Annotated in this window: 50 protein-coding genes and 1 pseudogene (1 of these 51 only partly in view); 28 read left to right on the forward strand and 23 right to left on the reverse strand. The window is 70.6% G+C overall.

Annotated elements, in window-relative coordinates; genetic code table 11:
• From dnaA to gyrB, 3 genes are all read left to right on the forward strand, one after another.
• A complete protein-coding gene (gene dnaA / locus RGE_RS00015; RefSeq protein ID WP_014426239.1) occupies positions 1 to 1,446 on the forward strand; it encodes a chromosomal replication initiator protein DnaA in 1,446 nt (481 codons plus the stop codon).
• Between the two features lie 227 nt (positions 1,447 to 1,673).
• On the forward strand, positions 1,674 to 2,783 hold the full coding sequence (gene dnaN / locus RGE_RS00020; RefSeq protein ID WP_014426240.1) for a DNA polymerase III subunit beta: 1,110 nt from the start codon (positions 1,674 to 1,676) through the stop codon (positions 2,781 to 2,783).
• Between the two features lie 132 nt (positions 2,784 to 2,915).
• On the forward strand, positions 2,916 to 5,405 hold the full coding sequence (gene gyrB, locus RGE_RS00025; RefSeq protein ID WP_014426241.1) for a DNA topoisomerase (ATP-hydrolyzing) subunit B: 2,490 nt from the start codon (positions 2,916 to 2,918) through the stop codon (positions 5,403 to 5,405).
• A 188-nt stretch (positions 5,406 to 5,593) separates the two neighbouring features.
• On the opposite strand, the gene RGE_RS00030 is transcribed toward gyrB, so the two are convergent.
• The 6 genes from RGE_RS00030 to RGE_RS00045 are packed head-to-tail and all read right to left on the reverse strand — an operon-like array spanning position 5,594 to position 10,517.
• Positions 5,594 to 6,262 carry a uracil-DNA glycosylase gene (locus RGE_RS00030; RefSeq protein ID WP_014426242.1) on the reverse strand — a complete coding sequence of 223 codons (669 nt, stop codon included), beginning with the start codon at positions 6,260 to 6,262 and terminating at the stop codon, positions 5,594 to 5,596.
• Complete coding sequence (locus RGE_RS23505) at positions 6,259 to 7,404, reverse strand: nucleoside triphosphate pyrophosphohydrolase family protein (protein WP_014426243.1); 1,146 nt, start codon at positions 7,402 to 7,404, stop codon at positions 6,259 to 6,261. The genes RGE_RS00030 and RGE_RS23505 overlap by 4 nt, the downstream gene beginning before the upstream one ends.
• Positions 7,397 to 8,020 (reverse strand): Nmad2 family putative nucleotide modification protein, encoded by a 624-nt coding sequence (locus tag RGE_RS23510; RefSeq protein ID WP_014426244.1) that lies wholly within the window; start codon positions 8,018 to 8,020, stop codon positions 7,397 to 7,399. The genes RGE_RS23505 and RGE_RS23510 overlap by 8 nt, the downstream gene beginning before the upstream one ends.
• Before the next feature lie 8 nt (positions 8,021 to 8,028).
• Entirely contained in the window at positions 8,029 to 8,499 is a 471-nt protein-coding gene (locus RGE_RS23515; protein ID WP_014426245.1) for a TIR domain-containing protein, read from the reverse strand.
• A 54-nt stretch (positions 8,500 to 8,553) separates the two neighbouring features.
• Positions 8,554 to 9,363 (reverse strand): hypothetical protein, encoded by an 810-nt coding sequence (locus tag RGE_RS00040; protein WP_043784410.1) that lies wholly within the window; start codon positions 9,361 to 9,363, stop codon positions 8,554 to 8,556.
• The gene (locus RGE_RS00045) at positions 9,360 to 10,517 is read right to left on the reverse strand and encodes a toll/interleukin-1 receptor domain-containing protein (protein WP_232505041.1); all 1,158 of its coding nucleotides are present in this window, start codon (positions 10,515 to 10,517) and stop codon (positions 9,360 to 9,362) included. Before RGE_RS00045 ends, RGE_RS00040 begins: the two co-directional genes overlap by 4 nt.
• A 317-nt stretch (positions 10,518 to 10,834) precedes the next feature.
• On the opposite strand from RGE_RS00045, the gene RGE_RS00050 reads away from it, so the two are divergent.
• From RGE_RS00050 to queC, 3 genes are read left to right on the forward strand one after another with little or no spacing between them, the layout of a single operon-like run.
• The gene (locus RGE_RS00050; RefSeq protein ID WP_014426248.1) at positions 10,835 to 11,104 is read left to right on the forward strand and encodes a helix-turn-helix domain-containing protein; all 270 of its coding nucleotides are present in this window, start codon (positions 10,835 to 10,837) and stop codon (positions 11,102 to 11,104) included.
• Between the two features lies 1 nt (position 11,105).
• Positions 11,106 to 12,449, forward strand: coding sequence for a type II toxin-antitoxin system HipA family toxin (locus tag RGE_RS00055; RefSeq protein ID WP_014426249.1), 1,344 nt, complete (start codon positions 11,106 to 11,108; stop codon positions 12,447 to 12,449).
• Positions 12,450 to 12,509: 60 nt separating this feature from the next.
• Positions 12,510 to 13,238: a 7-cyano-7-deazaguanine synthase QueC gene (gene queC / locus RGE_RS00060; RefSeq protein ID WP_014426250.1), complete on the forward strand. Its 729-nt coding sequence runs from the start codon at positions 12,510 to 12,512 to the stop codon at positions 13,236 to 13,238.
• 23 nt (positions 13,239 to 13,261) lie between these two features.
• Here the strand turns inward: queC and RGE_RS00065 are convergent, their stop codons facing one another.
• From RGE_RS00065 to RGE_RS00080, 4 genes are all read right to left on the reverse strand, one after another.
• Positions 13,262 to 14,671, reverse strand: a complete 1,410-nt coding sequence (locus RGE_RS00065; RefSeq protein WP_043783620.1) for an efflux transporter outer membrane subunit — start codon at positions 14,669 to 14,671, stop codon at positions 13,262 to 13,264.
• Between the two features lie 26 nt (positions 14,672 to 14,697).
• Positions 14,698 to 17,940 carry an efflux RND transporter permease subunit gene (locus RGE_RS00070; protein ID WP_014426252.1) on the reverse strand — a complete coding sequence of 1,081 codons (3,243 nt, stop codon included), beginning with the start codon at positions 17,938 to 17,940 and terminating at the stop codon, positions 14,698 to 14,700.
• 25 nt (positions 17,941 to 17,965) lie between these two features.
• Complete coding sequence (locus RGE_RS00075; RefSeq protein ID WP_043783622.1) at positions 17,966 to 19,144, reverse strand: efflux RND transporter periplasmic adaptor subunit; 1,179 nt, start codon at positions 19,142 to 19,144, stop codon at positions 17,966 to 17,968.
• A 116-nt stretch (positions 19,145 to 19,260) separates the two neighbouring features.
• Entirely contained in the window at positions 19,261 to 20,151 is an 891-nt protein-coding gene (locus RGE_RS00080; protein WP_014426254.1) for an alpha/beta hydrolase fold domain-containing protein, read from the reverse strand.
• Positions 20,152 to 20,300: 149 nt separating this feature from the next.
• Here RGE_RS00080 and RGE_RS00085 point away from each other — a divergent pair.
• A pseudogene (locus RGE_RS00085) lies at positions 20,301 to 21,197 on the forward strand (LysR substrate-binding domain-containing protein); the annotation flags it as partial.
• A 205-nt stretch (positions 21,198 to 21,402) separates the two neighbouring features.
• On the opposite strand, the gene RGE_RS00090 reads toward RGE_RS00085, so the two are convergent.
• Together RGE_RS00090 and RGE_RS00095 are read right to left on the reverse strand one after the other, a co-directional pair.
• A complete protein-coding gene (locus RGE_RS00090) occupies positions 21,403 to 22,266 on the reverse strand; it encodes a lipase secretion chaperone (protein WP_014426256.1) in 864 nt (287 codons plus the stop codon).
• Positions 22,263 to 23,204, reverse strand: coding sequence for an esterase/lipase family protein (locus RGE_RS00095; RefSeq protein WP_014426257.1), 942 nt, complete (start codon positions 23,202 to 23,204; stop codon positions 22,263 to 22,265). Before RGE_RS00095 ends, RGE_RS00090 begins: the two co-directional genes overlap by 4 nt.
• A gap of 176 nt (positions 23,205 to 23,380) precedes the next feature.
• Between RGE_RS00095 and RGE_RS23455 the strand changes: the two genes are divergently transcribed.
• Both RGE_RS23455 and RGE_RS00100 read left to right on the forward strand, forming a co-directional pair.
• Entirely contained in the window at positions 23,381 to 23,548 is a 168-nt protein-coding gene (locus RGE_RS23455) for a DUF2256 domain-containing protein (protein WP_014426258.1), read from the forward strand.
• A complete protein-coding gene (locus tag RGE_RS00100) occupies positions 23,545 to 25,086 on the forward strand; it encodes a cryptochrome/photolyase family protein (RefSeq protein ID WP_043783627.1) in 1,542 nt (513 codons plus the stop codon). The genes RGE_RS23455 and RGE_RS00100 overlap by 4 nt, the downstream gene beginning before the upstream one ends.
• Here the strand turns inward: RGE_RS00100 and RGE_RS00105 are convergent, their stop codons facing one another.
• Positions 25,087 to 26,391, reverse strand: a complete 1,305-nt coding sequence (locus RGE_RS00105; protein WP_014426260.1) for a glycerate kinase type-2 family protein — start codon at positions 26,389 to 26,391, stop codon at positions 25,087 to 25,089.
• Between the two features lie 76 nt (positions 26,392 to 26,467).
• Here RGE_RS00105 and RGE_RS00110 point away from each other — a divergent pair, with 76 nt between their 5' ends.
• A complete protein-coding gene (locus RGE_RS00110) occupies positions 26,468 to 27,757 on the forward strand; it encodes a M16 family metallopeptidase (protein ID WP_052310943.1) in 1,290 nt (429 codons plus the stop codon).
• A gap of 7 nt (positions 27,758 to 27,764) precedes the next feature.
• On the opposite strand, the gene thpR is transcribed toward RGE_RS00110, so the two are convergent.
• Both thpR and RGE_RS00120 read right to left on the reverse strand, forming a co-directional pair.
• Entirely contained in the window at positions 27,765 to 28,274 is a 510-nt protein-coding gene (thpR, locus tag RGE_RS00115; protein WP_014426262.1) for an RNA 2',3'-cyclic phosphodiesterase, read from the reverse strand.
• A 14-nt stretch (positions 28,275 to 28,288) separates the two neighbouring features.
• Positions 28,289 to 29,107, reverse strand: coding sequence for a ProQ/FinO family protein (locus RGE_RS00120; protein WP_014426263.1), 819 nt, complete (start codon positions 29,105 to 29,107; stop codon positions 28,289 to 28,291).
• Positions 29,108 to 29,239: 132 nt separating this feature from the next.
• Here RGE_RS00120 and RGE_RS00125 point away from each other — a divergent pair, with 132 nt between their 5' ends.
• A complete protein-coding gene (locus RGE_RS00125; RefSeq protein WP_014426264.1) occupies positions 29,240 to 31,903 on the forward strand; it encodes a M1 family metallopeptidase in 2,664 nt (887 codons plus the stop codon).
• Here the strand turns inward: RGE_RS00125 and RGE_RS00130 are convergent, their stop codons facing one another.
• Positions 31,904 to 33,394 carry a diguanylate cyclase gene (locus RGE_RS00130; RefSeq protein WP_014426265.1) on the reverse strand — a complete coding sequence of 497 codons (1,491 nt, stop codon included), beginning with the start codon at positions 33,392 to 33,394 and terminating at the stop codon, positions 31,904 to 31,906.
• A gap of 353 nt (positions 33,395 to 33,747) precedes the next feature.
• Between RGE_RS00130 and RGE_RS00135 the strand changes: the two genes are divergently transcribed.
• A complete protein-coding gene (locus RGE_RS00135) occupies positions 33,748 to 34,593 on the forward strand; it encodes an alpha/beta hydrolase (RefSeq protein ID WP_014426266.1) in 846 nt (281 codons plus the stop codon).
• A gap of 381 nt (positions 34,594 to 34,974) precedes the next feature.
• On the opposite strand, the gene RGE_RS00140 is transcribed toward RGE_RS00135, so the two are convergent.
• The gene (locus tag RGE_RS00140; protein WP_014426267.1) at positions 34,975 to 35,607 is read right to left on the reverse strand and encodes a CoxG family protein; all 633 of its coding nucleotides are present in this window, start codon (positions 35,605 to 35,607) and stop codon (positions 34,975 to 34,977) included.
• 217 nt (positions 35,608 to 35,824) lie between these two features.
• Between RGE_RS00140 and RGE_RS00145 the strand changes: the two genes are divergently transcribed.
• Positions 35,825 to 36,151, forward strand: a complete 327-nt coding sequence (locus tag RGE_RS00145; RefSeq protein ID WP_173391622.1) for a hypothetical protein — start codon at positions 35,825 to 35,827, stop codon at positions 36,149 to 36,151.
• Positions 36,152 to 36,158: 7 nt separating this feature from the next.
• Here the strand turns inward: RGE_RS00145 and RGE_RS00150 are convergent, their stop codons facing one another.
• From RGE_RS00150 to RGE_RS00160, 3 genes are read right to left on the reverse strand one after another with little or no spacing between them, the layout of a single operon-like run.
• Complete coding sequence (locus RGE_RS00150) at positions 36,159 to 36,719, reverse strand: DUF924 family protein (RefSeq protein WP_043784420.1); 561 nt, start codon at positions 36,717 to 36,719, stop codon at positions 36,159 to 36,161.
• The gene (locus RGE_RS00155; protein WP_014426270.1) at positions 36,716 to 37,834 is read right to left on the reverse strand and encodes a polyamine ABC transporter substrate-binding protein; all 1,119 of its coding nucleotides are present in this window, start codon (positions 37,832 to 37,834) and stop codon (positions 36,716 to 36,718) included. Before RGE_RS00155 ends, RGE_RS00150 begins: the two co-directional genes overlap by 4 nt.
• Positions 37,835 to 37,877: 43 nt before the next feature.
• A complete protein-coding gene (locus tag RGE_RS00160) occupies positions 37,878 to 38,351 on the reverse strand; it encodes a MaoC family dehydratase (protein ID WP_014426271.1) in 474 nt (157 codons plus the stop codon).
• A 62-nt stretch (positions 38,352 to 38,413) separates the two neighbouring features.
• Between RGE_RS00160 and RGE_RS00165 the strand changes: the two genes are divergently transcribed.
• The 6 genes from RGE_RS00165 (at position 38,414) to RGE_RS00185 (ending at position 42,544) form a co-directional block, all read left to right on the forward strand.
• Positions 38,414 to 38,992: an NnrU family protein gene (locus RGE_RS00165; RefSeq protein ID WP_014426272.1), complete on the forward strand. Its 579-nt coding sequence runs from the start codon at positions 38,414 to 38,416 to the stop codon at positions 38,990 to 38,992.
• Positions 38,993 to 39,146: 154 nt separating this feature from the next.
• A complete protein-coding gene (locus RGE_RS00170) occupies positions 39,147 to 39,380 on the forward strand; it encodes a hypothetical protein (protein ID WP_148280089.1) in 234 nt (77 codons plus the stop codon).
• A 125-nt stretch (positions 39,381 to 39,505) separates the two neighbouring features.
• The gene (locus RGE_RS24365; protein ID WP_014426274.1) at positions 39,506 to 39,655 is read left to right on the forward strand and encodes a hypothetical protein; all 150 of its coding nucleotides are present in this window, start codon (positions 39,506 to 39,508) and stop codon (positions 39,653 to 39,655) included.
• A 132-nt stretch (positions 39,656 to 39,787) separates the two neighbouring features.
• Entirely contained in the window at positions 39,788 to 40,675 is an 888-nt protein-coding gene (locus RGE_RS00175; RefSeq protein ID WP_014426275.1) for an amino acid ABC transporter substrate-binding protein, read from the forward strand.
• A gap of 109 nt (positions 40,676 to 40,784) precedes the next feature.
• Positions 40,785 to 42,074 (forward strand): DUF4397 domain-containing protein, encoded by a 1,290-nt coding sequence (locus RGE_RS00180; RefSeq protein ID WP_014426276.1) that lies wholly within the window; start codon positions 40,785 to 40,787, stop codon positions 42,072 to 42,074.
• The gene (locus RGE_RS00185; RefSeq protein WP_014426277.1) at positions 42,074 to 42,544 is read left to right on the forward strand and encodes a CreA family protein; all 471 of its coding nucleotides are present in this window, start codon (positions 42,074 to 42,076) and stop codon (positions 42,542 to 42,544) included. The genes RGE_RS00180 and RGE_RS00185 overlap by 1 nt, the downstream gene beginning before the upstream one ends.
• A gap of 31 nt (positions 42,545 to 42,575) precedes the next feature.
• On the opposite strand, the gene RGE_RS00190 is transcribed toward RGE_RS00185, so the two are convergent.
• Positions 42,576 to 43,430, reverse strand: a complete 855-nt coding sequence (locus RGE_RS00190) for a pirin family protein (protein WP_014426278.1) — start codon at positions 43,428 to 43,430, stop codon at positions 42,576 to 42,578.
• Between the two features lie 166 nt (positions 43,431 to 43,596).
• Here RGE_RS00190 and egtB point away from each other — a divergent pair, with 166 nt between their 5' ends.
• The 4 genes from egtB (at position 43,597) to RGE_RS00210 (ending at position 46,777) form a co-directional block, all read left to right on the forward strand.
• On the forward strand, positions 43,597 to 44,778 hold the full coding sequence (gene egtB / locus RGE_RS00195) for an ergothioneine biosynthesis protein EgtB (RefSeq protein WP_014426279.1): 1,182 nt from the start codon (positions 43,597 to 43,599) through the stop codon (positions 44,776 to 44,778).
• A 67-nt stretch (positions 44,779 to 44,845) separates the two neighbouring features.
• Positions 44,846 to 45,775, forward strand: coding sequence for an L-histidine N(alpha)-methyltransferase (egtD, locus tag RGE_RS00200; protein WP_014426280.1), 930 nt, complete (start codon positions 44,846 to 44,848; stop codon positions 45,773 to 45,775).
• Entirely contained in the window at positions 45,772 to 46,053 is a 282-nt protein-coding gene (locus RGE_RS00205) for a DUF427 domain-containing protein (RefSeq protein ID WP_009856013.1), read from the forward strand. The genes egtD and RGE_RS00205 overlap by 4 nt, the downstream gene beginning before the upstream one ends.
• Before the next feature lie 7 nt (positions 46,054 to 46,060).
• Positions 46,061 to 46,777 (forward strand): hypothetical protein, encoded by a 717-nt coding sequence (locus RGE_RS00210; RefSeq protein ID WP_014426281.1) that lies wholly within the window; start codon positions 46,061 to 46,063, stop codon positions 46,775 to 46,777.
• A 56-nt stretch (positions 46,778 to 46,833) separates the two neighbouring features.
• On the opposite strand, the gene xdp1 is transcribed toward RGE_RS00210, so the two are convergent.
• Both xdp1 and prsT read right to left on the reverse strand, forming a co-directional pair.
• Entirely contained in the window at positions 46,834 to 47,607 is a 774-nt protein-coding gene (gene xdp1 / locus RGE_RS00215; RefSeq protein ID WP_014426282.1) for an exosortase-dependent surface protein XDP1, read from the reverse strand.
• 172 nt (positions 47,608 to 47,779) lie between these two features.
• Positions 47,780 to 50,584, reverse strand: a complete 2,805-nt coding sequence (prsT, locus tag RGE_RS00220; RefSeq protein ID WP_232504970.1) for an XrtA/PEP-CTERM system TPR-repeat protein PrsT — start codon at positions 50,582 to 50,584, stop codon at positions 47,780 to 47,782.
• A 160-nt stretch (positions 50,585 to 50,744) separates the two neighbouring features.
• Between prsT and RGE_RS00225 the strand changes: the two genes are divergently transcribed.
• The 5 genes in view from RGE_RS00225 to RGE_RS00245 are tightly spaced (at most 27 nt apart) and all read left to right on the forward strand, a layout consistent with a single transcriptional unit that may run on beyond the window.
• Positions 50,745 to 52,298: a thioredoxin family protein gene (locus RGE_RS00225; protein ID WP_014426284.1), complete on the forward strand. Its 1,554-nt coding sequence runs from the start codon at positions 50,745 to 50,747 to the stop codon at positions 52,296 to 52,298.
• 27 nt (positions 52,299 to 52,325) lie between these two features.
• Complete coding sequence (locus RGE_RS00230) at positions 52,326 to 52,691, forward strand: glutaredoxin (RefSeq protein WP_014426285.1); 366 nt, start codon at positions 52,326 to 52,328, stop codon at positions 52,689 to 52,691.
• Complete coding sequence (locus tag RGE_RS00235) at positions 52,688 to 54,133, forward strand: alpha/beta fold hydrolase (RefSeq protein ID WP_014426286.1); 1,446 nt, start codon at positions 52,688 to 52,690, stop codon at positions 54,131 to 54,133. The genes RGE_RS00230 and RGE_RS00235 overlap by 4 nt, the downstream gene beginning before the upstream one ends.
• Positions 54,130 to 54,894 (forward strand): ABC transporter ATP-binding protein, encoded by a 765-nt coding sequence (locus RGE_RS00240; protein WP_014426287.1) that lies wholly within the window; start codon positions 54,130 to 54,132, stop codon positions 54,892 to 54,894. Before RGE_RS00235 ends, RGE_RS00240 begins: the two co-directional genes overlap by 4 nt.
• On the forward strand, positions 54,891 to 55,749 hold the 5' portion of the coding sequence (locus RGE_RS00245; RefSeq protein ID WP_014426288.1) for an ABC transporter permease. 317 nt of this gene lie beyond the right edge of the window; only the first 859 of its 1,176 coding nucleotides appear in the window; it begins with the start codon at positions 54,891 to 54,893; the stop codon falls past the right edge of the window. Before RGE_RS00240 ends, RGE_RS00245 begins: the two co-directional genes overlap by 4 nt.

Here is a 55,749-nt window from a genome sequence, read left to right on the forward strand (position 1 = left end):
ATGACCGTAGACCTCTGGCAACGCGGTTGCGAACGCCTCGCAACCGAGCTGCCCGAACACCAGTTCAACACCTGGATCCGGCCTCTGCCGCCGGCCCAGCTCAGCCAGGACGAGGCCGACGCCGCGGTCGTGTCGGTGCGGGTACCCAACCGCTTCAAGCTCGACTGGATCCGTGCGCAGTACGCAGGGCGCATCGAATCCGTGCTCAGCGACCTCGCCGGCAAGCCGGTGCGGCTGGAGCTGACGCTCGCCCCGCGCGCCGAAGCCGCGGCGCCTGCGCCGCTGCGCGCGAGCAACGGCTACGCCCACGCCACGGTCGCAGCCCCGGCCGCGCCGGCGGCCGCTGCGGCGCTGGCCGCGGTGGCCAGCGTCACCGCGGCGCCGTCGCATCCGGCACCGGCCGCGTCGCCGGCCCCGGCGTCCAACCGCCACAAGCTGAACCCGTCGCTGACCTTCGACACGCTGGTGCCGGGCCGCGCCAACCAGATGGCGCGCACCGCGGCGCTGCACGTCGCCGGCGCGCCGGGCCAGATGTACAACCCGCTGTTCATCTACGGCGGCGTCGGCCTGGGCAAGACCCACCTGGTGCACGCCGTCGGCAACGCGCTGCTGAAGGACCGCCCCGACGCCCGCGTGCTGTACCTGCACGCCGAGCAGTTCATCAGCGACGTCGTCAAGAACTACCAGCGCAAGACCTTCGACGAGCTGAAGGCCAAGTACCACTCGCTGGACCTGCTGCTGATCGACGACGTGCAGTTCTTCGCCGGCAAGGACCGCACGCAGGAGGAGTTCTTCAACACCTTCGAGGCGCTGCTGGCCAAGCGCGCGCACATCATCATGACCAGCGACACCTACCCGAAGGGGCTGGTGGACATCGACGAGCGGCTGACCAGCCGCTTCGACGCCGGGCTGACGGTGGCCATCGAGCCGCCCGAGCTCGAGATGCGCGTGGCCATCCTGATCAAGAAGGCGCTGGCCGAAGGCGCCGAGATGCCCGAGGACGTCGCCTTCTTCATCGCCAAGAACGTGCGCGCCAACGTGCGCGAGCTCGAAGGCGCGCTGCGCAAGGTGCTGGCCTACAGCCGCTTCAGCCAGAAGGACATCAACATCGCGCTGACGCGCGACGCGCTGAAGGACCTGCTGTCGATCCAGAACCGCCAGATCAGCGTCGAGAACATCCAGAAGACGGTGGCCGACTTCTACAAGATCAAGGTCGCCGACATGTACTCGAAGAAGCGCCCGGCCTCGATCGCGCGGCCGCGCCAGATCGCGATGTACCTGGCCAAGGACATGACCAAGAAGAGCCTGCCCGAGATCGGCGAGCTCTTCGGTGGCCGTGACCACACGACGGTGCTGCACGCGGTGCGCAAGATCGCCGACGAGCGCCAGCGCAACAGCGAACTGAACCAGCAGCTGCACGTGCTCGAGCAGACCCTGAAGGGCTGACGGCCGTCACCGCAGGCTGTGCAAGCCTGGGGAAAACTCCGGAACAACCGTGCACTTGTCCACGCCGGCGTCGAAGCCCGGCGAGTTGTCCAGAAAACGCACCTGCCAGTCCCTGTCGTGACCCACAACGCTGCCCACCTGCTAAAGCGTTGTCGGAAAGGCGGAAAATAGCGTTGTCCCCAGAAGTTGCCGTCGCCTACTACGACCACCAAGTTAAAGAGGAAGACATGATTGTTCTGAAGGCCGCCCAGGAAAAGTTGCTCGAGGCCCTCCAGTCGGTGGCCGGCATCGTCGAGCGGCGGCACACGCTGCCCATCCTGGCCAACGTCCTGTTGCGCAAGAACGGCCCGGTCGTCGAGCTGACGACCAGCGACCTGGAGATCCAGGTGCGCACCAGCGCCGAGCTCGGCGGCGACGAAGGTCACTTCGCGACGACGGTGGGCGCGCGCAAGCTGATCGACATCCTGCGGGCGCTGCCTTCGGAGCAGGTGGTGACGCTGTCGTCGGCGCAGAACAAGCTGACGCTGGCCGGCGGCAAGAGCCGCTTCACGCTGCAGTCGCTGCCGGCCGACGACTTCCCGCTGGTCAACGAGGCGGTCGACTTCGGCCCGGCCTTCAGCGTGCCGCAGAAGACGCTGCGCCAGCTGATCAACCAGGTGCACTTCGCGATGGCGGTGCACGACATCCGCTACTACCTCAACGGCATCCTGTTCATCGCCGAAGGCAAGACGCTGACGCTGGTGGCCACCGACGGCCACCGCCTGGCGCTGGCCCAGGGCACGCTGGAAACCGACGTGCCCAACCGCCAGGAAGTCATCCTGCCGCGCAAGACGGTGCTCGAGCTGCAGCGCCTGCTCAAGGACGAGGAAACGCCGATCGAGATGCGCTTCGCCGGCAACCAGGCCAAGTTCGCGTTCTCGGGGCTGGAGTTCGTCACCAAGCTCGTCGAGGGCAAGTTCCCCGACTACAACCGCGTCATCCCGCGCAACCACAAGAACGCGCTCGTCGTCGGCCGCGCCGCGCTGCTGGGCAGCCTGCAGCGTGCGGCCATCCTGACCAGCGAGAAGTTCAAGGGCGTGCGCCTGAACCTCGAGCCCGGCGTGCTGCGCATCGCGTCGTCCAACGCCGAGCAGGAAGAGGCCAAGGAAGAGCTCGAGATCGACTACGCCGGCGACGCGATCGAGATCGGCTTCAACGTCACCTACCTCATCGACGTGCTGGCCAACATGCAGCAGGAGATGGTGAAGATCGAGCTGCAGGACACCAATGCCAGCGCGCTGTTCACCGTGCCGGAGCAGACCGGCTTCAAGTACGTCGTGATGCCGATGCGCATCTGACCGCCCTGCGGGCGGCCAGATGGGGCATCGGCATTTCATGCCTTTCCCTGGGCACCCCCCTGCCCCCCGCCGAGCGGGGGGTTCTGACTTGTTGATGGTCCCGGTCTTTGGGACCGTCTTGCGAAAGCGCCCATGAGCGATTCGAACCAAACCCCGCCGAGCGACTACGGCGCGAGCAGCATCCAGATCCTCGAAGGCCTGGAGGCGGTGCGCAAGCGGCCGGGCATGTACATCGGCGACACGTCCGACGGCACCGGCCTGCACCACCTGGTCTTCGAAGTCGTGGACAACTCCATCGACGAGGCGCTGGCCGGCTACTGCGACGACATCGTCGTCACCATCCACAGCGACAACTCGATCAGCGTCGTCGACAACGGCCGCGGCATCCCGACCGGCGTGAAGATGGACGACAAGCACGAGCCCAAGCGCTCGGCCGCCGAGATCGCGCTGACCGAGCTGCACGCCGGCGGCAAGTTCAACCAGAACAGCTACAAGGTCTCGGGCGGCCTGCACGGCGTGGGCGTGTCCTGCGTCAACGCGCTCTCCAAGTGGCTGCGCCTGACGGTGCGCCGCGACGGCAAGGTGCATCGCATCGAGTTCAAGCGCGGCTTCGCGCAGGACCGCGTCATCGAAGTGCGCGACGGCGTCGAGACCAGCCCGATGAAGATCGTCGGCGACACCGACAAGCGCGGCACCGAGGTGCACTTCCTGCCCGACGACGAGATCTTCACCCACGTCGACTTCCACTACGACGTGCTGGCCAAGCGCCTGCGCGAGCTCTCGTTCCTGAACAACGGCGTCAAGATCCGCCTCGTCGACGAGCGCAACGCGAAGGAGGACAACTTCGCCTTCGCCGGCGGCGTGAAGGGCTTCGTCGAGTTCATCAACCAGGGCAAGAAGGTCCTGCACCCGAACGTCTTCCACGCCATGGGCGAGAAGCCCAGCGAGCAGAACACGACGATCGGCGTCGAAGTGGCGATGCAGTGGAACGACAGCTACAGCGAGAGCGTGCTCTGCTTCACCAACAACATCCCGCAGCGTGACGGCGGCACCCACCTGACCGGCCTGCGCGCGGCGATGACGCGGGTCATCAACAAGTACATCGAGGACAACGAGCTGGCCAAGAAGGCCAAGGTCGAGATCGCCGGCGACGACATGCGCGAAGGCCTGGCCTGCGTTGTCAGCGTCAAGGTGCCCGAGCCCAAGTTCTCCAGCCAGACCAAGGACAAGCTCGTCTCCAGCGAGGTGCGCGCGCCGGTCGAGGACATCGTCGGCCGCCTGCTGGGCGACTGGCTGCTGGAGAACCCGAACGACGCCAAGATCATCTGCGGCAAGATCGTCGACGCCGCGCGGGCCCGCGAAGCCGCGCGCAAGGCGCGCGAGATGACGCGCCGCAAGGGCGTGCTCGACGGCGTCGGCCTGCCGGGCAAGCTGGCCGACTGCCAGGAGAAGGACCCGTCGCTGTCCGAGCTGTACCTGGTGGAGGGCGACTCCGCCGGCGGCAGCGCCAAGCAGGGCCGCGACCGCAAGTTCCAGGCGATCCTGCCGCTGCGCGGCAAGATCCTGAACGTCGAGAAGGCGCGCTACGAGAAGCTGCTGTCCAGCGACGCCATCGTCACGCTGATCACCGCGCTGGGCACCGGCATCGGGCCGGAGGACTTCAACGTCGAGAAGCTGCGCTACCACCGCATCATCATCATGACCGACGCGGACGTGGACGGCGCCCACATCCGCACGCTGCTGCTGACCTTCTTCTACCGCCAGATGCACGAGCTGGTGGAACGCGGCTACATCTACATCGCCCAGCCGCCGCTGTACAAGGTGAAGCAGGGCAAGCACGAGCAGTACCTGAAGGACGGGCAGGAGCTCGACGCCTTCCTGCTGAAGGTGGCGATGGACGGCGCCACGGTGCTGCCCGACGGCCTGGCCGAAGGCGGCCGCCCCGCGCTGCAGGGCGAGACGCTGGAGCAGCTGGCGCGCAAGTACATCGTCGCCAACAACGTCGTGCAGCGCCTGGGCAACTGGATGGACCTGGACGCGCTGCGCGCCATCGCCAACGGCCTGGAGCTGGACGTCGACACCGCCGAGGCGGCGCAGGCCAGCGCCGCGGCGCTGCAGGCCGCGCTGAAGGACGCGACGGTGGAGTTCCACACCGACCCGCGCACCGACAAGCCGCTGCTGCGCATCGGCCGCCGTCACCACGGCAACGTCAAGGCCAGCGTCATCACGCAGGAGTTCCTGCACGGCGCCGACTACGCCGCGCTGGCCGAGGCCGGCCGCACCTTCAAGGGCCTGCTGGGCACCGAAGCCGTGGTGCGCCGCGGCGAGGGCGAGAAGCAGAAGGAACAGAAGGTCACCGACTTCCGCGCCGCGATGGACTGGCTGATGGGCCAGGCCGAAAGCGCCGTCGCCCGCCAGCGCTACAAGGGCCTGGGCGAGATGAACCCCGAGCAGCTGTGGGAGACGACGATGGACCCGCAGGTCCGCCGCCTGCTGCGCGTGCAGATCGAAGACGCCATCGAAGCCGACCGCGTCTTCACGATGCTGATGGGCGACGAGGTGGAGCCGCGGCGGGAGTTCATCGAGAGCAATGCGTTGAGGGCGGGGAATATCGACGTGTGACGTGTCGGGTGACACAGAAAGTGAGAGGCTCGCCAAGTTCGTGCAAAGATGCTGACGCGGTATTTGAGATATCCCGCCATGCTCGGAGGCACGAACGCGCCTAAAGCCCAGCCACGAAAACGAAAGCCGGCAGATGCCGGCCTTTTGGCTGTCCCTCTGATGGGACGTCGCTCGATCTTTGGTCGCCGCTAAAAGAGCGCGCGCTGGCCGCGCGGCTCGATCCCATAGAGCGCGCTGATCTGCTTGACGAACTGCGTTTGACCGCCATAGCTGGGATGCCGAACGGCCAGTGTCGGGATGGTGCCTTGGAGGCGGCCTAGCGCGTTGTATGCGTCGTTGCCGATGCATACAACGCGTTTGGGCCGCAAGAGCGCAATGAGCGCGGCAAGAGCATCTTCCCCAAAGCGTCGCTCCGAAGCGTTGTGCTGGCGATTGCTGAACGGGTTGCCAGGCTCGTGCGGATGAAGTGGGAAGACATTCCACAAGAAGACGTTCAGCTGCGTCTGGCTCAGCATCTGCCAAATCACAGCCGCCGTACGCTCGGCAACCACTTCGCCGATGGTCGGCCTCTTCGCCGTCAGTCCCCACCTGGCGAGGTGTTCCGCAATGTGCACATCATCGGTGAGCGCCAACCCAGTACGTCGTCCTCCGCGATAGCCCAAATCACGCCCGATCCAGATGGCATCGACCTCGGAGCGCTCCGCCCGCTCAACTAAACGAGAGAGGGTCTTTGCCCTCTTGAGGGGAGCATCGATTGCATCGTGAACCGGGCATTTGTCGGCGTACGGGTTGAAGCAATTTTCGAATTGCTCGGCTGCAATTCTTTCCACAAACGAGTGGAGCTTGGCTTCAGTCATAGAGGTTCAAAGGAAATCGTTCTCTTCTCGCGGTTCCCGATAACCCAACCACCTTTGGCGTCACGAACTTGGCGGAACACCGCATAGCCGTCAAGTATAGCGCGCTCCCACTGCTTTAGAGGACATAGGGAAACTTCGTACCCTGAAGTGAAGTCCTCGATAGTCTTCAGAATGTCAAATGAAACTTTTGTCTGACCATCGAAATAGTTGAGTTCCTTGGCCCTCATGAAAATCCATGCCGTCAGGCCTTCCTCAACCACGATCGCGCGCCCGCTATCCTGCTCCTCATCGAAGCGACCTTTACTTTTTCGCTTCTGCTTTATCAGAGCTCGGAATACCGGCGACCAGTGCAGTATCGCAGCATGCGCGAGGTGAAATACATCGTGGAATCGATAACCATCAGGATCTCCGATGTTGTCAGTCAATGGATCTCCGATAAAAACATTGTTCCACTGGAGATAGCTTTTTCCAGCTTTTCGTTGATTTATTCTTATTCTGAATTCGACCGGCAGGCGTTCGTCTTCATCAAATTCATCGTCGAACAATGGGAGCTCATTCTGATCCGGATCGATGAATGCTCCACGTGTCTTCGAGATATTTCTTCGCACAACATCGGCGAAGATCAGGTTTGAAGAATGAAGCGCTTTGAGGTAGGCGCGGGCAAATTCGACAAGCTTTGGCCGTCCGTCATCCCATAGCTGATCTGGGGTGCGAAGTAGCTCTGCAGCGCAGAGACCCAGACGAAACAACGACTCATCGATACTTTCGGCATTGACGGGGGTCGCGACGTGAGCCACAGCGCCCGGGGAGGCATCGCTTGCCGCACACGTTGTCGCGAAGGACGACCCAATAGCTGCTTCGGCGAAGATCTGCTCCAGGGAAGCGTCGACGCGCCGACACACCGCATTGAAGTACCAGAGGGTGTCGCCAAACTCTTCCTCGGCCGCTCGCTTGAAGCCAGGGTACGCGTCGCCCTCCCTTACATGTTTTTTGGCGGAGGACATTATTCCACCGACTTCACCGTAGAGCCCCATCAGCGCGCGATTGAGGTCGCCTGGAGGCAGGACATCTGTAGGAAGGACATCGGCCGCGTACTTCGCAAGCACTATGGAACCGCTTGGGTGATTTGCGTCGCTAGCCACGAAGCATTCTCCATTCGAATGGCGCCGATTGATACCCAGAGACCTTTAGTGATCGAATCCAATGAACAAACTGGGCAATAAGCTCTGGGTCTCCAAAAGAGGAGACCCCACGGCCGGACTTGCAAACATCTAACCCGTGAAAGTTTCGAAGACTCTCTGGAAACTCGGGTCCGTACCCACCAAAATAGACAAAGTCGTCACTGACAAGGACACGGTCCACACCGGTATCACGTTTGACGTGATCAGGATTCAAGCTGCCATCCTCCTTGCTGTGAAAGGAGTCGCGTTGAAGCCAGCCAGTGTCGGTGGCATTGCGGAAGTAGATGTTGTCCCCGCAGCTCTGCTTTCGGCTTCCCCGGCGATACGGAATTTTTTGATGGAAGCGGGGGTCCGCAGCGTACGCGCGAAAGTCCAGCGCATCCGTCACCCGCATCGCGTAGACGATGTGTCCTCCACGACAGACGCTCCTATCGTTGCTTCCGCAGCCAACAATCCAGTCTTCTACGGCAGCACTTTTGCGGATTGGCGGTTTACACGTGGCAAGTGTGCAATATCCATAGAACGGATTAGGCGCGAATCCACTGTCGTAGCGAACTACGTAGGAATGCAGTTTCACGGTCTACCTCAGCAGCGGTGGCGCTTGATCGGAACCGGGTCACAAGGCCCTCCGTCCGGATTCTCCCAGCTATCTTTCCCATTGATAGCATCGATGATCGAATTGCCATGCCATCCAACGACGGCGTCAGCGTACTCTTTGAGCGCCGAGGGAAGTTCGCAGTCCTTCGCGCCGTGTTCCCAGACGCCGACGATTCGCTTGTCATTCTTGGCGGCGTACTCGATTTCCCAGTTCACCCATTCGCTATCCTTGGTGTTGTGGGAAACATAGACGATCAACGTACCGGCCCAATCAATTTGGGGCGCAAGAATCGACGACCTTATGTAGTCGTGATTCTTTGCGTTATTCGGATTGGAGGAGTTGATTGATGAATCGCGTATGGTCAGGCCATTCTTATCAAGAAGAGACTTGAGTTTCCCGAGGCCTGCGTCGTCTTCATGTATGTGCGAGATGAAGACGTTCTTGATGTCTTTTGCCATGTTCTCTCCCTTGCGCCGTCTGTGGACGCATGGAAAACATAGCGCGACTTGTATCTAAGTGTCAATGCCAACGAGGCCCTTCAGGATCAGGATGATGGCCCGGTCAATATGAGGAGTCGTCGCGAGGATTCGGTTCTCAGCCACCGTGAGGCCGTTGTTCAAGCTGTCAGGCCCGAACTTTGAAAAGGCAGAGCGTTCAGGCCAAGCCCGGTTCAAGGGCGCCCACGGGTCGGCCAGGCCGAGTGTCTCGGCAACGTCTCGTGCACATCCGCCAAACCCACCGAGCACGAAAAGGGGGGCGCCCGATTCGAGCGAGACGAGAGACTCTTCAGCGATGCCGGGCATTGAGCCCTTGAAGTTCTCGACGCGTCCTCCCAGCACGATGCGCGCGTGAATCTCAGCCTGAACGGCACGCCGCATCGCAGTTAGGCCGTTGTTCCATTCTGCGGCGGACGGCTCTCTTTCCCGGATCTGCTTCCGGGACAGCAACGACATGCGCGTGCCGTTCTCGTCAAGGCAGACGATTTCGGCGATGCCCTTCAGTTCTACCGTAGCTCGATCGACGTCCGCGCACGGCATCCTCAGGTGAACCGGCCAAGCCAAGAAGTTGGTGATTCCGACCGGCGAGTCTTCGTCGACATCTCGCCTGTGCCGCTGCACCAGTTCGAAGAGAAGCTCGCTAAAGCCTCCGGCGCGAAGATCGCCGCCATAGGTGAGACGTGCGCCCAGTGCGAGGAGATGTCGGGCAACCTCCGTCATCGCGTCCTGGAGGTGCTTCTCGCTCAGTCCAAGGTAGACCATGTCAGGGCTGTCAGACGCGGACACGGCGATCACGTGGTTCCGCAGCACTTCTTGGTAGCTCATCGCACGGCCCCTGAGAGCCATTCCGTGAGACTGCGAAGTTGCACGCGCGGAGCAATTTCGGCAAAGAGGCGCTCCTCCTCCGCGCTCAATGGCGGGTCGGGATACACAACCATCGGGGCAGGTACATCGGCCTCGGGAGGTAGCGCTGCCAATGTGATCAGTTCCGGGGGCCTTGGAATGAAGGTGACTGCGGGGTCGGCTGTTGCGGCTGAGAGTGCGATCCGACACCGCCACAGATAGTCCTTGAGCACCTCGTCGAGCAACCGAGCGATGACGACATTGATCCGATCTGGGCCATCGGGATCGAGGCGTACCACCGGAACGTTGCCCATGTAGGGGAAGCCACGCTCATCTAGGTTGCTGATGCAGTTCGCGACGACCAGAGGAACGTTGTAGCGCTTGGCCTCGATGACCTCTTTACGGCACCACTCTCGTGACGAATAGGTGTCCGTGTGAATCGCGACCATCGCACTCACCCGGACCTGCTGCAGCAGCACTTTGTGAAAACGCAGACCAGCCGGGATGTCATGCACATCGAAGAAGCTGGCCAGCCCGTGGCCAGCGTGAAGGCGATCGCGAATCAGCCGGGCGACTCGTTCGCCCGCATCGTCATGCTTCGAGTGGCTGAGGAAGACCTGAACTTTGCTAAGGTACGCTTCGAGCGCGGCTTCGTCCTGCTCTGGACGCCGCAGGTGCTCCAAGAAGTGCCGAAGCATGCGGCAGTATTCGTACGTCAGCTCGCTGAGAAGCTGTTTGGTTCGCGTCTGCAGGTCGCCGTCCCACTGATCCCATCGAAGCGCCTGCTCGGTCATGTCGAGCGGCGCGAGAACGGCGTGTTCTATGGCGACAGGAAACGTTCGTACTTGCAGTCCCGTGGCCTCGGCTTGTTCCCCGAGCGAGCGCGCATACGCCAGCCACGGCGCGTCTGCGGCAAGAGCGCTGTCAACCAAGATGACGATGGCCGTGGCATGCGCCTCAGCGAAGTCAATTTCAAGTGGTACAGCACGGCCTGGAGGCGGCAACGAACGAAAGACGACGCTGAGGCCTGCGCCGCCAGCCACGTTCTCGTAAAGCTCACGACGGAAGTGACCTCGAATCGCCTCCGCAATACCGGCGCCATCGGGAAAGTCGGGATGCCACGCAACGTACACCACAAGCAAGGGACGAGTGGGATCTGACACAGCCTCCTCCGGTCTTGCTCGACGGATTCCAATTGTTCCGCCGGTTTTTGGGCTATCAAATGATCTTACTGTCGGCCAGGTCCAGAGGTCACGTCAGGGCCCAGGGCCGGCGTGCCGCTGTGTGCGGCGTCAAAGGTCGCGGGCACTCACCGACAAGCGGTCACCCGACAACGGGCGCGGGACGTCACCCTCTCAGCAACTCGCTACGGCCCGTGTGATATCCGAATATCAGCTACTTGCGACTTATCCGTAAGACGGATAAATTGGCAATAGCCCGATATCGGATACCGATGCCCGCCTCCCAAACCCAGCCCCTGCTCACCGCCGCCCAGCTCGGCCATTGGCTGCGCTCGGCGCGCAAGGCGCGGGGGCTGACGCAGGCCGAGGTCGGCGCGCGGCTGGGTCTCAGCCAGAACCGCGTGTCGCACCTGGAGCTGCACGCCGATGAGCTGAGCCTGCGGCAGTTGCTGACCTGGTGCGCGGTGGTCGGCCTGGAGCTCGGCGTCGCCGAACGCGGCGGCGCGGCGGCCACGTCGCCGGCCGACATGCCGGAGTGGTGAGATGGCGCGCCGCTCGCGCAGCCAGACACTGGCGCTGTGGGCCAACGGGCTGCACGTCGGCCGCTGGACGGTCGACACCCGCGGCGGCATGGAGCTGCAGTACGACCCGGCCTGGCGCGCGTCGCCGGCCGGGCGGCCTTTGTCGCTGTCGCTGCCTTTCGCGTTCGGCGACGCCACGCTGAGAGGCCCGGCGGTCGAGCACTACTTCGAAAACCTGCTGCCCGACAGCACGGCGATCCGCCGGCGTCTGGCCGAGCGCTTCCGCGTCGGCTCGGTCGACGCCTTCGACCTGCTCGCCGCGGTGGGGCGCGACTGCGTCGGCGCGCTGCAGTTCCTGCCCGAGGAGCAGGCGCCCGCGGGGCACGAGCGCGTCGACGGCATCGATGTCGACGACGCGGGAATCGAGCGCCATCTGCTCGAGGTCGTGTCGCCGGAGCGTTTCGGCAGCAGCCCGGCGGCGGACGACGACTTCCGCATCTCGCTGGCCGGCGCGCAGGAGAAGGACGCCTTCGTGCGCTGGGACGGCCGCTGGCTCAAACCCCGCGGCGCGACGCCGACGACGCACATCTTCAAGCTGCCGCTGGGGCTGGTCGGCGGCCGCCGGGCCGACTTCAGCAGCTCGGTCGAAAACGAATGGCTGTGCCTGCGCCTGCTGGCGGCCTACGGGCTGCCGGCTGCCCATGCCGAGATCGTGCGCTTCGGCAGCCAGCGGGTGCTGGTCGTCGAACGTTTCGACCGCGCCGTCTCGGCCGACGGGCGCCGGCTGCTGCGCCTGGTGCAGGAAGACTTCTGCCAGGCCACCGGCACCTCGCCGCTGGTCAAGTACGAGGCCGAAGGCGGGCCGGGGCTGGAGCCGATGTTCAGGCTGCTGCAGCAGTCGGTGGACGCGCAGCATGATCTGCGCACGCTGATGGCCTCGCAGATCCTGTTCTGGATGCTGCGGGCCCCCGACGGCCACGCCAAGAACTTCAGCCTGCACCTGCTGCCGGGCGGCCGCTACCGGCTCACGCCCTTGTACGACGTGATGTCGGCCTACCCGGTGCTCGGCGACGGGCCCAGCCAATGGTCTCCGCACGAGCTGAAGCTGGCGATGGCGCTGGTCGGCAAGAGCCGGCACTACCGCGTGGCCGACATCCGCCGGCGGCACTTCAACACGACGGCCCGGCGCTGCGGCTACGGGCCGGACGCCGAGCCGCTGCTGCAGGAACTCGTCGCACGCACGCCGGCCGTGGTCGACGAGGTTCAGCGCAGCTTGCCCGAAGGCTTCTCGCAGCGGGTCGCCGACCGCATCCTCGGCGGACTGCTCGACGCCGCCCGCGCGCTGGATGCCATGCCGGCCGCCTGACGGGCCAGGCACGAGCGGGCCCCTAAACTCCGACGTGATGGCAGCTTGTTGCCCCGCCCGATGAGCCAGACGACGCCCCCCACCTCCGCCACCCGCCGCGCCCTGGTCCTGTTCTCCGGCGGCCAGGACTCCACCGCCTGCCTGGCCTGGGCGCTGCAGCGTTATGCCCGGGTGGAGACGGTCGGCTTCGACTATGGCCAGCGCCACGCGATCGAGCTGACCCAGCGCCTGGTCGTGCTCGCCGAACTCCGGCGCCGGTTCCCACAGTGGTGCGAGCGGCTGGGCGAGGACCACGTGCTGGACCTCGGCATCCTCGGGCAGATCAGCAGCACCGCGCTGACCGACGACCGCCAGTTCGAGCTGCAGGCCAACGGCCTGCCGAACACCTTCGTGCCCGGCCGCAACCTGCTGTTCCTGACGCTGGCCGCCAGCCTGGCGTACCGGCGCGACATCGACGTGCTGGTCGGCGGCATGTGCGAGACCGACTTCTCCGGCTACCCCGACTGCCGCGACGACACGATCAAGTCGCAGCAGGTCACGCTCGCGCTGGGCCTGGGCCAGCGCATGACGATCGAGACGCCGCTGATGTGGCTGGACAAGGCGGCCACCTGGGACCTGGCCGAGCGGCTCGGCGGACCGGCGCTGGTCGAGCTGACGGTGCAGCACACGCACACCTGCTACCTCGGCGAACGTGGCGAACTGCACCCCTGGGGTCACGGCTGCGGGCATTGCCCGGCGTGCGATCTGCGGCGGCGCGGGTTCGAGGGCTACAGCACGAAGCAACGTTGACGCCGTAGACCTGCCGGGCCCCGTCAGCCTTCGGACCAGCCGCCACCCAAGGCCCGGATCAACCCCACCGCCCCCTGCAGCTGCGCCCCCTGCACCTGCACCGCCTGGCGCAGGCTGCGCAGTTCGCTGCGGCGGGCGTCCAGCAGGTCGAGCTGGCTGATCTGGCCGTTGCGGTAGCGCGCTTCCGACAAGGCGGTGGCGCGGCGCGAGGACTGCACGGCTTGCGCCAGTGCGTCGGCCTGGCGCTGCAGCAGGCCCAGGCTGCCGAGCTGGTCCTCGACTTCGCGCAGCGCCGTCAGCACCTGCTGGCGGTAGCCGGCCAGCGCGATGGTGGCATCGGCTGCGGCGCGGTCTTCCTGCGCCTGGCGGCGGCCGCCGTCGAAGATCGGCAGCGACAGCAGCGTGCCGACCGACCACGCACGCGCCGACCAGCGGAAGACGTCACCCAGGTCGGTCGAGGCCTGGCCGCCGCTGGCGGTCAGCGTCAGGTCGGGCAGCCAGGCCGACTGGGCGACACCCAGCCGCGCCTGCGCTGCCATCAGGCTGCGCTGCGAGGCGGCGACGTCGGGGCGGCGCGCCAGCACCGCGCTCGGCAGGCCGGCGGGCACGACCGGCGCACGCAGCGCCCATTCGGCGTCCACGGCCTCGGCCAGGCGGAAGCCGCTCGCGGCCTCGCCCAGCAGCACGGCGAGCGCGTTCTCCTGCAGCGCACGCTGGCGGTCCAGCGCCAGGGCGTCGGCCTCGGTGCTGGCGACTTCGGTGCGCAGCCGCTGCACGTCCAGCTCGCCCAGGTCGCCGGCGGCCAGGCGGCGCTCGGACAGGCGCAGCGTGTCGCGGTAGGCGGCCAGCGTCTGGCGCACCAGGCGGCGCTCGGCGTCGCTCTCGCGCAGCGCGAAATAGGCCTGCGCGACCTGCGCCTGCACCATCAGCCGCGTGCTCTGCAGCAGCGCCTCGCTGGCCTGGGCGTCCAGCGCCTGGGCCTGGCTGGCCAGACCGAGCCGGCCGAATACGTCCAGCTCCCAGGCGAGGTTGAGCCCGGCGGTGCCCAGGCTCACCGGCTGCGTAGTCACGCCGGGATCGGTGGCGCGGCTCACGCCGGCGCTGGCGTCGAGCTGCGGCCGGCGGCGGGCGTCGGCCTCGCGCAGCCCGGCGCGCGCCTGCTGCAGCCGCGCGGCGGCCACCTGCAGGTCGGTGTTGCGCTCCAGCGCACGCGTCACCAGTTCGTCGAGCACCGGGTCGGCGAAGACCGCCCACCAGGTGCCGCGCTCGGCGGCGTCGGCCGGCGGCACGACGGCCCACTGGCCTTCGGCCGGTGCCGTGCTCTTGAAGGCCGCCGGCGTGGCCGGCAGGCCGGACAGGTCGGGCGCCGGCGCGGTGGCGCAGCCGGCCAGCACCAGGGCGGCGAGCAGCGGCGTCATCGAAACAAGCTTCATTGCGTTCTCCTTCGCGGGGCCGCGGCTCACGCCGCCCCTGGGGTCGTGGCCGGCCGCGGCAGCGCCGCGCCACCGGGCTCCATGTCGGGCTCCAGCGGCGCCTCGACGTCGTGCGGCACCTCGCCGTGCAGCTTCAGCGGGCGGTTGCCGGCCAGGCGGCGCAGCAGCACGTAGAACACCGGCGTCAGGAAGATGCCGAAGGCGGTGACGCCGATCATCCCGGCGAACACGGCCACGCCCATCGCCTGGCGCATCTCGGCGCCGGCGCCGCTGGCCAGCACCAGCGGCAGCACGCCCATCACGAAAGCCATCGAGGTCATCAGGATCGGGCGCAGCCGCAGCCGGCTGGCCTCGATCGCGGCCTGCACCGGCGTGCGCCCGGCGAACTCCAGCTCGCGCGCGAACTCGACGATCAGGATCGCGTTCTTCGCCGACAGCCCCACCAGCACCATCAGCCCGATCTGGGTGAAGACGTTGTTGTCGCCGCCGTCCAGCCAGACGCCGGTCAGCGCCGCCAGCAGGCTCATCGGCACGATCAGCAGGATCGCCAGCGGCAGCGTCAGGCTCTCGTACTGCGCCGCCAGCACCAGGAACACCAGCAGGATGGCCAGCGGGAAGATCAGCGTCGCCGAGTTGCCGGCCAGGATCTCCTGGTAGGTGAGCTCGGTCCACTCGTACGAGATGCCCTTGGGCAGGGTCTCGGCGGCGATGCGTTCGACCGCCTCGCGCGCCTGGCCCGACGAATAGCCCGGCGCCGGGCCGCCGTTGATGTCGGCGCTGAGAAAGCCGTTGTAGCGCATCGCCCGTTCCGGCCCGAAGGTGGTGTTCACCTTCAGCAGCGCCGACAGCGGCACCATCTCGCCGCTGGTCGAGCGCACCTTCAGCGCGCCGATGTCCTCGGGGCGGGCGCGGTAGGCGGCGTCGGCCTGCACACGCACCGAGTAGGTCCGGCCGAAGCGGTTGAAGTCGTTGGCGTAGAGGCTGCCCAGGTAGATCTGCAGCGTGTCGAAGATCTCGGTCACGGGCACGCCGAGCTGGCGCGCCTTGGTGCGGTCGATGTCGGCGTAGAGCTGCGGCACGTTGACCTGCCAGCTGGAGAACAGCCCCGCCAGTTCCGGCGTCTGGTAGGCCTTGGCCATGAACGCCTTCTGCGCCGCGTCGAGTGCGTCGTAGCCCAGCGAGGCACGGTCTTCCAGCTGCAGCTTGAAGCCGCCGGTCGTGCCCAGCCCCTGCACCGGCGGCGGCGGGAAGACGGCGATGAACGCGTCCTGGATCTGGCCGAACTGCTGGTTCAGCGCCTGGGCGATGGCGCCGGCCGACAAGGCCGGGTCGCGGCGCTGGTCGAAGTCCTTCAGCGCGACGAAGACGATGCCCGAGTTGGCGCTGTTGGTGAAGCCGTTGATCGACAGCCCCGGGAAGGTGATCGCGTGCTCCACGCCCGGCTGCTGCATCACGATCTGGTCCATGCGCCGCGTCACGGCCTCGGTGCGGTCCAGCGTCGCGCCGTCGGGCAGCTGGGCGAAGCCGATCAGGTACTGCTTGTCCTGCGCCGGCACGAAGCCCTTGGGCACGACCTGGAACAGCACGACGGTCAGCCCCGCCAGCACCGCGTACAGCGCCAGCATCGCCGCCTTGCGCGAGATCGCGCCGCGCACGCCGCCGCTGTAGCGCTCGGCGCCGCGGTGGAACATCCGGTTGAAGCCGCGGAAGAAGCCGCCAAGCACGCGGTCCATCGCGCGCGTCAGCCGGTCGGGCGCCTCGCCGTGGCCCTTGAGCAGCAGCGCGGCCAGCGCCGGCGACAGGGTCAGCGAGTTGATCGCCGAGATCACCGTCGACATCGCGATCGTCAGCGCGAACTGGCGGTAGAACTGCCCCGTCAGCCCGGTGATGAAGGCCAGCGGCACGAACACCGCCACCAGCACCAGCGCGATGGCGATGATCGGCCCCGAGACCTCGCGCATCGCGCGGTAGGTCGCCTGGCGAGGGCTCAGGCCGCCCTCGATGTTGCGCTCGACGTTCTCGACCACGACGATGGCGTCGTCGACGACGATGCCGATCGCCAGCACCAGGCCGAACAGCGACAGCGCGTTGATCGAGAAGCCGAACAGCGCCATCACGCCGAAGGTGCCGACCACGGCCACCGGCACCGCCAGCAGCGGGATGATCGACGCGCGCCAGGTCTGCAGGAACAGGATGACGACGAGCACGACGAGCGCGATCGCCTCCAGCAGCGTGTGCACCACCGACTCGATCGACGCCCGCACGAACTGCGTCGGGTCGTAGACGATCTCGTAGGCGACGCCTTCGGGCATCGCCTTGGCGATGTCGGCCATCGTCGCGCGCACGCCGTCGGAGATCGCGATCGCGTTGGAGCCCGGCGCGGCGAAGATCGGCACCGCCACCGCGTCCTTGCCGTCGAGCATCGAGCGCAGCGCGTAGTCGGCGGCGCCGAGCTCGATGCGCGCGACGTCGCGCAGCCGCGTCACGGCGCCGTCGCCGGCAGTGCGCACGACGATGTCGCCGAACTCCTCTTCGGTCTGCAGCCGGCCCTGGGCGTTGATCGGCAGTTGCACGTCGATGCCCTGCAGCCCCGGCGACGCGCCGACGATGCCGGCCGCGGCCTGCACGTTCTGCTCGCGGATCGCGGCCACCACGTCGCCGGCCGACAGGCCGTGCGCGGCCACCTTCTGCGGGTCGAGCCAGATGCGCATAGCGTAGTCGCCCGAGCCGAACAGCTGCACGTCGCCGACGCCTTGCACCCGCGCCAGGCGGTCCTTGACGTTGAGCACCGCGTAGTTGCGCAGGTAGGTCATGTCGTAGCGGCCGCTGGGCGACAGCAGGTGCACGACCATGGTCAGGTCGACCGAGGACTTGACCGTCGTGATGCCCAGCCGGCGCACCTCCTCGGGCAGGCGCGGCTCGGCGCGTGCGACGCGGTTCTGCACCAGCTGCTGCGCCTTGTCGGGGTCGGTGCCGAGCTTGAAGGTGACGGTCAGCGTCATCAGGCCGTCGGTCGTGGCCTGGCTGCTCATGTAGAGCATGCCTTCGACGCCGTTGATCTGCTCCTCGATCGGCGTGGCCACCGTCTCGGCGATCACCTTCGGGTTGGCGCCGGGATAGCTGGCGCGCACGACGATCGACGGCGGCACGACCTCGGGGTACTCGGAGATCGGCAGCCCGCGCACCGCGATCAGGCCGCCGAGGAAGATCAGCAGCGACAGCACGCCGGCGAAGATCGGCCGGTCGATGAAGAACTTGGAGAGGTTCATCGGAGTTCCTTCCTGGGGCCGCGGCTCAGGAGCGCGCGCCCATCTCGACGAGCTGCGGCGCCAGCTCGACGCCCGGCCGCACACGCTGCAGCCCGTTGACGACGACCTGCTCGCCGGCCTTCAGGCCCGAAGCGACGATGCGCAGCCCGCCGACGGACGCGCCCAGCGAGACCTCGCGCCAGCTCGCCTTGTGGTCGGCGCCGACGACCCAGACGAAACGTTTGTTCTGGTCGGTGCCGACCGCCCGTTCGTCGACCAGCAGCGCGCTCTGCGCCTTCGGCTGGCCGAGCTGCAGCTGGGCGAACTGGCCGGGCATCAGCGCGCCGTCGGCGTTGTCGAACACGGCGCGCAGGCGCACCGTGCCGCTCTTCGGATCGACCTGGTTGTCGACCAGCTGCAGCCGGCCCTGGCGCTCGGCGCCGTCGCCACTCATGCGCACCGGGATGCGGTCGATCGCGGCCCGTTTGCCGGGGCCGTCGGGCAGCGTGGCCAGCGCGCGTGTCACCGTCGCCTCGTCGGCGTCGAAGCTGGCGTAGATCGGGTCGACCGAGACCAGCGTCGTCAGCACCGGCGCACCCGGGCCGGCGGCGACCAGGTTGCCCACCGTCACCTCGCGTTTGCCGACACGGCCCGAGACCGGCGCGCGCACCTTGGTGTAGCCGAGGTTGAGCTGCGCCGACTGCAGCGCGGCTTGCGCGGCGCTGAGGTTGGCTTCGGCCTCGCGGGCGGCGTTGTCACGCTCGTCGAAGTCGCGCCGGGCGATGGCCTGCTCGTCCCACAGGCGCTCGGCACGTTCGCGTTCGCCGCGGGCGTAACGCAGCCGGGCTTCGGCCGCCAGCACCTGGGCGCGGGCCCGTTCGACCTCGGCGGCATAAGGCGCCGGGTCGATCGTGAACAGCAGGTCGCCGGCCTTGACCAGCGCACCTTCGCGGAAATGGCTCTCGAGCACGGTGCCCGAGACGCGGGCGCGGATCTCGACGTGTTCGACCGCCTCCAGGCGGCCGGAGAAGGCGGCCCAGGGCACGACCTCCTGCTGCACGACGGCGGCGACGGTGACCGGCATGGCCGGCATCGCCGCGGGCGCGGCTTCGGCGCCGGCATCGTGGGTCACGAGCAGCGCCCCGGCGCCGACGGCGATCGCGGCGACGACGGCGGTGATGGCCAGCGGATGCGGGCGGCGGGAATAGGTGGACAGGAACGACATGGTGGAGTCCTCCAACAGACGACAGGCAGGAACGGCACGGAAAGACCGGCCCCGGCCGCCTCCGTGGAGGCAGCCCGGGATGGGCCACGACGGGCCCGGCGAAAGAGGCGTGAAGCTCAGGCGCTGCGGGCGCCGGGCTCCGGTTCGGCAGGTCCGGCGCGCTTCGTCGAGCGCCGGACGATCGGACAGCAGGCCGCCCGGGTCTCGTCCCGGAAGGCCCGCAAGGCGGCGACCAGCTCGGCCGCCCAGGGGGTTTGCAAGGACGCCAGGCGCGTCAGCGCCTGCGGCCAGCCGGTCGGGGCGGCCAGGCGTTTTTCGTGCACCGTGACGCCGGCCGAGCGCAGCGCGCCGGCGTAGGCCCGGCCTTCGTCGCGCAGCGGGCAGTCGTCGGCGGTGGCGACGAAGGCCGGCGCGACACGCGCCAGCCGGGCGGCGTACAGCGGCGCCGCGTAGGGATGGTCGGCGCGGCCGTCCAGGTAGGCGTGCCAGCCACGCGCGATGCTGCAGTCGGCGCAGCCCTGGCCGGCGGCACGCAGCGAGGCGGTGGCCATGCGCGGGTCCAGCAGCGGCGCCAGCAGCACCTGGCCGGCCAGCGGCAGGCCCTGGTCACGCGCCCACAGCGCCAGGCCGGCGGCGAGGTTGGCGCCGGCTTCCTCGCCGGCCACCCACAGCGTGCTGCCCATGCCGGCCAGCCGGCAGCGCGCCCGGCGCAGCCAGCGCAGCAGCGCCGCGGCGGCCTGCAGCGCCGCCGGGAAAGGCTGTGCCGGCGCCTTCGGGTAGTCCAGCGACGCGACGACACAACCGCTGGCGGCCAGCAGTTGCGCCGCCGGCAGGCCCGAATCCAGATCGCCGCCGATGAAGGCGCCACCCGGCAGGTGCAGCACCAGTGGGCGGCGCTTGGCGCCCGCAGCCGCCTCGTGCAGCCGCACCGCCAGCGGCGCGGCCAGGCCGGCATCGACCTGGAGGTCGCGCCAGGGCGTCGCGGGGAGCAGGGCGAGGGCGTTCATCGGAGGCGGGTGGGGGGTGAAAACGGTAGAAACAGGTGTTCAGCGTTGGGATGAACGATAGGCGTTGCCGAAGGCGGAATAAACTGCCGTCGCTCAGACATAGTTTTTCAGCGGATGAAACAATGCCGCGTCGCCGACGGAGCCGGACGATGGACAAACTCAGCGCCATGCAGGCCTTCACGCGCGTCGTCGAGGCCGGCACCTTCACCAAGGCGGCCGACTCGATGGGCCTGCCCAAGGCCGCGGTCACGCGGCTGATCCAGTCGCTGGAAGAGCAGCTGCAGACGCGGCTGCTGAACCGCACGACACGCCGCGTCACCGTCACGCCCGACGGCGCGGCCTACTACGAGCGTGTCAGCCGCCTGCTCAACGACCTGGACGAACTCGAAGGCTCGCTGACGCATGCGCGCGTGACGCCCAAGGGCCGCATCCGCATCGACGTGCCCTCGTCGGTGGCGCGGCTGCTGCTGATCCCGGCGCTGCCGCGCTTTTGCGAGCAGTACCCGGAGATCCAGATCGACCTGGGCGTCAGCGACCGCCCGGTGGACCTGGTCGGCGACAAGGTCGACTGCGTGCTGCGCGGCGGCGAGATCACCGACCCCTCGCTGGTCGCGCGCCGCGTCGGCTTCTGGCGCTACGTGACCGCCGCCTCGCCCGACTACATCCGCCGCCACGGCCTGCCGCGCCACCCGCGCGAGCTGGAGAGCGGCGAGCACAAGGTCGTCAGCTACTTCTCGGCGCAGACCGGGCGGCACTACCCGTTCGACTTCAACCGCGACGGCGAACGCATCGAGGTGATGGGCCGCTACCGCGTCTCGGTCAACGACGGCAACGCCTACCTGACCTCGGCGATCAACGGGCTGGGCATCGTGCAGATCCCGTACTTCACGCTGCGCCCGCACATGGACGCCGGCGAACTGGTGCCGCTGCTCTGCGACTGGGACAGCGATGCGCTGCCGATGTACATCGTCTACCCGCCCAACCGCCACCTGAGCACCAAGCTGCGCGTGTTCGTCGACTGGGTGGCCGAACTCTTCCTGCGCCACACCGACGCCGAGGAACAGCTGCTCGCCGCCTGCAGCCTGGACGCCGACGGCAACCCGCCGGCGACCTGCGTCGAGCTGTCGGCCTGGTACGAACGCCTCGAGGCCGAGCATCAGGCCTGGAAGTCGGCCCAGGCGGCGACGGCGCAGGCGCTGGCGCCGCTGACGGCGATGGCCGCGTCGCTGTCGACGCCCGCGGTCTGAACGCTCAGCGCCCCAGCAGCCCGCGCGCCCGCAGCCGCTCGCGCTCGTCGGCGAACTCGGCCGCCAGCAGCTGCTCGGCGGCCTGGTGACGCTGCGCTTCGTCGAGGCCGGGCTGGCGCTGCAGGCGTTCGAGTTCGGCGCGCGCGGCGGCGATGCGTTCGCCCCAGCGCGCCTGCGCGGCGAGTTCGTCGGCCAGGCGCTGGCGCGCTGCGGAGTCCAGGCGCGTGGCGTCGATCAGCGCGTCGGCGCTCGCGGTCTGCCAGCCGCTGGCCAGGCGGGCGCGCAGCGCCGCTTCTTCGTCGCCGTAGAACGCGCGCGCCCAGGCCTCGCCCAGCCAATGCACGCGCTGCGCATGGCGCTCGTCGAGCGCGGCGGCGATGCTCTGCGCGTCACCGGCACGCGGCGCCAGGCTGGCCGGCGCGGCGCGCAGGCCCTGGTAGGCCTGCCACAGGCGCTCGACCTCGGCCGCCGCGGCCGCAGGCAGCTCGCGCCGCGCCTGCTCGGTGACCCAGGCGCCGATGGCCTCGGGAGGGGCCTGGCCGTCGAGCTGCAGCGCGTAGTCGAAACGCCGGCGCAGCGCGGCCGAGGGCACGAGGCGGCCGTCGACGACCGGCCCCCAGCCGCCGTCGGGCGTGGTGCCGCGCAAGGCGCTGTGCTCCTGCACCCAGCGCTCGAACTCCGGCGGCACGGCCAGCGTCGCGCGCCAGGCCGGGCGCGCCGCTTCGGCCGGCGCGGCGGGCCGGGCGATAGGTGGAGCCGCCGCAGGCGCCGCTTGCGGGTGGGTCTCGTCCGGCGTGTGCCACAGCAGGCCGAGCGCGAGCACGGCCCCCGTCGCCACGCCGGCGGCGGCCAGACGCAGCGCGCTCACAGCCCGGCCGTCTTCAGACGGTTGGCCTGGCTGCGGTAGAAGGCCACCGGGTCTGACGCGAACAGGTTGCGCAGGCCCAGCGCCTGGTTCACCTCGTCGAGGTGGTTCCAGCCGTAGTCGTCGCGCAGCACCGTGCCCCAGTGCGACGAGCAGCGGCCCACCAGGCCGTCGTTGGCCTCGCCGCTGAAGAAGGCCGACGCCAGCGTCAGGAAGGCGTCGCCGGGGTCGAGCAGGTTGGTGACGACGCTGGTGCCGCCCACCGAGGCGTAACGCACACCGTTGACGACCGCCGCGCCCTGGCCGCAAGGCGACGCGGGCGCGCCTTGCGGGAAACGCGTGTTGAAGGCCGCCGCCCCGGGCGTGTTCAGCGAGGTCAGCGAACCCAGCGCGTCTTGCGGCAGCTGGGCGTTGCCCGAGATCCACGAGATCACGACACCCAGCGCGTTGACGATCGAAGCGACGACGCCGGTCAGCCCGGTGGCTGCGGCCAGCGCCTGGATGCCGTCGGCCACCGGCGAGCCGGTGTGCGGCGAGCCGACCGTCGTCACCGAGGCGACGAGCTCCGGCGCGACGGCGGCGACGTAACGCGCCGTCGGCCCGCCATGGCTGTGGCCGATCAGGTTGAACTTGCTGTAGCCGTAGGCCGCTTTCAGCTGGCGCAGCTGGGCCAGCAGCTGCTCGCCGCGCGCCTCGCTGCTTTCCAGCGCCGAGACCGAAGGCGTGAAGACGACGGCACCGCCCGAGCGCAGCGCCGCCGGCACGCCGTAGAAGTAGTCGACCGGGCCGATGGCGCCGAAACCCAGCATGCCGTGCACCAGCACGATGGGGTAGCGCGTCTGGGTGTAGGTGTCGGCCTGCGCCGCCAACGGCGCCAGCGTCAGGGACAGGGACAGGCTCAGCGCCAGCGCGGCGCAACGGGCGCGGATGCGTCGGGTCATCGTCTCCTCCTGATCTTCTTGGACGCCGCGTGGGAGCGCGGCGAAGACATCACAACCGAGCGCCCGGCCGCTCGGCATCGGGGCTTGCCCGTGGCGCCGGGGCGACTCCCCAGATCGCAGGCGACACGGCGTCGCGCACGGCACACTCGCGGCCGAACGCGACACGCCGTCCCCCGATGAACACCGGCGCCTTCAAGGGCAACAAACGCTTCCTGCCGAGCAAACCCTGCGTGGTCTGCGGCCGGCCCATGGTCTGGCGCCGCGCCTGGGCGAAGAACTGGGACGAGGTGCGCTACTGCTCCGACGCCTGCCGTAAACGCAATAACACGGAGCGCGGCGCATGAGACATCTGGTGCTGGTGCTCGGCGACCAGCTCGACGCCGAAGCCGCGGCCTTCGACGGCTTCGACGCCGCGCAGGACGCGGTCTGGATGGCCGAGGTCGACGAGGAATCGACGCAGGTGCCGTCGAGTCAGCCGCGCACGGCGCTGTTCCTGGCGGCGATGCGCCACTTCGCCCAGGCGCTGCAGGCGGCCGGCCGGCGCGTGCACTACACGCGGCTGGACGACGCCGACAACCGCGGCAGCCTGGCCGGCGAGCTGGACGCCGCGATCGAGCGCCTGCAGCCGCAAGCGCTGGTGATGACCGCGCCCGGCGACCACCGCGTGCTGCGCGCGCTGCAGGCCGTGGCCGCAGCGCGAGGCCTGGCGCTGGAGCTGCGCCCCGACCGCCATTTCTTCTGCACGGTGCGCGAGTTCGCCGCCCACGCGCGCGCCCGGCGCACGCTGCGGCTGGAGTTCTTCTACCGCGAGCAACGCCGCCGCCACGGCGTGCTGATGGACGACGGCGAACCCTGCGGCGGGCGCTGGAACTACGACGCCGACAACCGCGAGGCCTTCGGCCGCGACGGCCCGCCGGCGCACGCCGAGCCGCCGCGTTTCGAGCCCGATGCGATCACGCGCGAGGTGCTGGACCTGGTGCGGCGCCGCTTCGCCGGCCACCCCGGCCGGCTGGACTCCTTCGCCTGGCCGGTGACACGCGAGCAGGCCTTGCACGCGCTGCAGCGTTTCGTCGCCGAGCGCCTGGCCGGCTTCGGCCGCTGGCAGGACGCGCTGTGGCCCGGCGAGCCCTGGCTCTGGCACTCGCAGCTCTCGGCGGCGCTGAATCTCAAGCTGCTGGACCCGCACGAGGTGGTGGCCGCGGCCGAAGCCGCCTACCGCGCCGGCCACGTGCCGCTGGAGAGCGCCGAAGGTTTCATCCGCCAGATCCTCGGCTGGCGCGAGTACGTGCGCGGCGTCTACTGGACGCGCATGCCGGGCTACGCCGAGCTGAACGCCTGGGACGCGCACGAGCCGCTGCCGGCCTTCTACTGGAGCGGCGACACGCCGATGGCCTGCCTGGCCGACGCCATCGGCCAGACGCTGGAGCACGGCTATGCCCACCACATCCAGCGCCTGATGGTCACCGGGCTGTACGCGCTGCTGCTCGGCGTCGAGCCGAAAGAGGTGCACGCCTGGTACCTGGCGGTCTACGTCGACGCCGTCGAATGGGTGGAGCTGCCGAACACGCTGGGCATGAGCCAGAACGCCGACGGCGGCCTGATGGCCAGCAAACCCTATGTCGCCAGCGGCCGCTACATCGAGCGCATGAGCGCCGGCCGCTTGTGCGCCGGCTGCCGCTTCCGCCCCGGCGAACGCATCGGCGACACGGCCTGCCCGTTCACGACGCTGTACTGGGACTTCCTGCTGCGCCACGAGGCGACGCTGGCCACCAACCCGCGGATGGCGATGCCGCTGAAGCACCTGGCGCGCCTGGACGCGGCCGAGCGGGCGCGCATCGGCGACCGTGCGGCGGCGCTGCGTGCCGGCACGGCCGGCGTCTGATCAGACGATCAGCAGCGCGCGGAAGTCGTTGACGTTGGTGTAGCTCGGCCCGGTGACGACGAGGTCGCCCAGGGCCTCGAACAGCGGGAAGCTGTCGTGGCGGTCCAGCCGCTCGGCGGGTTTGAGGCCGGCGGCCGCGGCGCGCGCCAGCGTGTCGGGCGTGACGATGGCGCCGGCGTTGCTCTCGACACCGTCGATGCCGTCGGTATCGGCGGCCAGCACGTGCACGCCGGGCTCGCCCTGCAGCGCCAGCGCGCAGCCGAGCAGGAACTCGCCGGCGCGGCCGCCGCGCCCGCCTTTCGTGCGCACGGTGACGGTGGTCTCGCCACCGGACAGCAGCACGCAGGGCTTGGCGAAAGGATGGCCACGGCGCGCGACGGCGCGTGCCAGCGCCGCATGCACCTTGCCGACCTCGCGGCTCTCGCCTTCGATCTCGTCGCTGAGCACGTGGGCCTCGACGCCGGCCTCGCGCGCCAGCGCGGCGGCGGCTTCCAGGCTCTGCTGCGGCGTCGCGATCAGCTCGACGGCGTGGCCGGCGAAACGCGGGTCGCCGGGCTTGGGCGTCTCGAAGGCGCCGCTCTCCAGCCCGGCGCGTGCCGCCGGCGGCAGCTCGATCGCGTAGCGCCTGCAGATCGCCAGCGCGTCGGCGCAGCTCGTCGCGTCGGGCACCGTCGGGCCGCTGGCGATGACGCCCGGGTCGTCGCCCGGCACGTCGCTGATCAGCAGCGAGCACACCCGCGCCGGCGCCGCCAGCGCCGCCAGCCGCCCGCCCTTGATCGCCGAGAGGTGCTTGCGCACGCAGTTCATCTCGACTATCGACGCGCCACTCAGCAGCAGCGCGCGGTTGACGGCCTGCTTGTCTTCCAGCGTCAGCCCCGGCGCCGGCAGCGACAGCAGCGCCGAGCCACCGCCGGAGACCAGCGCCAGCACCAGGTCGTCCGGCCCCAGGCCCTGCACCAGCGTGGCGATGCGTGCCGCGGCGGCGCGGCCGGCGGCGTCGGGCACCGGGTGGGCGGCCTCGACGACCTCGATGCGGCCGCCACGGGCGCGGTAGGCCGGCGGCACGTGCTCGTAGCGCGTGACGACCAGCCCCGACAGCGGCGCCTCGGCCGGCCAGGCGGCGTCGAGCGCGGCGGCCATCGCCCCGCCCGCCTTGCCGGCGCCGACGACGACGGTGCGCCCGTGCGGCGGCGGCGGCAGGTGCGCCGCCAGCACCTGCCCGGGCAGTGCACGCTGCACGGCGGCGTCGTAGAGCGCACGCAGGAAGGCGCGGGGGGCCAGGCGGGAGTCGGGCAGGGCAGGCATCACGCCAGCTTATCGGACCGGCCGGCAGCGCGGCCGGGCATCGCCTATGCTCGCCGCCCGTTCCCCCCGTTGCCTGATGAGCGCCTTGCATTCCGCCACCGCCCCCGACGACACCCGCATCACGCGCCTGCCCAACGGCGTGCGCGTCGTGACGATCCGCATGCCGCACGTGCACACCGCCAGCATCGGCGTCTTCGTGCGCAGCGGCAGCGCACACGAATCGAAGCTGGACAACGGCATCAGCCACTTCGTCGAGCACATGGTGTTCAAGGGCACGCTGATGCGCGACGCACGCCGCATCAACCTCGACGCCGAACGCCTGGGCGCCGAGGTCAACGCCCACACCGACAAGGACCACACCGGCTACACGATGCACGGCCGGCCGGCCGACGTGCCGCAGCTGGTCGAGATGCTCGCCGACCTGGTGCGCCACCCAACCTTCCCCGCCGACGAGCTGGAGCGCGAGCGCCAGGTGCTGCTGCACGAGTGCACCGAGGACGAGGACGACCCGCTGTCGACCGCGTTCAAGCTCTTCGACAAGGCCTGCTGGGGCCCGCACGCGCTGGCCCAGTCGGTCATCGGCCCGCGGCGCAACATCGAACGTTTCGGCCGCGACGCGCTGGTCGACTACCTGCGCCGCCAGTACACCGGCGCCAACGTCGTCGTCGGCGCCGCCGGCGACATCGACGTGCCGGCCTTCGAGGCCGCCGTCGAGGCCGCCTTCGGCACGATGGACTCCGGCCACGAGAACCTCGTCGCCGCGCCGGTCTACGCCGGCGGCGTGGCGACCAAGCGCCTGTCGGGCAGCAGCCAGGCGCACCTGGTGCTCGGGTTCCCGCTGCCCGGGCTGGCCGCGCAGGACCCGGCCGGCGTGCTGGCCGCCGCCGTCTTCGGCGAAGGCATGAGCTCGCCGCTGATGGACCGCATCCGCGAGCAGCGCGGCCTGGCCTACTACACCGCCTGCTCGGCCGACGTGCTCGACATCGCCGGCCAGTTCGTCGTGGAGGCCTCGACCTCGCCCGGGCAGATCGACGAGCTGCTGGCCGAGACGCTGGCGCTGCTGAAGGCCCAGGCGCAGCAGGTCGCCGACGAGGACCTGGAGCGCGGCAAGGCCCAGCTCGCGGTGCGCCGGCTGCGCGCCCACGAGCGCCCCTACCGGCGCCTGGAAGACGCGGTGCTGGACCTCTACGCCACCGGCAGCGTCTGCGACACGCGCACCTGGTGCGCGCGCATCGACGCCGTGCCGGCCGAGACCGTGCGCGCGGCTTTCGCGCGCATGCTGGCCGCCGGGCCGACGATCGCCTTGTCGGGCGAGCTGCCGCGCGCCGCCGGCGAACGCGTGCGTTCGCTGCTCGCCGCAGCCTGAACCGGCGTCAGCGCGCCGGGTAGCGGCGCAGCGTGCGGTAGCCGCCGGCCGACTGCACCAGCGTGCAGGCCTCGGCGGTCCAACGGCAGGCCAGCGGCTCGGCCGGCGGCACGGCGCCTTCGGCATCGCGCGCCAGCGTCAGATGCGGCTTGTAGGGCCGGCGCTCGACCGGCAGCGCCAAGGCCTGCAGCGCCTCGGCCAGGCGGCCGTGCAGGGCGGTCAGCGCCTGCGGCACCGTCTCCGGCATCGCCAGCGCGAGCCCGCCGCGCCACAGCGCGGGCCGGCTGAAACCCGGTTCGAAAGGCTCGAAAGCCACCGCCAGCCCGTCGGCGACGGCGGCGATGCGCGCCGTCGGCACCTGGCCGATGAAATGCAGCGTCAGGTGCAGGCGATCAGGCGCCGTCAGGCGGGCACCGCGTGGCCACTGCCAGCGGCGCTGCCAGTCGACGAGCGCCTCACGCGCCGCAGCGTCGGGCCAGACGGCGAGAAACAGCCGCGCCGTCGGCTCGGCGGCCATCGCCGTGCGCCGTGTCAGCGCTTGGGCGGGCGGCCCTGGCCTTCGGGCCGCGGGCCGCGTTCGCCACGCGGGCCTTGCGGCCGTGCGCCGTCGCGGCGCGGACCGGGGCCACGTTCGCCGTCACGGCGCGGGCCACGGTCGGGGCGCGGGCCGCCGGGACGCGCTTCGCGCGGCGGCATCGGCGGGCGTTCGGCGCGTTCGCGGCGGGCCTGCTCGAGCACCGCCTCGAGTTCGGCCTCGGCGATGCCCTTGAGCGCGCAGAAGTTGGCCGGGGTCAGCGTCGTCGTCTCGAAGGCGCGCAGCAGCCCGGCGCGGTCGCGGCGGGCCTCGTGGTCGGCCTGCTGCTGGCGGCGCGCCTCGGCGTCGGCGGCGCGGGCGGCAGCCCGTTCGGCGGCACGGCGCTGCTCGTGCACGCCGCGGCGGCGCGCGATCTCGGCGGCGGCCAGCTCGCGGTGCTCGGCGCTCAGCTCGCCGGCCGGCTGGCCGTCGAGGTCGAAACGCTGCTCGGCCTTCACCAGCGCCGACAGGTAGGCGTTGGACGTCGTGTAGCGGTGCAGGAAGACCGACAGCGTGCGCCGCGTGAAGATCCCCGGCGCACGGGCCTGGATGTCGGCCTGGATGCGCAGCTTCAGCGGCTTGGGCGGCGGCGCGAACAGCGCCGGGAACAGCTCGGCCAGGCGCGCGGCGCATTCGGCCGGCGACAGCTCCGCCGCACGCGGGGCGGCCTCGGCCGGCTCGGCCGCGGGCTCGACAGCCGTCTCGGGCGTCTCGGCCGTCTCAGGAGGAACGGACGCCGCGCCAGGTTCGGGCAGGGTTTGATCGTCGTCAGGCATGGAACACAGCGCGGAAAAGGTTGGGGATTGTCGCCGCAGCAGAGGACCTGTGGGCGCCGCTGGCGCAAGCCGGGGCGATTTCGCACACCGGCGCGTCGCTACAGTCGCCGTTCAGCCTCCCCGGAGCCCACGATGAAGCCTCTCCGTTTCGTCCGCTCGTTCAGCGCCGTGGCCCTGCTGTGCGCCACCGCCGCGCTGGCGCAGCCGCGTTTCGACTTCGATCGCACGCCGGGCACGCTGCCCAAGACGGTGCTGCCGTCGCGCTACACGATCACGCTCGATCTGGACCCCGCGGCCGAACGCTTCAGCGGCCGGGCGGCGATCGATCTACGGCTGCGCCGCACGGTGCCCGAGATCGTGCTGCACGCCTACAAGCTGCAGCCCCGCGGCGCGACGCTGAAAGCCGGCGGCCACGAACGGGTGCTCGAGGTGCAGGCCGACGAGACCCGCCAGACCTGGCGCCTGGTGCCGGCGGACGGCAAGCCGCTGCCCGCGGGCCGGGCGACGCTGGTGCTGGCCTGGGACGGCGAGGTGCAGCGCACCGACTCGGGCCTGTACCGCGCGCCCTACGGCGGCGGCGCCCCGGGCGCGATGCTGGCGACCCAGCTCGAAGCCGTCTTCGCGCGCATGGTGTTCCCGGCCTTCGACGAACCGTCGTTCCGCGCGGTGTTCGAACTCGCGGTGCGCACGCCCGAAGGCGTGGAGGTCGTGTCCAACACCGCCGAACGCAGCGTCGTCGCCGACGGCGGGCAGCGGCTGCACCGCTTCGCGCCGACGCCGCCGATGCCCAGCTACCTCGTGGCGCTTGCCGCCGGGCGCTTCGACGCGCTGGCCGGGCGCGCGGCCGGCGTGCCGCTGCGCATCCTCACCGCGCCGGGCAAGGCGGCGCAGGGCGCCTATGCGCTGGAAGTCACCGAGCGTGTGCTGCCGTTCTACAGCGCCTACTTCGGCCAGCCCTACGCGCTGCCCAAGCTGGACCAGCTGGCGGTGCCGAGCACACGTTTCGGCGCGATGGAGGACTGGGGGCTGATCTCCTACGCCGAGAACACGCTGTTGTTCGACCCGGCGCGCAGCGACGCGAGAACGCGCCAGCGTGTGTTCTCGATCGTCGCCCACGAGGTCGCGCACCAATGGTTCGGCAACCTCGTCACCGCCGCGTCCTGGGAGGAGATCTGGCTCAACGAAGCCTTCGCCACCTGGATGGCCGAGAAGGCGACCGAACGTTTCAACCCCGACTGGAACATCGCACTGCGCCGCCGCGAGCCGATCGACGACGCGATGACACGCGACGCCGGCAGCGCCACACGCGCGATCCGTTCCGGCGCGGTGCCCGAGGACCGGGTCTTCGACGTCTTCGACGACATCACCTACGTCAAGGGCGGGGCGGTGCTGGCGATGCTGGAACAGTGGATCGGCGCGCAGGCTTTCCGCCAGGGGCTGGCCGCCTACATGGCCGAACGCCGCTTCTCCAACGCCACCGCCGGCGACCTCTGGCACCACATCGGCCGGGCTTCGGGGCGCGACGTGCGCGCGGTCGCGGCGAGCTGGACCGACCAGCCGGGTTTCCCGCTGGTTCAGGCCGACAGCCGCTGCGAGAACGGCCGCACGCGCCTGGCGCTGAGCCAGCGCCGCTTCGGCTTCGACGGCGAGCAGGCACCCGGCCTGTGGAAGCTGCCGCTGGTGGTGCAGCACGGCGGCCGCACGCACACGCTGCTGCTCGAGCAGGCGCAGGCCGCCACCACGCTGCCGGGCTGCCCGGCCACGCCGACGCTGCTGAACCCGGGTGGCCAGGGCTTCTACCGTGTCGCCTACACGCCGGCCTGGCATGCCGCGCTGGTGGCGCGTTTCGCCGAGCTGCCCGGCACCGCCCAGGCGACGCTGCTGGCCGATACGCTGGCGCTGGCGCAGGCCGGCCGGCTGCCGATGAGTTCGCTGCTGGATCTGCTGGCGCAGCTGCCGGCGGTCCAGGGCCCGGCGCGCCCGGCGCTCTACGCCCAGGCGCGGGCGGCCCTCGAGTTCCTGGCCCAGAGCCTGCGCGGCAGCCCGGCAGAGGGCGCGCTGCACTCCGCGGCACGCGCGCTGTTCGCCCCCGAGCTGGCCGCGCTGGGCTGGAACCCGCGGGCCGGCGAAGACAGCGAAACCGAGCAGCTGCGCAACGCCCTGATCAGCGACCTCGCGGCCTACGGCGACGAGGCGGTGATCGCCCGTGCCCGCGAGCTCTTCGACGCCGACCTCGCCGGCCGGGCGGCGCTGCCGCCGGCGATCCGCCGGGGCGTCATCGGCGCCGTCGGCCGGCACGCGGACGAAACCCGCTTCAGGCAGCTGTTGCAGCGGCTGGATGCGGCGACGAACGAGGAAGACCGCTGGCTCTACGCCGCGGCCGCCGCCAGCGTGCCCGACGCGGCGCTGGCGCGCCGGCTGCTGGCCCGTGCCCTGGACGGCACGCTGCCGGCCAACATCGCGACGACGCTGCCGCAGATGGTCGGCGAGGCGCCGGGCCACGAAGACCTGGCCTACGCCTTCGTCGTCGCCGAGTTCGCGCGCCTGGGCGAACTGGCCGGGCCGATGTTCGGCGCCCGCGGCTGGCTGCTGCCGGGCACGGTGTCGGCCTCGGCCGACGCCGAAGTCGCCCGGCGCCTGCTGGCCGACCAGCAGCGGCTGGTCGGCGACCCCGGCGCGGCGACCGCAGCCCGCGTGGCCTCGCGCATCACGCTGCGGGCGCAGGTGCGCGCCGCCGAGGCACAGCGGCTGGCGCCGTCGCTGCAGGCGCTGGCGGCCCGGCTGGCGCGCGGCTGATCAGGCAGCGGCGTCGCCGAGCACGACGCGGTTCTTGCCGGCGGCCTTGGCGCGCAGGCAGGCGCGCCCGGCGCGGTCGACCAGCGCCACGGGCGAGTCGTCGCCCGGCGCCGTCATCGCGACGCCGACGCTGACGGTGACCGAGACCGGACGGCCGTCGGTGGCCTCGAAACGATGGCCGCCGACCGCCGCCCGGATGCGCTCCATCACCGTCACCGCGGCCTCGGCCGTGGTGTCGGGCAGCACGACGCAGAACTCCTCGCCGCCGTAGCGTGCCAGCCAGTCCACCAGACGCACGTTGCCGCCGGCCAGCGCCGCGAACTCGCGCAGCACGCCGTCGCCCGAGGGCCAGCCGAAGTTGGCGTTGATGCCGTGGAAATCGTCGATGTCCAGCAGCGCCAGCGCCAGCGGCCGGCCGCTGCGATGCGCCTGCGACACCTCGCGCGCCAGGCGCTCGTCGAAGTAGCGCCGGTTGTGGGCGCCGGTCAGCGCGTCCTGCAAGGCCTGGCGCCGTGCGCCTTCGACCAGGCGCCGGCCCATGTCGCCGACGATGCGCGCCAGGCGGTCGCTGAAGACCTTGGTGACCTCGTTGAAGCGGTCGAGGTCGGCATCGATGTCGGGTGCGACATAACCGCCGGCCGCGGTCTCGAAACACATCAGGCGGTTGCGGCCGGCGCCCTTGGCCTCGTACATCGCGGCGTCGGCCTGGCGCATGACCTCGCTCTCGGTGAAATGCGGCCGCAGCACCGTCATGCCTGCGCTGGCGGTGAGCACGACGCTGCGGCCGGCAGACGGCACCTCGATCGGCACCGACAGGCGCTTGAGCAGCGCATGCGCGTCGTTGACCAGGGTCTGCAGGTCGTAACGCGACAGCAGCAGCACGAACTCGTCGCCGCCGACGCGGCCGATCGAGTCCTCTGGCGAGGCCCCGGCGGCGAGCAGCTCGGCGGCGCTGCGCAGCAGCTGGTCGCCGACGGCATGGCCGAATTCGTCGTTGAGCAGGCGGAAGCGGTCCAGGTCCAGCCGCACCAGGCCGCGCACCTCGCCGGGCAGCATCTCCTCCAGCACCTTGCGCAGGCGCAGGCCGAAGGCACGGCGGTTGAGCAGCCCGGTGACGGCGTCGCGGTGCAGCCAGGCCGAGTCGCGCTCGCGGCGGATCAGCCGTTCCAGGCGCGCCGCGACGTGCTGCGGCGCCTGCGGCAGGCGCACGACTTCGTCGCGCAGGTCGCAGACCTCCAGCGCGACGGCTTCGGCGGCCTCGTCGTGGGCCAGCACCAGCGTCGGCCGGCGATCGGCGGCGCAGGCCAGGCGCAGCGTGGCCTCGTCGGCCAGCGACGCGGTCGGCAGTACCCGCAGATCGGCCGCGAGCCGTGATGCGGCGGCCAGGCTCTGTTCGATGACGGTGTAGCCCGCCTTGCGCAAATCCGCCGCCGCGATATCCGCTTGGCTGGCGTCGTCCGGAACGATCCAGACGATGGTTTCCGGTCCCATCTGTCCTCCCGGGATGGCGGGCCTCATGCATACGATGCATGAAACACCCGGGTGATCCATCCCCCGACGGATTCTGGCGGCCGCAGCCCCGCTGGGGTTTTGCGCCAGCACCGGGTGGCACGCGCTTCGTCGCGTGGCGACGCACGATCAGTTGTGTTTCGCGTTGATCAGTTCACGCAAGACATCGCACAAGACGCTCGCGAGGCGAGGGAAATAGCCGATCAAGAAAATCTGGAATTCATCCGATGCCCACCGTGACGCCCGACCCAGACCCGCGCCCGGACTCCGGGAACCTTGCTTGCCTCGGCAACGCCGCGGTGTCCGGTTCGCGGGCGCCGGGAGGACGCCGTGTGATGGGCAGCTTCAAGCGCCTGCTGGTACGCAGTCTGGCGGTCGGTCTGACCGGCTGCGCCAGCGTGCCCGGGCCGAGCACCGGCGGCATCACGACGACGCCGGCGCTGGAGATCGGCGGCCGCGCCTATGCCGCCGAATGGGCGTTGCCGGTCGGCGAGCCGCAGGCGCTGCTGGTGCTGGAGCACGGCTTCACGCGCAGCTGCGCCAACCTGCGCGAGACCACGCGCCGCATCGCCCGCGAAGGCCTGGCCACGCTGTGCATCGACGCCGACATGGCGCACGGCAACCCGGATCTCGCGGACGCGATGGCCAAGGCACTGCTCGGCACGATGACGCTGCCCGACGGTCGGCCGCTGCCCCGGCGCATCGTCGTCGGCGGCCATTCGGCGGGAGCCGCCTTCGCGGCGCGCCTGGGCTGGCGGCTCGATGCTGCGGCACCCGAGCGCCTGGCCGGTGCGCTGCTGCTCGACCCGGTGCCGGTCGAGGGCTTTGCCGATCAGCTGCGTGCCGTCTCGCAGGGCGGTCAACGCCCGGTGCTGGCCATCGCCGCGGCGCCCAGCGGCTGCAATGCCGAGCAGGTGGCGATGCCGGTGCTGCGCCAGCTGCGCGACGAAGCCGCAGCTGCCGGCCACGACAGCGTCACCGACGTGCGCATGGGCGCCGGCTCGACACACGTCGACGCCGAAGGCGAAGACAGTGACTGGGTCGGCCGTACCTTCTGCGGCACACCGCAGAAGGTCAACGTCGAACGGGTGCGCACGCTGGCCGCCAGCTGGTCGGCCGAGCTGGCAGCCGGCCGCATGCCCAGACCGCAGACGCTGGCCACCGCGGCCGAGCGTCCCTGAGGCCTCCGCAACTCCCCGAACGCCGGCGATTCGCCGGCTTTTTTTTTGCCCAGTCGGGAGATCGCGCCGCGGCCCCCGCTGCAGCTCCCGCGCGCCGCGCTGTTATCCAGTATTGGTCTTATTTTTCTACGTGGTAGTCGTAGTAGAGGCCGCCCGGCCTGTGCACAAGTCCGAAACTGCTTTATGGATCAAGGGCTTGCACCGCCTTCAACACTGTGGGCCGACCCCGGGACGAGTTCTACCGCGTTTCTGGACAACCTGGCGGCAGGCCGTTCGGCTGTGGACAACCCGGGGCTTACGCGAAAGTCGTCCCCAGACTTGTCCCCATTGTGGGCGTCGTTGTGGATAAGCTGTGTTCAAGCCGGCTCTGCCGGCGCCGTTTCAGCCGCGGCGGCCGAACAGTCCGGCCAGCCAGCGCTTGAAGACCGTCCACAGCAGGCCCAGCGCGTTCAGTTCACGCGGCGGCGGTGGTGCAGCGGGAGGCGGCAGGGGCGCTTCGGTCGGGTCGCCCGCGGCGTCGGGCGTGGCCTGGGCGGCCGGGGGTGTCTGGGCCGCTTGCAGCGCTGCGGCGGCCTGGCCGAAGTTGGCGACGAACTGCGCCAGCATCGCGTCGGACACCGGCACCAGCAGCCGACTGCCGAACTGCGCCAGCTTGCCGGAGACCGAGACGGTGGCTTCGCCGACCAGCGTCGAGCTGCCGGCGCTGTCGCCGGGCTCCAGCCGGGCGCTGAGCTTCATCGACGCCGCGGAGCCGGCCTTGTCGGCGCCCTTGCCGACCATCTGCAGCTGGTGTTCGCCGGCGTCGAGCGCCAGCACCTCGACCTCGCCGGCGAAGTTCATCATCGCCGGGCCGACCTTGGTCTTGACCAGGCCCTTGTAGTGCGTGTCGTCGACCTGTTCGGTGATCGAGGCGCCGGGCAGGCAGGCTGCGGTGGCGCGCACGTCGGAGAGCACGGCCCAGGCGGCGTCGAGGCCGACCGGCAGCGCATAGCGCTTGTCGAGTCTGAATTCCATCGCGGCGGGGCGGTGCCGCGTGCCGCCGGGAGCGTCGCGGCGTCCGGTAGTGGGTCAGCCCATCCTAGCGGGGACCCGGCCGCGCGGCTCTCAGGTCGATTGCTGACCTTATCAGGCTTTTCCCGTGGGGGCGAGCCTTGATGCCACGGGGTGCTCGGACACCTTGCGCGGCCGGGTGCGAGGTTCAGAATGGGTTCGTCGAAGAGGAGTACGAACGATGAAAGCGCAAGTCCAGACCCCCGCCCGGTTCGTGGCCCCGAAGCTCGAGGAGGACCTGCCGCTGGACGCCTCGCCGCCGGGCGACGGCGAGATCATCGAACGGCCCGACGGCTGGTACTGGCTGGCCGCCACCGGGCGCCAGGAGTTCGGCCCCTACGCCACCGAGGACGAGGCTTTGCAGGCGATGGAAGCGGCCTGCGACGGCGAGATCGAACCCGGCGAGACCCTCCTCGAAGCCGAGCAGGAGCTCGGCATCGCCGACTGGCTGGATCCTGACACCGGCGAGCCCGCCGAAGGCGTGCACACCCGGCTCGAGGACCACTGAGAGGCGTCTAGAAACCTGCGCCCGGCTGGGCCAGGTACTCCTGTTCGGCGGCCGTGCTCGTGCGGCCGAGCACCGCGTTGCGGTGCGGGAAGCGGCCGAAACGCCGGATCACGTCACGATGGCGCTCGGCATAGTCGAGAGCGTCGGCCAGGCGCCCGTCTTCGGCCGCCAGCGCGCCGAAGAGCCGCACCGACTCGTCCTGCAGCGCCAGGCTCTCGGCGTGTTCGAAGGGCAGGTAGGCGAACCAGCGTTCGATCGTCGTCAGCGCCCGGTCGGCGCCGCTGGCCACCAGGCCCTGGGCCAGCGCCAAGGCGCGCGCGTCGCCGGCGAAGGCCCGCGGCTGGCCGCGGAAGATGTTGCGCGTGAACTGGTCGAGCAGCAGGATCTCGGCCAGCGGCACCGCCGCCCAGGCGGGCGGCAGCGTGCCGTCGATCGCCGCCTCGACCTCGGCGCCGAAACGCTCGGCGACCAGGCGGTCGAAGGCTTCGCTCTTGCGGAACCAGTCGGCCCGCAGCGCTTGCGGCGGCGGGCCGAACCAGAACCCGAGCGTGTCGGCCGGGGTGCTTATTTCGCCCCCGCCTTGAAGGCCGTGAAGATGCGCGTCTGCACGCGGCGGATGTCCTGCGGCACGGCGTCCGGCGAGGTCAGCTTCTTCATGTCTTCGGGCGACAGGAAGACCGTCGGGTTGCTCGCCACTTCCTTCTTGACGAACTTCTTCGAGGCCGCGTTCGGGTTGGCGTAGAAGACCTTGTTCGTCAGCGCCGCGTGCACCTCGGGGCGCAGGATGTAGTTGATGAACAGGTGCGCGTTCTTCGGGTGCTCGGCGTCCTTCGGGATGGCCATCGAGTCGAAGAACATCGTCGCGCCGCTCGGCGGGACCAGCACCTGGATCTCGACGCCGGTCTTGCTGTCGATCGCACGCTGGCGCGAGATGTTCATGTCGCCGGCGTAGCCCATCACCAGGCACAGCGAGCCGTTGGCCATCTCGTCGATGTAGCCCGACGACGAGAAGCGCGTGATGTAGGGGCGCGCCTTGGCTAGCACGTCACGGGCGGCGTCGTAGTCCTTGGCGTTCTTGCTGTAGGGCGGCTTGCCGGCGTAGATCATCGCCACCGGCATCACCTCGGACGCCGAGTCCAGCATGCTGACGCCGCAGCCCTTGAGCTTGCTGGCGTACTCGGGCTTGAACAGCAGGTCCCAGGCGTTGGCCGGCATCGGCGTCGAGCCCAGCGCGGCCTTGACCTTCTTGACGTTGATGCCGACGGTCACGTAGCCCCACAGCCAGTCGACGAGGTACTGGTTGCCCGGGTCGACCTTCGCCATCTGCTCGAGCACCGCCGGGTCGAGGTTCTTCCAGTTCGGCAGCAGCGACTTGTCGAGCTTCTGGAACAGGCCCCCTTCGATCTGCGCCTTCGCGAAGTGCGCGCCGGGCACGACGATGTCGTAGCCGGTCTTCCCGGCGACGAGCTTGGCGTGCAGGATCTCGTTGCTGTCGAAGATGTCGTACCGGACCTTGATGCCGGTTTCCTTCTCGAAGTTCTTGAGCGTGTCTTCGGCGATGTACTCGGCCCAGTTGTAGATGTTCAGGACCTTGGGCTCGGTGTTCTGCGCGCCCGCGGCGAAAGCCACGGTGGCGGCGCCGACGGCGAGCAGCGAACGCAGGACACGGGAAGTGCGGGACATGAGGGCTTTCCTTCGGGGCGGGTGAGGGCCAGACGGGAACAGATCAACCCGGATTTTGGCCGACCGCCGGCTCGCGTCTCTTGAACATCGCCCAACCTTCCATGGACATCACCGCTTCGTCGCGCTGGTTGAACACGGTCCAGGTCGAGCGCACCAGGCCGACGGTCGGCCGGCTGCCCATCGGCCGCGCCTCGGTGACCTCCATGCGCACCTTCAGCGTGTCGCCGGGGTAGACCGGCTTGGTCCAGCGCAGGTTCTCCAGCCCGGGAGAACCGAGGCTGGCGGCGTCGAGCAGGTACTCGTCGCACATCATGCGCATCGTCATCGCCGCGGTGTGCCAGCCGCTGGCGCACAAGCCCTTGAACAGCGAGTGCTTGGCGGCCTCCTCGTCGACGTGGAAGGGCTGCGGGTCGAACTGGCGCGCGAACTCGACGATCGCTTCGCGCGTGACGGTGGTGGCGCCGAACTCGCGCACGGTGCCGGCGGGGAAGTCTTCCCAGTGATAACGCTTGTCCATGCGGGGCAGGATAGCGGCCGCGCGGCGACAATGCCGCCGCTTTCGACTCACCCCTGTCTCCCATGACGCAACTGATCCTGGGCCTCGTGCTGTTCCTGGGCGCGCATTCGGTGCGCATCTACGGCGATGACTGGCGCACCCGCATGCGCGCCCGGCTGGGCGAGAACGGCTTCAAGGGCCTGTACTCGGTACTGTCGCTGCTGGGCCTGGTGCTGATCGTGCGCGGCTACGGCGACGCGCGGCTGGACCCGGTGGCGCTGTGGACGCCGATGCTCTGGACGCGCCACCTGGCGGCCCTGCTGGTGCTGGTGGCCTTCGTGCTGAACTTCGCCGCCTACGTGCCGGGCAACCAGATCAAGGCCAGGCTGCACCACCCGATGATCCTCGGCGTCAAGGTCTGGGCCTTCGCCCACCTGCTGGCCAACCACACGCTGGCCGACCTCGTGCTGTTCGGCAGCTTCCTGGTGTGGGCGGTGCTGGACTACCGCGCCGCGCGCCAGCGCGACGCGCGCGCCGGCACGGTCTACGCGCCGGGCCGGCTGTCGATGACGCTGGTGACGGTGGCCGTCGGCGTCGCCGGCTGGGCGGTGTTCGCGTTCTGGCTGCACGGCTGGCTGTTTGGCGTGCGGCCGTTCGGCTGAGCCGTCTTCCGGAGGTGGTGAGCGGTTGTGAGGAATTCACCACCCGTTCGGGGGGCCGGACGCCCCGAAGCGATGAAACCGGACTTCCGGGTGATGGCGGCCGGCGCGCCGTCGCGTCACGATGCGGGCGTACGAATCGCTTGAGGGGGCGACGATGTCCACGGTCTTTTTTCCCCGCCGCCGCGGCCGGTCGGCGGACCTGCCGGTCTCGATGGGCGAGGTCGGCGCGCGCGGCACGGCGGCGCCGGCCTGCGGTTGGTACGAGTCCAGCCTGGAGCTGATGCAGGGCCTGGCGGTGACCGAACACGCCGGCCTCGACGAGCTCTTCCCGGCCGACTTCGCCGAGCCGGCCGCCGCGCCGGCACGCCCGGGCGCCAGCGGCGGCTGACGTTTCGTCGCCGCCGCCTGCGCTTCGTCGGCCTGCGGCGCCGGTCGTCGCAAGCCGCTCGCGGCGCACCGGGCCGCTGCCTACAGTGGACTCCATCGCAGCACGTCACCCCGAAGGAGCCCACGATGACCACCCGCTTCGCCCCCCGCCTGATCGCGCTGGCCAGCGCGGCTTTCTTCACCGTCGTGATGCTCTCGGGCATCGACTCGCTGGCCGCCGGTGACGGTGCCTCGGCCTACATCGCGCAAAGCGCCGCGGCCGCCGCCCGCGCCTGATCGCCCCTCCCGCTTCGACGCCCGGCCCCGGCCGGGCGTTCGTCTTTCCGGGGCGATCTCCGCGTTCGTGCGGAGCGACAGTGGCCGGCGCTTTGCTTAGCCTGGGCTCCACCCCGTCAAGGAGCCCCGTCCATGCCCCAGATCGTGCGCCCGCTCGCCGTCCTCGCCCTGGCCTTCGCCGCGTCGGCCGCTTCCGCCCAGTCCACGCTCGACAAGGTCAAGGCCAGCGGCGTGATCGGCGTCGCCTACCGCGAGTCCTCGATCCCGTTCTCCTACCTCGACGACAAGGCCCAGCCGGTCGGCTTCGGCTACGAGATCTGCGGCCGCGTCGTCGACGAGGTGAAGAAGGTCACCGGCCGCTCCGACCTGAAGGTCAACCTGCAGTCGGTGACCAGCGCCAACCGCATTCCGCTGCTGGTCAACGGCACGATCGACATCGAGTGCGGCTCGACGACGAACAACAGCGACCGCGCCAAGCAGGTGGCGTTCGCGATCAACTACTTCTATACCGGCACACGCTTCCTGGTGCGCTCCGACTCGGGCATCAAGTCGCTGGCCGACCTGCACGGCAAGGTGCTGGTGTCGACGACCGGCACGACCAACTTCCGCATCCTGCGCACGCTGATCAGCGAGAACAAGCTGCCGATCGAGCTGATCGGCGCCAAGGACCACGCCGAAGCCGCGCTGCTGGTGCAAAGCGGCCGCGCCGCGGCCTTCGGCATGGACGACATCCTGCTCTACGGCCTGCGCGCGAGCTCGGCCAACCCGTCGGAGCTGGCGGTGGTCGGCGAAGCGATCCAGGTCGAGCCCTACGCGATCATGGTCCGCAAGGACGACCCGGCGTTCAAGCAGCTGGTCGACGGCGTGCTCGCCGGGCTGATGAAGAGCGGCGAGTTCGAGAAGCTCTACCGCAAGTGGTTCCTGTCGCCGATCCCGCCCAAGGGCATCGTGCTCAACGCACCGATGGGCAAGGAGCTGCAGGACAACCTGAAGGCGCTGTCGGACAAGCCTGCCACCTGAACGACTGAGGCGCGAGTACCACGGCGTCACCGCCGTTCGCATCGCGGCAACGCGGCTGGGCGATGATGTCGCCCTGGCCGGCCGCGGCGCCGGCGCTCAGGAGAACTCGATGCAGCAGATCAACCGCCGGCGCTGGCTGTCGCTGGCGCTGTCCTCGCCGGTGGTGCTCGCCGGTTGCGGCGGCGGGACCGATACGACCAAGGCCCATGTCCGGTTCATCAACGCCAGTTCCTACGACGCGCTGACGCTCGAAGTCGACGGCGACGACCTGTTCAAGGCCATCGCCTACGGTGCCGAGACCAAGTACAAGGACGTCGACCCGAGCGACTGCGATTCGACGATCTCGCGCAGCAGCTCGGCCACCGCGCTGATCTCGACCTTCACGCCGGACCTGTCGGACGACAAGTACTACACCCTCCTCGCCTGGGGCCCGGTGGGCAAGCTCGGCTGGCAGCTGATCGACGAGAACACCTCGGACCCGAAGGACGACAAGACCAAGGTGCGGGTCTTCAACGGCGCCACCGACGCCGGCGAGCTGGACGTCTACATCACCGCCGCGGACGACACGCTGGCCGATTCGGTGGCGATGCAGGCCAGCGCGGCGGTCGGCACGCTCAACGACTTCAACACCATCGACTCCGGCACCTGGCGCGTGCGTGTCACCGCCGCCGGCAGCAAGACCGACGTGCGGCTGGACGTCTCGGGCGTGGTCTTCGGCGGCGGCACCGTCTACACGCTGACGCTGGCCGCGGCCTCCAGCGGCGTGCTCGTCAACGGCATGCTGCTGCGCGAGGAGAAGAGCGTGTTGACGCGTGTCGACGTCACCGATGCGCGCGTGCGCATCGCCGGCGCCGCCGCGGCCAACGCGACGGTCAGCGCCACGGTCGACGGCACCGAACTGCTGTCGTCCGGCTCGCCGGTGGTCAGCGACTACGCGCTCGTCGACGTCGGCACGCCGACCGTCACCGCGGCCATCGGCACCACCGACGTCAGCAGCACCGTGCCGGCGCAGGCGCTGAGCGCCGGGGTCGACTACACGCTGGTCGTCTACGGCAGCGCGGCCGCGCCGGTGGCGGTCTGGGTGGTGGACGACAACACGCTGTCGACCAGCAGCAGCAAGGCCAAGATCCGGCTGATCAACGCGGTCAGCGACCTCGGCTCGACGCTGTCGCTGAAGCTCGGCTCGTCGCAGCTCGTCTCGGGCGTCGCGGTGGGCGCGGCCTCGTCCTACGCCGAGGTCTCGGCGACGACCAGCGGCACGCTGACCGTCACCTCGCCGGCGCTCAGCGGTTCTGTGCTGACGCTGACCGATCAGATCATCGAGGCCGGCAAGGTCTACACGGTGCTCGTCGGCGGCGCCAGCGGCGCGGCGGCCGGCGATCTGGTGGAGGACCACTGATGAAACGCGTGCTGCTGGGCGCGGCGGCCGTGCTCGCCGCGGCGGCGGCCGCCGCCGAGCCGGTGGGCGAGGTCGACACGGTCTTCAAGCTGATCGGCCCGGACCACAAGATCGTCGTCGACGCCTACGACGACCCCGGCGTCAAGGGCGTGACCTGCTACGTCTCGCGCGCCAAGACCGGCGGCATCAAGGGCGGGCTGGGGCTGGCCGAGGACAAGTCGGACGCCTCGATCGCCTGCCGCCAGACCGGGCCGATCTCGTTTCCGAAGCCGCTGCCGCAGCAGGAAGACATGTTCAGCGAACGCATCTCGCTGGTCTTCAAGCGGCTGCACGTGGTGCGCATGGTCGACGCCGGGCGCAACACGCTGGTCTACCTGACCTATTCCGACCGCGTCATCGAAGGCTCGCCGCAGAACGCGGTGACCGCGGTGCCGGTCGACCGCACGACGCCGATCCCGCTCAAGCGCTGAGCGGGCGCGGCGTCGCGCCGCGCGTCTGCGCTCAGGCCAGGCGGCCGGCGCGGAAGTCTTCGACGGCCTCGAAGATCTCGCGGTTGCTGTTCATCACGAACGGCCCGTACTGCGCGATCGGCTCGCCCAGCGGCCGGCCGGCGACGAGCAGCAGCCGCGCGCCCGCCGTGCCCCCGGTGACGACGACGCCGTCGCCGCGGTTGGCGAGGATCGCCATCGGCCCCGGCTCCAGCTTGCGGCCGCCGAGTTCGACGCTGCCGTGCACGACGACGACGAAGGCGTTGTGCGCCACCGGCAGCGGCTGCTCGAAACGTGCGCCGGGCGCGAGTTCCAGGTCGACGATCAGCGGCTCGGTCGTCTCGCGTTCGACGGCGCCGGCGACGCCGTGCGTGCGGCCGGCGACGACGCGTGCGCGCACGCCTTCGGCCCGCCATTCGGGCACCTGTTCGGCCTCGATGTCGCGGTACCAGGGCTCGCGCATCTTCTCGCGCGCCGGCAGGTTCAGCCAGAGCTGGAAGCCGTCCATGCGGCCGTCCTGCTGCTCGGGCATCTCGCTGTGCACCAGGCCGCGGCCGGCGGTCATCCACTGCACGCCGCCGGGGCCGACACGGCCTTCGTGGCCGGCGCTGTCGCGGTGGCGCATGCGGCCTTCGACCATCACCGTGACGGTCTCGAAACCGCGGTGCGGGTGGTCGGGGAAACCGGCGATGTAGTCCTCGGCGCGGTCGGTCGCGAAGCGGTCGAGCATCAGGAAGGGGTCGAGCCGGCGTTGCAGCTCGTGCGTCAGCAGGCGCACGAGCTTGACGCCGGCGCCGTCCTGCGTCGGCTGGCCGGCGACGAGGCGTTCGATGCTGCGCGGGTCAAGCAGGGTGAGGGTGCTGTCCATGTCGCCCAATGTAGGAAGGAGACGGCGTTCCGGGGTTCAGTGGCTCTGTATGCAGCGTTCGCGCCGGGTTACCGGCACTCACACGGAACGGGGCTTGCCCGGGTGAACACCCGAGCCACCCACGACCAGAATGCGCCGGACCCCACCGGTCGCAGGAGAGCGCCGAATGCCCGACGCGATTTCCGAGCTTGCCGCCCGTTTCCGCGCGGTGCGCGCCCACAGCGAGGCGCTGGCCGCGCCGCTGTCGCCCGAAGACCAGCAGCTGCAGGCCATGCCCGACGCCAGCCCGACGAAGTGGCATCTGGCGCACACCGCCTGGTTCTTCGAAGCCGTGGTGCTGGCGCCGCACGCGCCGGGCTTCCGCCCCTACGACGAACGCTGGGCGCGGCTGTTCAACTCCTATTACGAGAGCCTGGGCCCGCGCCACCCGCGGCCGCAGCGCGGGATGCTGTCGCGGCCCTCGCTCGACGAGGTGCTGGCCTGGCGGCGGGTCGTCGACGCCGGCGTGGCCGCCTTCATCGCCGAGGCCGACGCCGACACGCGCGCCGCGGCCTTCCCGTTGATCGAACTGGGCCTGCATCACGAGCAGCAGCACCAGGAGCTGATGCAGACCGACATCCTCGCCGCGCTGGCGCTGAACCCGCTGGCGCCGGCGGCCTGTCCCGGCGAGCCGTCACCGTGGCCGGCCGGCGTCGACGGCTGGCTGGGCTTCGACGGCGGCGAAGCCGAGATCGGCCACGCCGGCGCCGGCTTCGCCTTCGACAACGAGACGCCGCGCCACCGCGTTCGCCTGGAGGCGTACGAGATCGCGCGGCGGCTGGTGACGAACGCCGAGTACCAGCGTTTCGTCGACGACGGCGGCTACCGGCGTGCGGCGCTGTGGCTGTCCGACGGCTGGGCGGCGGTGCAATCGCAGGGCTGGACCGGTCCGCTGTACTGGCGCGACGACGGCAGCGAGTTCACGCCGCACGGCCCGCGCCCGCGCGCGCCGCAGGCGCCGGTGCGCCATCTGTCGTTCTACGAAGCCGCGGCCTATGCCGAATGGGCCGGCGCCCGGCTCCCGACCGAAGCCGAGTGGGAGCACGCGGCGAGCTCGGCCTCGCCGCCTTCGCAGTGTTTCGGCGCGCTGTGGCAATGGACACGTTCGTCCTACGAGCCGTATCCGCGCTACCGGCCCTGGGCCGGCGCGGTCGGCGAGTACAACGGCAAGTTCATGGTCGGCCAGATCGTGCTGCGCGGCAGCTCGTTCGCGACGCCGCCCGGCCATGCGCGGGCCAGTTACCGCAACTTCTTTCCGCCCGGGGCGCGCTGGCAGTTCAGCGGGCTGCGGCTGGCGCGCGACGCATGAGACCTCAGGACTTGTCCGGGGCTCATTCCCGCCTGGCGGGATCGGCCGCAGGCCGGAGGGTGCTCCAGTGAACTTCCACGAAGACTTCGTCGCCGGGCTGCGCGAACGCCGCATCGCGCCCAAGTGGTTCTACGACGCCGAGGGCTCGCGCCTGTTCGAGCGCATCTGCGAACTGCCCGAGTACTACCCGACACGCACCGAGCTCGCGCTGCTCGACCGCCACGCCGACGAGTTCGCGGCGCGCATCGGGCCGGGCGCCGAGATCGTCGAGTTCGGTGCCGGGGCCAGCGTCAAGGTGCGGCTGCTGCTGCAGGCGCTCGAGGCGCCGCGGCGCTTCGTGCCGGTCGACATCTCCGGCGAGCACCTGGCCGAAGCGGCCGCGGCGCTGCGCGCCGACTTTCCCGGGCTGGCCGTCGAGCCGCTGGCGGCGGACTTCACCGCGTCGCTCGCGCTGCCGCCGCCCGTCGGCCGGCGCATCGGCTTCTTCCCGGGCAGTTCGATCGGCAACTTCGAGCCCGACGAGGCCTGCGCGCTGCTGGCGCGGTTCCGCCGCTGGCTGGACGGCGGCGCGCTCTTGATCGGCGTCGACCTGATCAAGGAGCCGGCGCTGCTGCACGCCGCCTACAACGACGCCCGGGGCGTGACCGCGGCCTTCAATCGCAACCTGCTGGCGCGTGCCAACCGAGAACTGGGTGCGGACTTCGATCTTTCCGCCTGGGCGCACGCGGCGTTCTACCATCCGCCTTTGCGCCGCATCGAGATGCATCTGGTCAGCCGCCGCCGCCAGGCGGTGTGTGTCGCCGGCGAAGTCTTCGAGTTCGACGAGGGCGACAGCCTGCACACCGAGAACTCGTACAAGTACAGCGTCGACGGCTTCCGGGCCCTCGCGCGGCGCGCCGGCTTCGAGCCGGGCCCGGTCTGGACCGACGCGGCGAGGCGTTTCTCGCTGCACTGGCTGGAGCCGGCCGGCGGCGTCAGCGAGAGGACATCGGGATGAAAGCGATCTGGAAAGGCACCGTCGTCGCCGAGAGCGACGACACGGTCATCGTCGAAGGCAACCACTACTTCCCCGCCGAGGCGGTGAAGCCGCAGTACCTGCTGCCGAGCAACACGCGCACGATGTGCTCGTGGAAGGGCGAGGCGCGTTATCACACGCTGTTCGTCGACGGCGACGCCAACCCCGACGCCGCCTGGTACTACCCGGCGCCGAAGGAAGCCGCGGCCAACATCCAGGGCCGCATCGCGTTCTGGAAGGGCGTCCAGGTCGTCGAGTGAGCGCCGAGTGAGCCCGGCGCTGGGCGCCGTGCACCGGCGCCGCCTGCGCGAGATCTGGCGCTCGGCCGGCTGGCCCTGCCGCGACGCCATCGAGATCGACCTGCTGGCCGCCGGGCTGCTGCAGCGGCGCTGGGATGACGCCGGCCGCGAGACCCTGGTCGTCAGCGACGCCGGCATCACGCTGCTGGCGGCGACGCTGACGCGCAACCGCGCCGCCTTCGACGCCCACGAAGCCCTGGTCGCGCGGGTCGCGCGCGAGATGCAGCGCGCCGGGCGCATCGTCTGGCGCGGCCTGGCGCTGCGTGCGCCGCTGGCCGGCGACGACGGCGGCACGCGCTGGGCGACGGCTATGCCCGACGTCTTCTCGATCCGCCACACGACGGTCGAGGACTACGCCGAGCCGGTGGTGCACGAGATCAAGGTGCGGCGCGCCGACCTGCTGGCCGACCTGCGCCGCCCCGACAAGGGCGCCGCCTACCGCGCGCTGGCCAGCCAGTGCTGGTACGTCTTCAGCGAAGGCATCGCCACGCCCGACGAGGTGCCCGAGCCTTATGGCGTGATGCTGGCCTGCGCCGACGGCCGGCTGGAGGTGGCACGCGCCGCACCGCGCCGTGCGGCGCGCGTGCCGTTTTCGGTCTGGATGGCGCTGGCGCGCGCCAACGCCGAGCCGCCCGACGAAGACGATGGCCAGGCTGGCCTGGCCGACGCCGACCCCGCGGGCTGACAAAAAAAAGGGCCGGCTGATGCCGGCCCGACGGACGAAGAGGTCGTCGCTGTGTGTCAGACGGTCTGGGCACGGCGGCGCTTGGCGCCGACGATGCCGGCGAGCGCCAGGCCGGCGAGCGCCAGCGTGCCGGGTTCGGGGACGCTGCCGCCACCACCGCCGCCGGACTGGGTGGTGCCGGTGAAGGACAGCAGCTTGAAGTAGTCGTTGCCGGCGGCAAGCTTGCTGCCGCCGTACGCGTTGTCGTCGCCGCTGCCGGAGACACCGCCGAAGTAGCTGCTGATCAGCCACCAGCTCGAATAGCCGCCGCCGTTGAAGCTCCACGAGTAGCTCGGGTCGACGTCGGCGCTGGAAACCAGCTGCCAGCCCTGGGTGGTCGACGAGGACACCAGATTGCTGGTGTTGTAGTTCGCCATCGTCGGCGCGCCGGTGCCGACCCAGCGCAGCACCGAGATGTCGGCGTCGGTCTGATACCAGCCGATCGACAGCGCGCTGAGCATCGTCGCCGTCGTGAAGTTCAGCATCACGAGCTCGGTCTTGCCATTGTTGTCGATGGCGTGCTGCGGGCTCTGGGTGGTCTCGTTGGTATAGGCGACACCGATGCCGTTGGTGCCCCACTCGGTCATCGAGGCCTTGGCGAAGTTCTCGCCGCTGCCGGCCGCGTAGGCGGTGACGGTGACCGACTTGCCGCCGGAGGTGCAGGTGGCGAGCTGCGTGGTGCCGCTGTTCGGAGTGCAGGAGTCGAGCAGGCTCCACGTGCTCTGCGCCGAGGCCGCACCGGCGAAACCGAGGCCGGTCACCATCAAGGCCGAGGCCGTCACGCGTTTCATGTTCGTTTTCATCGAATGCCCTTCGAGTTCACCGGCAGCGCCCCTGTGCCGCGCCTCGCATCCTATGCAAAGGTCGCGCCAGCCCGGAATTTTCAGCTGGATCAAGCACTTGCGCCGCATCCTCGCAGAACTGGCGGGGGAATGTAAGAACTTGCGACACCTGGGTGGCCCCTCACTTGAGGGTCTGCAGCAGTGCCTGGGCCTCCTTGGCCTCGGCGAAGTTCTGGCTGCGCAGCGCGGCCTGCAGCTCGTCGCGGGCCTCGGCGTTGCGACCGGCGCGCGCCAGCACCGTGGCGAGGTAGTAGCGCGTCGACGCGTTGCCCGGGTCGCGCAGCCGCGCATCGCGCAGGCGCTGCAAGGCCTTGTCGGTCTGGCCAGCCTGGAAGGCCGCCCAGCCGGCGGTGCCGACGATGTGCGGCACGCCGGGCTTGAGCGCCAGCGCGCGCTCGGCCGATTCCAGCGCGCCGGCGTCCTTCTGGCGCAGCTGCACCTGGGCGAGGTTGTTCCAGACTTCGGCGTCGGCGGGCGTCAGCTTCAGCAGCGCCTGGTAGGCGTCGCGCGCCGCGGCCCACTGGCCCTGGCGGGCATAACCGTCGGCCAGCACGCGGCGCACGACGGTGTCGCGCGGGTGCGAGGCCACCCACTGTTCGGTGAGCTTCTGCGCCGCTGCCGGGTCCTGTGCCGCCGTCGCGCGCACCAGGCGCAGCAGCGTGTCGGTGCCGGGCTGCAGGCGGTGCGCGTTGCGGTAGGCCTCGATGGCCGCCGCGGTCTGCCCGCGCGCCGCGGCCACGTCGCCCACCAGCGACGGGCCGACCGCGAGCTTGGGGTTCTGCGTGGCGATGGTGCGCGCGCGCTTGTCGGCCGAGGCCAGCTCGCCGAGGCGGATCTCGGCGTCGACCATCAAGGCCTGCAGCGGCAGCGAGTTCGGCCGTTCGCCCAGCGCCTTGTTCAGCGTGTGCTGCGCGCCTTGCGGATGGTTGGCCTTCAGCTGCAGCAATGCGATGCGTGCCAGCGCGCCGACGTCGTGGTCGGCCAGCGCCGAGGCGCGGTTCAGCCCGGTGCGCGCGCCGGCGACGTCGTCGTTGGCCAGCGAGATGCGCGCCAGCGCGATCAGCACCGGCACCGCCTCGGGCGCGCGGTTGGACAGGCGCTTGCCGGCCTCGCGTGCGGCTTCGGGCTGGTCCTGGCGCAGCAGGAAGTCGACGAGTTCCAGCGCCGGGTCGATGACGTTCGGCCCGGCGAGGTCGTCGGCTTTCTCGTACCAGCGCCGCGCCTCGTCGATCCGGCCGCGGCGTTCGGCCAGGTGGGCGACCTCCAGCGTCGGCTCCAGCGCCTTGTCGTCCTTGGCCAGCGCCTGCTGCAGGCGCTGCTGCGCGGCGTCGAGCTTGCCGGCGTCGGCGTCCAGGCGGGCGAGCTGCACCTGCGGTGAGACGAATCCCGGGTCGAGGGCCAGCGCCTGCTCGAAAGCCTGGCGCGCGCCGGCGGTGTCGCCGCTGCGCGCCTTGGCGCTGCCGAGCAGGTTCAGCAGCCCCGCCTGCTTCGGATGCGACTGCAGCAGCGTCTGCAGGACCTGGATCGCGCGTTTGTTGTCGCCGGCCTGCAGCCGGATCTGGGCCAGCGCGGTGCCGGCGGCGAGCTGCTTGGGGTCGGCCTTGAACGAGGCTTCCAGCGCCTCGATGGCGTCGGGGATGCGGCCGCCGACGGCCAGGCTGAGGCCCAGCACGCCGCGCATCGGCGCCGATTCCTGCGTGCGCAGCGCCTGCTCGGCGATCGCCGCGGCGCGCGCATGGCGGCCCTGGGCCATCTGCGCGGCGGCCAGCAGCAGCGAGGCCTGGGTGTCCTTCGGATTGCGGCGCAGGTAGCCGTCGAGCGACTCGATCGCCTTGTCCAGGCTGTTCTGCGAGATCTGGATCTGCGCGACGAGCTTGGCCGCGCCGCTGCCGGGCTGCGAGCGCTGCACCGCCTCGAGATAGGGCAGGGCCTTCTCGCGTTCGTTGAGCCCGTAGTGCGCCAGGCCGCCGAGCATCAGCAGCTGCGGCCGGTAGCGCAGGTATTCCATCGGCACCGGGTCGAGCAGGCCGACGACGTCGCGCAGCGCGGCGCGGGTCTCGGCCGGGCGGCCGGCCTTCTCGGCCAGCAGCGCCTGCAGGTAGGCGCCGCGCGGGTCGTCGGGCGCGACCTGGCGCAGCTTGGTGACGTCGCGCTGGGCGTCGGCGTCGCGCTTCAGGTCCAGCAGCAGCCCGGCACGCGAGACCAGAGAGTCGACGTGGCCGGCATCGATAGCCAGCGCACGCCCGTAGGCTTCGAGCGCCGCCGGGCCCTGGCCGCGGGCATGGGCGACGCTGCCGCGCAGGTACTGCGCCTGGGCCGATCCCGGGGCCAGCGCCAGCGCCTTGTCGGCGGCCGCCTGGGCCTCGGCCGGCTGGGCCATGCGCAGGCGGACCGAGACCTCGGCCATCCAGGGTGCGGCGTCGCGCGGCGCCAGCGAACGCGCCTCGTCGAGCATCTGCAGCGCGCTGCGCGCATCGCCGGTGTCGGCGGCGGCGTTGGCACGGGCCACCGTCAGCGCCGCGCGCAACTCGGTCGGCAGGCCGGCGGGCGAGAAGCGTGCGTCTTCGAGCAGCGCGCCGGGCTTGCCCTGGTCGACCAGTGCGGCCGCCAGCGGCAGCACGACCTCGGCCCGGTTCACGCCCAGCCGCAGCGCTTCCTCGAAGGCGACCTGCGCGCCGACCGCGTCGCCGCTGGCCAGCAGCGCCTTGCCGAGCAGCACGTGCACCGACAGCTGGCTCTTGTCGAGCTTCAGCGCGTTCTTCAGCTGCACGACGGCGCCGGCGTAGTCCTGCTTCTCGTAGCGCGAGAGCGCGTCTTCGTAGTAGCGCGAGGTCTTGACGTCGGCGGCCTGGGCGGCGAGTGCGGCGGCCAGCGTGGCGGCGAGCGCGAGCCGGCGCATCGGGAAGGAGGCGTTACGAATGTTCACCACCGGATCGTAGAAGACCCCGGCCATCGCCGGCACCCCGCGCGTGGGGCAGCGTGACTTCGTTCATCGGCGCGGCCTGCCGGACGCGGTTTTCCCCCGCGTTCCGGGGAGGCGCCGCGGCCGGCCCACAATCGGCGTTCCGCTTGTCGCCCTTGCCGCCATGAAGCTCCGCCTCGCCGCCTGCTGTCTTGCCGTCTGCCTCGCCTGGGGAACCGCCGCCGCGGCGCCCGGCTTGCCGTCGAAGAACGTCGCCTGGGTGGCGGCCGCCGCCGACGCCGACGTCGACCGCGCCTTCGCCCGCGCCCGCGCCGAGAACAAGCCGGTGCTGCTGTACTGGGGCGCGACCTGGTGCCCGCCGTGCAACCAGCTGAAGGCGACGCTGTTCAACCGCCAGGACTTCGCGCTGCAGGCGCGCGAGTTCGTCGCCGTGCACGTCGACGGCGACCGGCCCGGGGCGCAGAAGCTGGGCCAGCGTTTCGGCGTCAGCGCCTATCCGACGATGGTGCTGTTCTCGCCCGACGCGCGCGAGATCACGCGCCTGCCCGGCGAGGCCGAGCCCGAGCAGGTGCTGGCGCTGCTGCAGCAGGCGCTGGCCGCCGGCCGGCCGGTGAAGGCGCTGGTCGCCGACGCCACCGCCGGGCGGCCGCTGTCGGCCAACGAATGGCGCGCGCTGGCCTTCTACGCCTGGGACGTCGACGACGGCCGCGTCGTCGCGCCGGCCGAACGTGCCGCGCTGCTGGCCAAGCTGGCCGCCGCGGCGCCAGCGGCCGACGACGAGACCGCCACCCGGCTGTGGCTGAAGGCGCTGGTCGCCGACGAAGGCCAGGGCCGCGTCAAGGCCGACGCCGCGCTGCGCGAGCGTGTGCGCCGCGTCGCCGCCGACCCGGCGCTGGCACGTCGCCATGCCGACGTCTTCGCCGGCAGCGCCGCCGACCTGGTGCGCGCGCTGGCCGAGGGCGCGCCGGACAAGTCGCCGCTGGTGCCGGTGTTCGACGGCGCGCTGCAGCGCCTGGCCGCCGATGCGACGCTGTCGCGCGCCGACCGGCTCGGCGCGCTCGGCTCGCGGGTCGAGCTGGCGCGCCTGGGTTCGCCCGAGCAGGCCGTCAAGGTCGAGCTGCCGGCGGCGCTGCGCCAGGCGGTGCGCGAGCAGGTCGCACGCGACGACCGCGAGATCAGCGACGGCTACGAGCGCCAGGCGGTGATCACCGGCGGCGCCTACGTGCTGGCGCGCGCCGGGCTCTGGGACGAGAGCGACGCGCTGCTCAAGGCCAACCTGGCGAAGAGCCATTCGCCCTACTACCTGATGAGCCAGCTCGGCGGCAACGCGCGCAAGCTCGGCCGCAACGACGAGGCGCTGGGCTGGTACCGCCAGGCCTTCGAGAAGAGCGAAGGCCCGGCGACGCGGCTGCAGTGGGGCGGCGGTTACCTCGCCGCGCTGGTCGACCTGGCGCCCAACGACGGCGCGCGCATCGAGAGCACCGCGGCGACGCTGATCGACGAAGCCGGCCGCGATGCCGGCGCCTTCCAGGGCCGCAGCGTGCGTTCGCTGCAGCGTGTCGGCTCCAAGCTCGTCGCGTGGAACGACGGCGGCCGCCACGCCGCGGCGATGAAGCGCCTGCAGGCCCGGCTGGACGGCGTCTGCCGCAAGGCGCCGGCCGCCGACGGCGCACGCGACACCTGCCGGGCGCTGCTCAAGCCCCGGACCACCGGCTGACGCGGGGCTTTGTTAACCTCGCGCCCCATGCCGCGCGCCCTCCTCGACGACGAGCACCTGCACCCCGCGATCCGCGAACGCGTCGCGGCCCACCACGCCGACCTGATCGACGAAGTGCGCCGGGCGGTCGCCGCCCACGCCGTCGTCGTCGTCGGCATGGGCTGGAACCCGTTCCCGCGCAAGGCGCGGCGCCTGCTCGATGCGGCCGGCATCGCCCACCACGACCTGGACTACGGCCACTACCTCAGCCAGTGGCGGCGGCGCAATGCGCTGAAGATGTGGACCGGCTGGCCGACCTTCCCGATGGTCTTCGTGCGCGGCGTGCTCGTCGGCGGCTACGACGACCTGAAACGCCTGCACGACAGCGGCGAACTGCGCCGGATGCTGGCGTGAGCGGGCGCTCGCTGCGGCGCCTGGCGGCCCTGGCCGCCATCGTCCTGGCCGGTCCCGCCGCGGCCGCCACGCAAGCCTGCCGCCTGCCCGGCGTCGAACACGAGGCCCGCTGCGGCGTGGTGCAGCGGGCGCTGGACCCGGCGCGACCGAACGGGCCCACTGTCGAGGTCCATTACGCGGTGCTGCCGGCGGTCGCGCGCCGGCCCAAGGCCGATCCGGTGCTGTTCCTCGCCGGTGGCCCGGGGCAGGGCGCGATCGACATCGCCGGCGGCGTGCAGCGCCTGCTGGGGCGCCTGGGCAGCCGGCGCGACATCGTGATCGTCGACCTGCGCGGCACCGGCCGCAGTTCGCCGCTGCAGTGCAGCGACGACGACCCGATGGCGCCGCTGGCCGCCGGTGCCGACCCTGCGCGGCGCCTGGCGGCGCTGAAGAGCTGCCGCGAACGGCTGCAGAAGCTGCCTTACGGCGACCTGCGTTTCTTCACGACGACGCTGGCCGTGCAGGACGTCGACGCGGTGCGGCGCGCCGTCGGCGCCGAACGCATCGACCTCGTCGGCGTGTCCTACGGCACGCGCGCGGCGCTGGAGTACCAGCGCCAGTTCCCGCAAGCCGTGCGCCGGCTGGTGCTCGACGGCGTCGCGCCGCCGGACATGGTGCTGCCGGCAGCGGTGTCGGTCGACGCCCAGACGGCGCTGGACGGCCTGCTCGACGCCTGCGAGCTCGACGCCGCCTGCCGCGCGCGCTTCCCGGCGCTGCGCGCCACCTGGACCTCGCTGCTGGCTTCGCTGCCGCGCCAGGCCGAGGTCACGCACCCGTTCACCGGCCGGCGCGAGACGCTGACCGTGTCGCGCGATCTGCTGACCGGCCTCGTGCGCCAGGCGCTGTACCTGCCGGCCTGGACCTCGGCGCTGCCGGCGGCGATCGCCGACGCCGCGGCCGGACGGTTCGACGGCCTGTTCGCGCTGGCCGCCAGCGGCATCGACCCGGGCGGCAAGGGCATCGCCCAGGGCCTGCACTTCTCGGTGATCTGCGCCGAGGACGCGCCGCGTGCCGCCAGCGGCGAAGCGCCTGGGCGCGACTTCGGCAACGCCTTCGCCGACGAGTACGCCGCGGTCTGCCGCGACTGGCCGCGTGGCGAGGTGCCGTCGGCCTTCTACCGCGTCATGCGCAGCCCGGTGCCGGCGCTGCTGCTGTCCGGCGGTCTGGACCCGGTGACGCCGCCGCGCCACGGCGCGCACGTCGCCGCGGCGCTGGGCCCGCTGGCGCGCCACGTCGTCGTGCCGGGCTCCGGCCACGGTGTGCTGTCGGTCGGCTGCATGCGCGACGCGCTGTTCCGTTTCATCGACGCCGAGACCGAGGCCGATGCGCTGGCGGTCGACTTCGGCTGCGCCGCGAAGTTGCCGCGGCCGGCCGTCTTCGTGCCGCCGGGAGGATCACGATGATCGAGGTGCGCGGGCTGCGCAAACGTTTCGTGCAGGGCCGCGGCCGTGCCGCGCGCACGGTGCAGGCGGTCGACGGCGTCGAGTTCCGCGCCGACGACGGCCGCATCACCGGGCTGCTGGGCCCCAACGGCGCCGGCAAGACGACGACGCTGCGCATCCTGTCCGGGCTGATCCCGGCCGACGAGGGCGCCGCCGAGGTCGACGGCATCGACGTCGCGACGCGCACGCTCGAAGCCCAGTCGCGGCTGGGCGTGCTCGGCGACTCGCGCGGCCTGTACCCGCGGCTGACGGCGCGCGAGAACATCGCCTATTACGGCCGGCTGCACGGCCTGGATGCGGCCGCGGCCGATGCCCGCGCCGAGACGCTGGCCGCGCTGCTGGAGATGAAGCCGCTGCTGGACCGCCGCACCGACGGCTTCAGCCAGGGCGAGCGCATGAAGACCGCGCTGGCCCGCGCGCTGGTGCACGACCCGGCGAACATCGTGCTCGACGAACCGACCAACGGGCTGGACGTGCTGGCGACGCGCGCGCTGCGCGACACGCTGCGCCGGCTGCGCGACGAGACCGGCAAGTGCATCGTCTTCTCGACGCACGTGATGCAGGAAGTCGAACGCCTGTGCGACCGCGTCGTCGTCGTCGCGCACGGGCGTGTCGTCGCCGACGGCAGCGTGGCCGAGCTGCGCGAGCGCGCTGGCACGCCCGACTTCGAGGAAGCCTTCGTGCGCCTGGCCTTCGGTGACGAGGCGGAGGCGGCACGATGAGCGCGCTGCTGAAGTCCACCTGGACGGTGTTCCGCAAGGAGCTGCTCGACGCGCTGCGCGACCGGCGCACGCTGCTCACCGTGCTGCTGAGCTCGGTGGTGATGGGGCCGGTGGTGCTGGTGCTGCTGTCGGTGCTGGTGTCGTCGATGGAAGAGCGCGCCGAGGCGCGCGAGCTGCTGGTGCGCAACATCGCCGCGGCGCCGACGCTGCGCAACTACGTCGAGCGCCAGGCCTGGACGCTGAGCGAGGCACCGGCCGACTACGAGGCCCGGCTGCGCGCGCGCACGCTGGGCGACCCGGTGCTCGTGGTGCCGGCGGATTTCGAGCAGATGCTGGCGCGCGGCGAGCCGGCGGTGCTGGAGCTGGTGGCCGACAGCGCGAACACACGTGCCGCGGCCGGCTCCCGGCGCGTCGAGCGGTTGGTCGAAGGTTTCGTGCGCGAGCAGGCTTCGCTGCGGCTGGCGCTGCGCGGCGTCGCGCCGCAGATCGTGCAGGTGGCGCGCGTCGAGGACCGTGATCTCGCCGACCCGGCGGCGCGTGCGGCGCAGCTGCTGGGCATGCTGCCGTTCTTCGTGCTGATGGCCGTGGTCTACGGCGCGCTGAACGCGGCGCTGGACACGACGGCCGGCGAACGCGAGCGCGGCTCGCTCGAGCCGCTGCTGTGCAACCCGGCGTCGCGCTGGGCGCTGGTGCTGGGCAAATGGGGCGCGGTGGCCGCGGTCGGCATCGCGATCGCGGTGCTCAGCGCGGCGAGTTTCCTGCCCGGCCAATGGCTGCTGCGCAACGACGCGCTGGCGGCGCTGTTCCGCTACGGCGCCTACGAAGCCGGCGCCTTCGTCGTGCTGCTGCTGCCGC

It is taken from the genome of Rubrivivax gelatinosus IL144, assembly GCF_000284255.1.
Lineage (GTDB): Bacteria > Pseudomonadota > Gammaproteobacteria > Burkholderiales > Burkholderiaceae_C > Rubrivivax > Rubrivivax gelatinosus_A.

Coding starts and splice junctions, on each gene's coding strand:
- RGE_RS00050 (WP_014426248.1), top strand. CDS start 10,835: ATGCCCGCCTCCCAAACCCAGCCCCTGCTCACCGCCGCCCAGCTCGGC.
- RGE_RS00155 (WP_014426270.1), bottom strand. CDS start 37,834: ATGTCCCGCACTTCCCGTGTCCTGCGTTCGCTGCTCGCCGTCGGCGCC.
- RGE_RS00100 (WP_043783627.1), top strand. CDS start 23,545: ATGAGACATCTGGTGCTGGTGCTCGGCGACCAGCTCGACGCCGAAGCC.
- RGE_RS00145 (WP_173391622.1), top strand. CDS start 35,825: ATGAAAGCGCAAGTCCAGACCCCCGCCCGGTTCGTGGCCCCGAAGCTC.
- queC (WP_014426250.1), top strand. CDS start 12,510: ATGAGCCAGACGACGCCCCCCACCTCCGCCACCCGCCGCGCCCTGGTC.
- thpR (WP_014426262.1), bottom strand. CDS start 28,274: ATGGCCGCCGAGCCGACGGCGCGGCTGTTTCTCGCCGTCTGGCCCGAC.
- RGE_RS00190 (WP_014426278.1), bottom strand. CDS start 43,430: ATGGACAGCACCCTCACCCTGCTTGACCCGCGCAGCATCGAACGCCTC.
- dnaA (WP_014426239.1), top strand. CDS start 1: ATGACCGTAGACCTCTGGCAACGCGGTTGCGAACGCCTCGCAACCGAG.
- RGE_RS00205 (WP_009856013.1), top strand. CDS start 45,772: ATGAAAGCGATCTGGAAAGGCACCGTCGTCGCCGAGAGCGACGACACG.
- RGE_RS00125 (WP_014426264.1), top strand. CDS start 29,240: ATGAAGCCTCTCCGTTTCGTCCGCTCGTTCAGCGCCGTGGCCCTGCTG.
- RGE_RS00170 (WP_148280089.1), top strand. CDS start 39,147: ATGTCCACGGTCTTTTTTCCCCGCCGCCGCGGCCGGTCGGCGGACCTG.
- RGE_RS00160 (WP_014426271.1), bottom strand. CDS start 38,351: ATGGACAAGCGTTATCACTGGGAAGACTTCCCCGCCGGCACCGTGCGC.
- RGE_RS00165 (WP_014426272.1), top strand. CDS start 38,414: ATGACGCAACTGATCCTGGGCCTCGTGCTGTTCCTGGGCGCGCATTCG.
- RGE_RS23515 (WP_014426245.1), bottom strand. CDS start 8,499: ATGGCAAAAGACATCAAGAACGTCTTCATCTCGCACATACATGAAGAC.
- xdp1 (WP_014426282.1), bottom strand. CDS start 47,607: ATGAAACGCGTGACGGCCTCGGCCTTGATGGTGACCGGCCTCGGTTTC.
- RGE_RS00180 (WP_014426276.1), top strand. CDS start 40,785: ATGCAGCAGATCAACCGCCGGCGCTGGCTGTCGCTGGCGCTGTCCTCG.
- RGE_RS00175 (WP_014426275.1), top strand. CDS start 39,788: ATGCCCCAGATCGTGCGCCCGCTCGCCGTCCTCGCCCTGGCCTTCGCC.
- RGE_RS00110 (WP_052310943.1), top strand. CDS start 26,468: ATGAGCGCCTTGCATTCCGCCACCGCCCCCGACGACACCCGCATCACG.
- RGE_RS00075 (WP_043783622.1), bottom strand. CDS start 19,144: ATGTCGTTCCTGTCCACCTATTCCCGCCGCCCGCATCCGCTGGCCATC.
- RGE_RS00240 (WP_014426287.1), top strand. CDS start 54,130: ATGATCGAGGTGCGCGGGCTGCGCAAACGTTTCGTGCAGGGCCGCGGC.
- RGE_RS00140 (WP_014426267.1), bottom strand. CDS start 35,607: ATGGAATTCAGACTCGACAAGCGCTATGCGCTGCCGGTCGGCCTCGAC.
- RGE_RS00040 (WP_043784410.1), bottom strand. CDS start 9,363: ATGAGCTACCAAGAAGTGCTGCGGAACCACGTGATCGCCGTGTCCGCG.
- RGE_RS00065 (WP_043783620.1), bottom strand. CDS start 14,671: ATGAAGCTTGTTTCGATGACGCCGCTGCTCGCCGCCCTGGTGCTGGCC.
- RGE_RS00230 (WP_014426285.1), top strand. CDS start 52,326: ATGCCGCGCGCCCTCCTCGACGACGAGCACCTGCACCCCGCGATCCGC.
- RGE_RS00070 (WP_014426252.1), bottom strand. CDS start 17,940: ATGAACCTCTCCAAGTTCTTCATCGACCGGCCGATCTTCGCCGGCGTG.
- RGE_RS24365 (WP_014426274.1), top strand. CDS start 39,506: ATGACCACCCGCTTCGCCCCCCGCCTGATCGCGCTGGCCAGCGCGGCT.
- RGE_RS00130 (WP_014426265.1), bottom strand. CDS start 33,394: ATGGGACCGGAAACCATCGTCTGGATCGTTCCGGACGACGCCAGCCAA.
- dnaN (WP_014426240.1), top strand. CDS start 1,674: ATGATTGTTCTGAAGGCCGCCCAGGAAAAGTTGCTCGAGGCCCTCCAG.
- egtB (WP_014426279.1), top strand. CDS start 43,597: ATGCCCGACGCGATTTCCGAGCTTGCCGCCCGTTTCCGCGCGGTGCGC.
- RGE_RS00225 (WP_014426284.1), top strand. CDS start 50,745: ATGAAGCTCCGCCTCGCCGCCTGCTGTCTTGCCGTCTGCCTCGCCTGG.
- RGE_RS00105 (WP_014426260.1), bottom strand. CDS start 26,391: ATGCCTGCCCTGCCCGACTCCCGCCTGGCCCCCCGCGCCTTCCTGCGT.
- RGE_RS00080 (WP_014426254.1), bottom strand. CDS start 20,151: ATGAACGCCCTCGCCCTGCTCCCCGCGACGCCCTGGCGCGACCTCCAG.
- RGE_RS00185 (WP_014426277.1), top strand. CDS start 42,074: ATGAAACGCGTGCTGCTGGGCGCGGCGGCCGTGCTCGCCGCGGCGGCG.
- gyrB (WP_014426241.1), top strand. CDS start 2,916: ATGAGCGATTCGAACCAAACCCCGCCGAGCGACTACGGCGCGAGCAGC.
- RGE_RS00095 (WP_014426257.1), bottom strand. CDS start 23,204: ATGACCCGACGCATCCGCGCCCGTTGCGCCGCGCTGGCGCTGAGCCTG.
- RGE_RS00055 (WP_014426249.1), top strand. CDS start 11,106: ATGGCGCGCCGCTCGCGCAGCCAGACACTGGCGCTGTGGGCCAACGGG.
- RGE_RS23455 (WP_014426258.1), top strand. CDS start 23,381: ATGAACACCGGCGCCTTCAAGGGCAACAAACGCTTCCTGCCGAGCAAA.
- RGE_RS00120 (WP_014426263.1), bottom strand. CDS start 29,107: ATGCCTGACGACGATCAAACCCTGCCCGAACCTGGCGCGGCGTCCGTT.
- RGE_RS00030 (WP_014426242.1), bottom strand. CDS start 6,262: ATGACTGAAGCCAAGCTCCACTCGTTTGTGGAAAGAATTGCAGCCGAG.
- RGE_RS00135 (WP_014426266.1), top strand. CDS start 33,748: ATGGGCAGCTTCAAGCGCCTGCTGGTACGCAGTCTGGCGGTCGGTCTG.